The sequence below is a fragment of the Lacihabitans sp. CS3-21 genome, assembly GCF_024343675.1.
Classification (GTDB): Bacteria; Bacteroidota; Bacteroidia; order Cytophagales; family Spirosomataceae; genus Leadbetterella.
On sequence record NZ_RJUD01000113.1, the window covers coordinates 1 to 57,671 of the forward strand.

35 protein-coding genes (1 of these 35 running past the window's edge) are annotated in these 57,671 nt (G+C 37.5%); 9 read left to right on the forward strand and 26 right to left on the reverse strand.

Annotated elements, in window-relative coordinates:
* From EGI24_RS19975 to miaA, 13 genes are all read right to left on the reverse strand, one after another.
* A partial coding sequence (locus EGI24_RS19975) for a hypothetical protein (protein ID WP_255048950.1) occupies positions 1 to 650 on the reverse strand: 650 nt, incomplete at its 3' end.
* Between the two features lie 162 nt (positions 651 to 812).
* Complete coding sequence (locus tag EGI24_RS19980; RefSeq protein WP_255050383.1) at positions 813 to 1,367, reverse strand: hypothetical protein; 555 nt, start codon at positions 1,365 to 1,367, stop codon at positions 813 to 815.
* Positions 1,368 to 1,562: 195 nt separating this feature from the next.
* Positions 1,563 to 2,963, reverse strand: coding sequence for a dihydrolipoyl dehydrogenase (gene lpdA / locus EGI24_RS19985; RefSeq protein ID WP_255050384.1), 1,401 nt, complete (start codon positions 2,961 to 2,963; stop codon positions 1,563 to 1,565).
* Between the two features lie 308 nt (positions 2,964 to 3,271).
* On the reverse strand, positions 3,272 to 4,807 hold the full coding sequence (gene odhB / locus EGI24_RS19990) for a 2-oxoglutarate dehydrogenase complex dihydrolipoyllysine-residue succinyltransferase (RefSeq protein ID WP_255050385.1): 1,536 nt from the start codon (positions 4,805 to 4,807) through the stop codon (positions 3,272 to 3,274).
* Positions 4,808 to 4,809: 2 nt separating this feature from the next.
* Positions 4,810 to 7,584: a 2-oxoglutarate dehydrogenase E1 component gene (locus EGI24_RS19995; RefSeq protein WP_255050386.1), complete on the reverse strand. Its 2,775-nt coding sequence runs from the start codon at positions 7,582 to 7,584 to the stop codon at positions 4,810 to 4,812.
* A gap of 252 nt (positions 7,585 to 7,836) precedes the next feature.
* Positions 7,837 to 8,730, reverse strand: coding sequence for a type IX secretion system membrane protein PorP/SprF (locus EGI24_RS20000; RefSeq protein WP_255050387.1), 894 nt, complete (start codon positions 8,728 to 8,730; stop codon positions 7,837 to 7,839).
* A 72-nt stretch (positions 8,731 to 8,802) separates the two neighbouring features.
* Positions 8,803 to 11,319: an OmpA family protein gene (locus tag EGI24_RS20005; RefSeq protein ID WP_255050388.1), complete on the reverse strand. Its 2,517-nt coding sequence runs from the start codon at positions 11,317 to 11,319 to the stop codon at positions 8,803 to 8,805.
* A 32-nt stretch (positions 11,320 to 11,351) separates the two neighbouring features.
* Positions 11,352 to 12,353: a type IX secretion system membrane protein PorP/SprF gene (locus tag EGI24_RS20010; RefSeq protein WP_255050389.1), complete on the reverse strand. Its 1,002-nt coding sequence runs from the start codon at positions 12,351 to 12,353 to the stop codon at positions 11,352 to 11,354.
* Positions 12,354 to 12,499: 146 nt separating this feature from the next.
* Positions 12,500 to 22,255 (reverse strand): SdrD B-like domain-containing protein, encoded by a 9,756-nt coding sequence (locus EGI24_RS20015; RefSeq protein ID WP_255050391.1) that lies wholly within the window; start codon positions 22,253 to 22,255, stop codon positions 12,500 to 12,502.
* A 368-nt stretch (positions 22,256 to 22,623) separates the two neighbouring features.
* On the reverse strand, positions 22,624 to 24,921 hold the full coding sequence (locus EGI24_RS20020; protein ID WP_255050392.1) for an outer membrane protein assembly factor: 2,298 nt from the start codon (positions 24,919 to 24,921) through the stop codon (positions 22,624 to 22,626).
* 44 nt (positions 24,922 to 24,965) lie between these two features.
* Positions 24,966 to 26,027, reverse strand: a complete 1,062-nt coding sequence (locus EGI24_RS20025; protein WP_255050393.1) for an FAD-binding oxidoreductase — start codon at positions 26,025 to 26,027, stop codon at positions 24,966 to 24,968.
* Positions 26,024 to 26,713, reverse strand: coding sequence for a (d)CMP kinase (cmk, locus tag EGI24_RS20030; RefSeq protein WP_255050394.1), 690 nt, complete (start codon positions 26,711 to 26,713; stop codon positions 26,024 to 26,026). The genes EGI24_RS20025 and cmk overlap by 4 nt, the downstream gene beginning before the upstream one ends.
* A 92-nt stretch (positions 26,714 to 26,805) precedes the next feature.
* Positions 26,806 to 27,705, reverse strand: coding sequence for a tRNA (adenosine(37)-N6)-dimethylallyltransferase MiaA (gene miaA, locus EGI24_RS20035; RefSeq protein WP_255050395.1), 900 nt, complete (start codon positions 27,703 to 27,705; stop codon positions 26,806 to 26,808).
* A gap of 85 nt (positions 27,706 to 27,790) precedes the next feature.
* Between miaA and EGI24_RS20040 the strand changes: the two genes are divergently transcribed.
* The 5 genes from EGI24_RS20040 to EGI24_RS20060 all read left to right on the forward strand — a co-directional run bounded on the left by EGI24_RS20040 (position 27,791) and on the right by EGI24_RS20060 (position 31,655).
* Complete coding sequence (locus tag EGI24_RS20040; protein ID WP_255050396.1) at positions 27,791 to 28,450, forward strand: DUF4230 domain-containing protein; 660 nt, start codon at positions 27,791 to 27,793, stop codon at positions 28,448 to 28,450.
* A 153-nt stretch (positions 28,451 to 28,603) separates the two neighbouring features.
* Positions 28,604 to 29,350 (forward strand): isoprenylcysteine carboxylmethyltransferase family protein, encoded by a 747-nt coding sequence (locus EGI24_RS20045; protein WP_255050397.1) that lies wholly within the window; start codon positions 28,604 to 28,606, stop codon positions 29,348 to 29,350.
* Positions 29,347 to 30,894: a hypothetical protein gene (locus EGI24_RS20050; RefSeq protein WP_255050398.1), complete on the forward strand. Its 1,548-nt coding sequence runs from the start codon at positions 29,347 to 29,349 to the stop codon at positions 30,892 to 30,894. Before EGI24_RS20045 ends, EGI24_RS20050 begins: the two co-directional genes overlap by 4 nt.
* Before the next feature lie 63 nt (positions 30,895 to 30,957).
* Positions 30,958 to 31,356 (forward strand): nucleotidyltransferase substrate binding protein, encoded by a 399-nt coding sequence (locus EGI24_RS20055; RefSeq protein ID WP_255050399.1) that lies wholly within the window; start codon positions 30,958 to 30,960, stop codon positions 31,354 to 31,356.
* Positions 31,353 to 31,655: a nucleotidyltransferase domain-containing protein gene (locus EGI24_RS20060; RefSeq protein WP_255050400.1), complete on the forward strand. Its 303-nt coding sequence runs from the start codon at positions 31,353 to 31,355 to the stop codon at positions 31,653 to 31,655. Before EGI24_RS20055 ends, EGI24_RS20060 begins: the two co-directional genes overlap by 4 nt.
* Before the next feature lie 218 nt (positions 31,656 to 31,873).
* Here the strand turns inward: EGI24_RS20060 and EGI24_RS20065 are convergent, their stop codons facing one another.
* The 3 genes from EGI24_RS20065 to EGI24_RS20075 all read right to left on the reverse strand — a co-directional run bounded on the left by EGI24_RS20065 (position 31,874) and on the right by EGI24_RS20075 (position 36,270).
* A complete protein-coding gene (locus tag EGI24_RS20065) occupies positions 31,874 to 32,620 on the reverse strand; it encodes a GLPGLI family protein (protein WP_255050401.1) in 747 nt (248 codons plus the stop codon).
* Between the two features lie 14 nt (positions 32,621 to 32,634).
* Positions 32,635 to 35,472 carry an outer membrane beta-barrel protein gene (locus EGI24_RS20070; protein WP_255050402.1) on the reverse strand — a complete coding sequence of 946 codons (2,838 nt, stop codon included), beginning with the start codon at positions 35,470 to 35,472 and terminating at the stop codon, positions 32,635 to 32,637.
* Positions 35,473 to 35,643: 171 nt separating this feature from the next.
* Positions 35,644 to 36,270 (reverse strand): TIGR04282 family arsenosugar biosynthesis glycosyltransferase, encoded by a 627-nt coding sequence (locus EGI24_RS20075; RefSeq protein WP_255050403.1) that lies wholly within the window; start codon positions 36,268 to 36,270, stop codon positions 35,644 to 35,646.
* 190 nt (positions 36,271 to 36,460) lie between these two features.
* On the opposite strand from EGI24_RS20075, the gene EGI24_RS20080 reads away from it, so the two are divergent.
* The gene (locus EGI24_RS20080) at positions 36,461 to 39,169 is read left to right on the forward strand and encodes a carboxypeptidase-like regulatory domain-containing protein (protein WP_255050404.1); all 2,709 of its coding nucleotides are present in this window, start codon (positions 36,461 to 36,463) and stop codon (positions 39,167 to 39,169) included.
* Between the two features lie 3 nt (positions 39,170 to 39,172).
* Here EGI24_RS20080 and EGI24_RS20085 read toward each other — a convergent pair whose 3' ends face one another.
* The 8 genes from EGI24_RS20085 to EGI24_RS20120 form a co-directional block, all read right to left on the reverse strand.
* Positions 39,173 to 39,748, reverse strand: coding sequence for an LUD domain-containing protein (locus EGI24_RS20085; RefSeq protein ID WP_255050405.1), 576 nt, complete (start codon positions 39,746 to 39,748; stop codon positions 39,173 to 39,175).
* Positions 39,745 to 41,172, reverse strand: a complete 1,428-nt coding sequence (locus EGI24_RS20090) for a lactate utilization protein B (RefSeq protein WP_255050406.1) — start codon at positions 41,170 to 41,172, stop codon at positions 39,745 to 39,747. Before EGI24_RS20090 ends, EGI24_RS20085 begins: the two co-directional genes overlap by 4 nt.
* Before the next feature lie 80 nt (positions 41,173 to 41,252).
* The gene (locus EGI24_RS20095) at positions 41,253 to 41,981 is read right to left on the reverse strand and encodes a (Fe-S)-binding protein (RefSeq protein WP_255050407.1); all 729 of its coding nucleotides are present in this window, start codon (positions 41,979 to 41,981) and stop codon (positions 41,253 to 41,255) included.
* A gap of 35 nt (positions 41,982 to 42,016) precedes the next feature.
* Complete coding sequence (locus EGI24_RS20100) at positions 42,017 to 43,297, reverse strand: sugar isomerase (protein WP_255050408.1); 1,281 nt, start codon at positions 43,295 to 43,297, stop codon at positions 42,017 to 42,019.
* Positions 43,298 to 43,370: 73 nt separating this feature from the next.
* Positions 43,371 to 43,757 carry a GxxExxY protein gene (locus EGI24_RS20105; protein WP_255050409.1) on the reverse strand — a complete coding sequence of 129 codons (387 nt, stop codon included), beginning with the start codon at positions 43,755 to 43,757 and terminating at the stop codon, positions 43,371 to 43,373.
* Positions 43,758 to 43,912: 155 nt separating this feature from the next.
* Positions 43,913 to 46,024: a bifunctional aldolase/short-chain dehydrogenase gene (locus EGI24_RS20110; RefSeq protein WP_255050410.1), complete on the reverse strand. Its 2,112-nt coding sequence runs from the start codon at positions 46,022 to 46,024 to the stop codon at positions 43,913 to 43,915.
* 85 nt (positions 46,025 to 46,109) lie between these two features.
* Positions 46,110 to 46,703, reverse strand: coding sequence for a gluconate 2-dehydrogenase subunit 3 family protein (locus EGI24_RS20115; RefSeq protein ID WP_255050411.1), 594 nt, complete (start codon positions 46,701 to 46,703; stop codon positions 46,110 to 46,112).
* Positions 46,704 to 46,881: 178 nt separating this feature from the next.
* Positions 46,882 to 48,603, reverse strand: a complete 1,722-nt coding sequence (locus tag EGI24_RS20120; RefSeq protein ID WP_255050412.1) for a GMC oxidoreductase — start codon at positions 48,601 to 48,603, stop codon at positions 46,882 to 46,884.
* A gap of 308 nt (positions 48,604 to 48,911) precedes the next feature.
* On the opposite strand from EGI24_RS20120, the gene EGI24_RS20125 reads away from it, so the two are divergent.
* Complete coding sequence (locus tag EGI24_RS20125) at positions 48,912 to 51,503, forward strand: carbohydrate-binding domain-containing protein (RefSeq protein WP_255050413.1); 2,592 nt, start codon at positions 48,912 to 48,914, stop codon at positions 51,501 to 51,503.
* Positions 51,504 to 51,756: 253 nt separating this feature from the next.
* Entirely contained in the window at positions 51,757 to 54,009 is a 2,253-nt protein-coding gene (locus tag EGI24_RS20130; RefSeq protein WP_255050415.1) for a TonB-dependent receptor, read from the forward strand.
* Between the two features lie 70 nt (positions 54,010 to 54,079).
* Here the strand turns inward: EGI24_RS20130 and EGI24_RS20135 are convergent, their stop codons facing one another.
* A complete protein-coding gene (locus EGI24_RS20135; RefSeq protein WP_255050416.1) occupies positions 54,080 to 55,792 on the reverse strand; it encodes a GMC oxidoreductase in 1,713 nt (570 codons plus the stop codon).
* Positions 55,793 to 55,818: 26 nt separating this feature from the next.
* Entirely contained in the window at positions 55,819 to 56,349 is a 531-nt protein-coding gene (locus EGI24_RS20140; RefSeq protein WP_255050417.1) for a gluconate 2-dehydrogenase subunit 3 family protein, read from the reverse strand.
* Positions 56,350 to 56,654: 305 nt separating this feature from the next.
* Here EGI24_RS20140 and EGI24_RS20145 point away from each other — a divergent pair, with 305 nt between their 5' ends.
* Positions 56,655 to 57,671 carry the 5' portion of an energy transducer TonB gene (locus EGI24_RS20145; RefSeq protein ID WP_255050418.1) on the forward strand. It continues 63 nt past the right edge of the window, so the window shows 1,017 of its 1,080 coding nt (coding positions 1–1,017); its start codon is at positions 56,655 to 56,657; the stop codon falls past the right edge of the window.

Consider the following 57,671-nt stretch of genomic DNA (forward strand, 5'->3'; position numbering starts at 1 on the left):
ATCCAACTGAAGTTGAGGCTCTGCGGCTGGGTAGGCCCCAGCTGGGCATTGTTTGTGGGTTGGTTGAGCAAGGGTGGGTAATTGAGTGCCAGGTTCATTCTGAAACTGGCCGTGTTGGATACCTGCCTGTCGCGGTACAGCTCAAAGGCTCGTACTTCCCACTCGTAAGGTCCTGGCGGCAAGCCTACTCCAGTAAACAAGTCGGCCAGCTCTATGCCTTGTGTTTCGAGGTTGGCAGGGCTAAAATTGTCGCTCAGCTCGAGGCCAGAAAGCGTCTGGGGCCGTCCCGGGCTAAGCGTAATGGGTTGGGCCGTAAAAAAATCTCCAGGATTTTCAATGACAAGGCCCGGCCCTTTGAGGCGTATCTGTAGCACCACATCGAGGGTGGGTTTGGTGTTGTCTCTCAACAACAACGTCACCTTAAAACGCTGTGGACTATTCTGGTAGTCGTAGAAACGGTTGGCATAAGGTGGAATAATGCTTATGCGGCAGTCTACAGGGTATTGTTGTGCGGTAGCGGTAAGGCTGGTGAAGAAAAGGGAAAAGCATAGCCGAATCATCGAACTGCTCCAGACCATTCTCCTTTGAAAGGACGGAATTTTTAGAATTTCTTTTTTAAGAAAATCAAAAAGTGGTTTTAGCATTTTCATTTTTTAGTGGGTAAAGTGGTGGTGAAAACTGCTGAAATCTGCGAACGGCTGTAGATCAGGCCATTTCAAGTGTGTTCCAATTGTGTTACTCATATGCTTTATATAGTTGGTGTTCGAATTCTAAATTGTGTATTTCTTTATCTGTAAGGTATTTTCCGTGATTTAGCCTGTCAGTAAAAATAGTTTTGGGGAGTGAAATCGTGAAGTATCCAATAACTTTTCACAGAGTTTTGTTGGTTCAACTATCACCCAAATTAAAACTGCTAATTTTTCTAATTTTCTTTTCAAAGGATGCTTAATCCAAATCAACCTATACAGTGAACTTTTCGAATTGTTAATTTTGTCTCCAATGAAAATGCTCCCTACTTCAATTTCGCAGGTATTGTTGGTAGAAAAGACAGACTGATTGAATTTGATGATAATTTCACTTATTCTTTTGGTTAGCGTTGCGGGTGAAATATATGGCAATCTAGAAGCACCCATTAGGTATGCCCCTTTCCCGATAGTTTTCGGGATTAATGGAACTAAATTTAGGTTATTCTCTTGCTTATAAGCTTTATATGAATAGAATTCTACTTTTATGGAGTTCCATTTCTTGAAAAAATAGGATTGCTTAAGCCTAAAAAATTTACCATATTTCATCATGTAGATTTCCCATTTATGGTAAATTCTGTCTTCACCAATAGAATTGGAACTTAACCATGCTAATGTTGTCATGGTGATTCATTTAAGGATTTTGATTGAATCTCATTAAGACGCAACACCTTTCAAAAAATCACATTTTTTTACAAAAAAATAGGTATTTGTTGTAGGATTGGGGTTAGCAACTCTTTTGATATACTATCTAAAAACCTCCAAAACCAAAAAATCCAGCCAAAGCTGGATTTTCCGAATATAAAAAATTAAATAAGTTTACGAATGAATCGCCCTATTCTCGGTAGCTGCCAAACATGCTTCTTTCATGGCTTCTAGGTAGGTCGGGTGAGCGTGAGAAATTCTGGAGATATCTTCTGCTGAGGCTCTGAACTCCATGGCCGTAACGGCTTCGCCAATCATGTCGGCCGCTCTTGCTCCTATCATGTGAACACCCAAGATTTCGTCTGTATTTTTATCGGCCAAAACTTTTACTAAACCGTCCACATCTCCGCTGGCAGTGGCTCTGCCCAAGGCTTTGAAGGGGAACGAACCTGCTTTATATGCAACGCCAGCTTGTTTCAATTCTTCCTCAGTTTTACCCACCGCCGCTACTTCTGGCCAAGTGTACACCACGCCAGGAATAAGATTATAGTTTACATGAGGCTTTTGTCCAGCAATGGTTTCGGCTACAAATACACCTTCTTCCTCCGCTTTATGGGCCAACATGGCCCCTCTAATGACATCTCCAATTGCGTAAATGTTTGGAACATTCGTTTGTAAGGTATGATCGTCCACCAATACCTTGCCCCTGTCTGTTGCCACACCTACGGCTTCTAAGTTTAGGTTATCGATGTAAGGTCTTCTGCCAATACTTACCAAACAATAATCTCCTAAAATCTCAACTTTTTTGCCGTCTTTGTCTTCAGCCGTAATTTTAACCTCTTTGCCCAGATTTTCAATCAAACTCACTTTGGTATTGAAATAAAAATCTGCTCCAAGTTTCTTGATAGATTTCTGCAATTCCTTGCCCATGGTTTTGTCCATAGTAGGTATCATGCCATCTGCAAACTCCACAAAAGTTACTTTTGAACCCAATCTAGCATAAACCGAACCCAACTCAGCACCAATTACACCTGCACCAATTACCACCAAATGCTTAGGCAGTTCATGTAGTTTCAAGGCTTCGGTAGAAGTGATGATTCTGGTTTTGTCATAATTCATGAAAGGCAAAATGGTAGGCTTAGAACCTGTAGCAATGATGATGTTTTTGCCAGTAATTTGTTCTTCAGAACCATCTTCTTTGGCAATTTTTATGGTGTTTTTGTCCACAAAAGAACCAAAACCATTTTTTACATCAATCTTATTTTTTTTCATCAAATAAGTGATACCATCGTTCATTTTCTTCACCACGCCGCCTTTTCTTTCAATCATTTTCGAAAGATCGGCCTTAACTTTGCCTGTAGTGATACCGTGTTCTTCAAAGTGATTTACAGCATTGTAATAATGCTCCGAAGAGTCAAGCAGGGCTTTGGAAGGAATACAGCCTACGTTGAGACAGGTTCCGCCCATGGCGTTATATTTTTCAATAATGGCAGTTTTGAATCCCAACTGCGAGCATCTAATGGCAGCCACATATCCTCCTGGGCCTGATCCGATTACTACTACGTCGTATTGCATATTATAATATTTTTTTAGTCCTTGTTGAATACAATTTATATTCTTTGTGTCGGCTGCCGCCTGGGCCTTCATTTTTTTTCAAAAAAAAACGAAGCAAAAAAAACTGCACCGCGGCGGCGGACCGTCCAGCAAACTCACACACTCAAAATTCTGTAATCATTTAAGTTAAATTTAAAAATTCTCCTAAGTAGAATTTTGATTGTGTTCAAACAATGCTGGCTGTTATAAGGAACAATTTGAATAAATTTAAACTATTATAACTTAATATATTCACGAAAAAGGCATCACGAAGATGCCTATTCATTATTTTACACCTGAAGAAGCATTCTCATTGGATCTTCTAGCAATTGTTTTACTCTTACCAAAAATCCTACAGAATCTTTGCCGTCAATCGTACGGTGGTCATAAGATAGAGCCACATACATGATTGGTCTGATTTCAACCGAACCATTGATTGCTACTGGACGCTCAACGATGTTGTGCATACCCAATATTGCCGATTGCGGAGCATTGATAATGGGCGTAGAAAGCATAGAACCAAATATTCCACCATTGGTAATGGTAAAAGTTCCTCCAGTCATTTCGTCTACTGTCAACTTATTGTCTCTGGCTTTCAAGGCCAATCTCATAACATCACTCTCTATTTGAGCAAAAGACATTTTTTCAGCATTTCGTATAACAGGCACTACCAAACCTCTTGGGGCAGAAACCGCTATAGAAATATCTGTAAATTCATTGAAAACTATTTCTTCACCATCTATGAAGGCATTTACAGCAGGAAATTCTAACAAGGCGATTGAACAAGCCTTTGTAAAGAATGACATAAAGCCAAGTCCCACCCCGTGCGTATCTTTGAATTTATCTTTGTATTGTTTTCTGAGATCCATGATTGGCTTCATATCCACTTCGTTGAAAGTAGTCAGCATAGCCGTTTCGTTTTTCACCGCTACCAATCTTCTGGCGATGGTTTTGCGAAGCGAACTCATTTTCTCTCTTCTGGTGCCTCTTTCCGCTTTCGGAGCACTCTCCGCCACTTCTGCTTTTGCTACTGGAGCTAGTGCAGCTGCCACTGGAGCTGGTGTTGCTTTTAAGGCATCGTCTTTGGTAATTCTACCTCCAACTCCCGAACCTTGTACTTGCTCAGCTGATAGTCCTTTTTCAGACATTACTTTGGCGGCCGCTGGTGACGGATGCCCTTCTGCATAAGTTCCTCCAACTGGGGCCACTGCCGCAGGAGTATTACTTGCATTGGCCGCTGGTGCAGGAGCAGGCGTCGACACGGATCCTCCAAGGCTAACAGCTGCCAAAACACCTCCAATCGGAACTACGCTTCCTTCCTCTGCTTTTATCGTTAGCACCCCTGCAAAAGGTGATGGTAGTTCGAAAGTAGCTTTGTCTGATTCTAACTCACATATAATCTCATCCAAACCTACGGTGTCACCTGTCTTTTTCAACCAACTTGCAATAGTCACCTCTGTGATAGACTCGCCAACCGTTGGTACTTTTATATCCAAGGTTTCGGTTTTTTGTTCAAACACAGGCAAAACAGTTTCTGCAACCACCGGAGCTGCCTCTAAGGGAGTTGGCTCTGGCGTTGTAACACCTGCACTTTGTGGCTCAATGGAGCAAATTGCCGCACCTATTTGGAGAGTTTCTCCTTCTTTACCTATAATTCTGAGGATTCCGTCTGCTTCGGCTGGGAGTTCGAAAGTCGCCTTGTCTGACTCTAACTCGCAAATCACCTCATCCATTTTCACAAAATCACCATCTTTTTTTACCCAAGCAGCGATTGTAACTTCTGTTACGGATTCGCCCACTGAAGGCACTTTCATGTCAATAGCCATAATTAATTCAATTGGAATGCTTTTTCTAAAATTTTACTTTGAATATCATTGTGATTTTTAGTGTATCCAGTAGCTGGAGAAGCACTTAGTTTTCTAGAAATCACGTCGTCTATACCACCAGGGAATTCTCTGATAATAAATGACCAATATCCCATATTTAATGGTTCTTCTTGAACCCACACTTTTTCTGCGTTTGGATATTTGGCAAGCTCATTCTCGATTTGTGTTTTCGGGAATGGATACAGCTGCTCTACTCTCACTATCGCAATATCTTCTCTGTTTTCGTCAAGTTTTCTTTTTTGTAAATCATAGAAAACCTTTCCACTACACAGCAACACTCTTCTTACTTTATTAGGTTCCTTGGTATCGTCAGGAATAACTTCTTTGAAACTTGTGTTTTCAAGAAACTCACTCATTTCAGATATGGCCATTGGGTGTCTCAACATTGACTTAGGAGACATGTGAACACATGGCTTACGGAAAGGAAGCGAAACTTGCCTCCTCAACATGTGGAAAAAGTTGGCTGGAGAAGTACAATTACAAACATAAATATTGTATTCGGCAGCTAACTGAAGGAATCTTTCAGGACGGGCATTTGAGTGTTCTGGACCTTGACCTTCATAGCCATGAGGCAGAAGCAAAACCAGACCGTTCATCGAATTCCATTTAGATTCGGCAGCAACCAAAAATTGATCTATCATGATTTGAGCTCCATTGGCAAAGTCACCAAACTGGGCTTCCCAGATAACCAAGGCACTCGGATTTGCTAGAGCATAGCCATACTCAAAACCCATAACAGCATATTCAGACAAGAACGAATTGTAAATTTCGAATTTACCTTGATCAGGACTGATGTTGGCTAGGTTGTTATACTTTCTATAGGTTTTTATATCATGTAGAATCGCATGTCTGTGCGAAAAAGTACCTCTTTGCACATCCTGACCGGTCATACGCACCCAGTTGCCTTGCTGTAACAAGGACCCAAAAGCCATTAATTCTGCGGCTGCCCAGTTGAATGGCTTTTTACCTGCAAAAATATCCTTACGCTCTTCTAATACTTTCTCAATTTGTTTGATTGGTGTAAAGCCCTCAGGTACTGTGGAAAGGACATTACCAACTTGTTCCAATAATTCTTTGGAGATACCAGTTTTTGGCGAAGCTTCAAAGTCCTCAACTGTTGACCTTCTCAATTTCGCCCAATCTCTCTCAAGCTTGGGTAGCTGATAAGGCAATTGGTTTTGTTTTACTTTAGATAGGATATCTTGAAGATTATCGTCGAATTGAGCTTTTATCTTCTTAGCATCCTCTTCGTTTATGGTTCCGTCGGCTTTTAGCTTGTCAATGTATATCTCTCTTGGCGTTTGATGCTTGCTGATAAGTTCATACATTCCTGGCTGCGTAAAACGGGGTTCGTCAGCTTCGTTGTGGCCATGCTTACGATAACAAATCATGTCCACAAAAACATCCTTGTTGAACTCTTTTCTGAACTCCAAAGCCAATTCCATGGCATAAACAACCGCTTCTGGGTCATCCCCATTTACGTGGAAAATAGGTGTGTCCAACATTTTAGCTACATCTGAACAATATAGCGTGGAACGAGCATCTGCATTATCAGTTGTGAAACCAATTTGGTTATTGATAATGAAATGTATGGCTCCACCTACATAATAACCCGGCAAATTAGACATTTGAGCTATTTCATACACAATGCCTTGACCTGCCAGGGATGCATCTCCGTGAATAATAATAGGGAGGATTTTGTCATAAATATCTGCAAACTCATTTGGCTTAAGGCCCTGACTTTCAAAGTGAGCATCTGCTCTTGCTCTCGCATATCCTAGAACAACAGGGTCAACGGTTTCTAAATGTGATGGATTGGCCATGAGCTTCATAGAAACTCTTTTTCCACCAGGCGTTTCAATTTGGCTTGAATAACCCATGTGGTATTTAACATCACCGTCACTGAACTCTAAAGTCGGGACATTTTCTTCAAACTCATTAAAAACCTGATCATAAGGCTTCTGCATGATGTTTGTTAATACGTTCAAACGTCCACGGTGAGCCATTCCAATGACCACTTCCTCTACGCCGAGTTCGGCTCCTTTTAGGATGGCGGCATCCAAACCAGCAATAGCAGACTCACCACCTTCTAAAGAAAATCTCTTTTTTCCTAAAAACTTGGTATGAAGAAAGTTTTCGAAGGCAACGGCTTGATTTATTTTTTTTAGAATTCTCTTTTTCTGATCAAAAGATGGGTTGTATGTCAAATACTCCTTTTCTATTTTTGTTCTGAACCAATTCTTTATTTTACTGTCTCTAATAAATAGATATTCAAAACCTATTTTACCACCATAAATGGTTCTTAGCGAAGTTTCAATTTCTCTTAATGTAGCTGGTCTTCCAAAAACCTCCACGCCTGCTTCAAAAACAGTATCTAAATCTTTTTCAGACAAATGGAAAAATGACAAATCTAGATTAGCATTGTATTTTCTGACAGAATAGAGTGGGTCAATTTTGGACATCATGTGACCGCGAGATCTGTATCCACGAATCAAGTGAACGACTTCACGTTCCTTAAAAATCCTTTCTTTCTCTGAGTCAGTAGATCCAACACTTGCTGATGGTTGTCCATTTGTTCCCCATGCCTTTGAAAACTCAAATCCTTTAAAGAAATTCTGCCAGCTTACGTCAACAGATTCGGGATTTTGAAGATATTGTTGGTAAAGCGATTCTATTGCAGCCACATCGCCATTAGCTATATATGAAAACTGATCCATTATTATTTAGTGTACTCTTAAAGCGTTGTTTAATTAGAAAAAAACCTGTGATTTCGTAATAGTTAAACGATAATAAAAATATTTTTATGCGAACTAAATATTTTTATTTTTAATAAGCAAAAATTTGTGTTTTTTTTATAAAAAATGTCTTAATTATTTCAATTTATTGAACTTTTTAAAGAAAAAACCCAAAAATCAGGGCTTTTTTTTGAATTTTTATTTAGATATGTAGCTAAATGTAAAATTAATCATTTAAAACTTACCAAAAAACCAGCTATCTCCCCCTGTATCATCATTATTATATTTGAGCATAAACTGAAAAACACCGCCTAGAGCCAAATTTGGAGCATTGGGAGAATCCATCCTAGTTGGATTGGAATCATACGAAAGAGCGAATGACATAGTTCTTGTGACTTTATACTCTACGAAAGGAATTAGTGTTGGCTTCGATGAGCCATTTACATAAAGCCTATTGGCTCTGTATGATAATCCCAAACCTAATCGACTATTAAAAGTACCTTTGAGGTTCAAATCATAACTCTCTCGTTTGGTTTGAAAATCGTGGTAATACAAAACATTGGCATTCAAACCTATGATGGATTCTGTATCATAAATGTATCCTATGTTTACAAAAAGCGGCTTCTGTTCGCCTATTTTTCTAGAAGAAATAAGCATAGGGTTTGATACGCCTAAAAAAGCACCTTTATAACTCCCCAATACCCCTAGTCCACTGTGGGGCAAAACTCTTTGTGACAAATTAGCAGCTAACAAATTGGGCTGAATAAATATACCTCCGTTGGCTCCAAATTTGAGTTTAAGTTCGCCTAATTCGATGCCTTTGGCATAACTAAAGCCTAAACCTGTACTGATAATGTTGCCTGAATTGTTTCTATATCCTTGAAAAGCCAAACCACTTTTATTGTATAACTGACCGTCTAAAACGAGAATTTGGTTCACCTCATTTAGTCGTATGGATCCATTAAATTGATTACCCAATATACCTTTAAGTGTAAAAGGACTATTTTCGCCTGCCAAAGCTGGGTTGATAGCTAGGTAGTTTAGGTGGTATTGATTTACAATTCCTATTTGAGGAAATGCAAGTTTCGCAAAAAAGAAAAAGAAAAATAGTAAATGAGATCTTTTCATTGTGTTGTTTATTTTTCAAAAAAAATGACCGTTTATTGCTAAACGGTCAATTTATTAAATCTCGTATTTATATCAATCCATTTGAAGGATTTTAATTTCAGTTCTTCTATTTCTTTGGTGTTCTGCTTCAGAACATTGAACTCCGTCAGCACAATTGTTTACCAACATCGTCTCGCCATAACCTTTATACTCAACTCTAGAACGACTTATTCCTCTTTTGAATAAATAATCAGCTGAAGCTTTTGCTCTTCCTTCTGATAGCTTCTGATTAAAATCTGATGGGCTTCTACTATCGGTATGCGAACCCAACTCGATTTGCATTTTTGGATATTCACGCATTAACTTCACCAATTTATCCAATTCAATCCTTGCATCAGAACGGATGTTACATTTTCCGTAGTCAAAGTAAATATTGTCTATTTCTACTACATCGCCTTTGGTAAACATAAATATGTCTGAACTCACGTTTTCGTTTGTTTTACAATTCAGCTTTTTCAAAGTTTTAGATTTAGACGCCATGCTTTCTTTTTTACCTTCAATGGTGTAATCACAACCTTCAACAGCAGTAAATTGGAAATTACCGTTTTTATCAGATAATGCGGTTACTGTAGAACCGTCACAACCATTTTTCAATGTTACCAAAACGCCCTCTATCGTTTTTTTACTTGATTGTAAAGATACCTTACCTTTGATTATACAAGTTTTGGTACCTTTTTCACCATTTGGTAAACTTCCATTCGGGTTTTTACTATTGATCCCAGTCGGGTCTGCATCGGAGGTTAGATTTGTATCAGGCTTAATAGAGGTCACATTTTCTGTAGAATCTACAAGCTTTGGCCTTTCTAAAGGAATCTCCAATCTGGATGGTTCGTTGTCACACTCGTCGGTTGAATAACTAACTGTATTGTTGCTGTAACCTTCACGCTTGGTCTTGAAACCATAATCGTGTTCCACTGCTATGTTGTCAATTGCAATCAACCCTTCCGAATTGGTTACCAATTCTATGTTGTTACCACCTTCATCGGTGTAGTTAATGGTGGCATTGTCAAGAGGCATTTTTGTATCCGCATCATAAACTGCAATTAACAATTCACATCCTTCTTTGATTTCACATTCTCTGTCAAACTTGTAAATATCGTCATCATTTCCTCCTCTCTTGCGGTTGGAGCTAAAATATCCACTTTGTCTAAGTCCGTCAGTTATGATACCAAAGTCATCTTTGCTTGAATTTATTGGAGCACCCAAGTTGATAACTCTTCCTTTTTGGGTAACACCATCTAACTGTGTAAAGAATATATCCAATTCACCTAAACCAGGGAGACCTTCTGATGAGAAATAGAGATTACCTTTCTCGTCAACATAAGGAAACATCTCATTTCCTTTTGTGTTTATATTGGCCCCTAAGTTTACAGGAGCTGACCAGTTAACCCCATCGTAACGGGTTACATAAATATCTGTACCTCCAAAACCACCTGGCATGTCAGAGGCAAAAAATAATAATTTTTCATCAGGTGAAAGTGCAGGGTGACCCGTTGAGTATTCGTTAGAATTGAAAGGAAGTTCAGCAATATTGCCCCAACTATCTTTTTTGGCTTCACCCATGTAAAGTTTCAACTTAATGATTCCGTCAGAACTTTTCTTGGCTACCCCGCTAGATGAGGTATTATTTCTAGTAAAAATAACTTTAGAGCCATCTTTAAAAAATGCAGCTGGACCCTCATGATATTTTGAGTTTATAGAACCTCCCATTCTGTCACTTTCAGTTATAGGTTTGTCGGCGTATCCGTATCCTTGAGAGATATTTTTACCGCCATAGCTACCAATGGTACGGGAATCGTTGGCGGTAGGCATGGTATATTCATCAGAACCTACGCTACCTGTAGCAGCTGCTTTGGCTTTTTTTGAATTGGTACCCCCACCTCCTAAACCTGCCTCAGTAGCAGAAAGGTAAGCTATATCCTCCAGATGATATAAATCTAGGAATGGCGTATTGTTCCAAGTAAATACTCTTCTTACACCAGAGGTATTTCTTCTATTTGAAACGAAGATTAATCCATTTTGATAGTTTGTTGGGCTAAAATCGGCCGCATTTGTATTGATTGACAAATAATCTACCTTATAACAAGCCGCATTTTTTGATAAAACACTCACATCGTTATAGAGCTTAGAAAAACCTTTAGCTCTTGTATCGTTGTCCACGATAGAAAGATACTTTTGGTACTGCTCTTGAGATTCCTTGTATTTAGCATTACTTGCCAATGCTTGTGCATAGTCCATTAAGATTTTTGCTTTGTCACCCGTAAAGTCAGTTGAAGAACCAACTAAGTCATGTAGAACTCTTTCGGCATTTACAGCATCTTTTACTTTAAGGTAACTCTCGGCAAGGTTTCTCATGGCTGAGAATTTTTCACCCTCGGAAATACCTTTTTTCTTTAGAGCTTGCTCATAGGCATCAATGGCTTTAATATAACTCAGGTTTTCAAAATGGTGATCCCCGGTTTTTATGAGTGCATTTTGACCAATGGCCATATAGGACATCAGCACAGCACATGCCAATAGCGTAATTTTTCTTTTAATCCTGACAAACATAATTTTATTATTTTATATAGAGGGCTTCCTTATTAGAAATACCTTGGAGTGAGAATTTTAGATTTTCCGTAACCAAACTCATATCTTAGCAACCATTCGTGCGTAGGGGTACCAGTCAATTTGTTATATAACGGCGAATTTCCAGCATCTTTAGAATTCAACCTATTGTTGTTATAGTCATAGGCATAACCGAGTCGCAGTTGTGGAGTAAGCTGTAGTTCAAACATACCTACAATTGCATCTATGTTGTCTTGGCCTGAAAGAACAGTCTGAGATTTTCTTCCTGAAATACCAAAAGAAATTTTGTCTTTGTACCAGAAATTAATATTTCCATCTATACCTAGCGGCGAACCAGCAGCATATCTTAACATGGTAGAAGGCTTGATTTTAAAATTCCCTTTACCAACTACAAACCCCATCATAGCAAAATAATGCCTTTTGATTTTTCCGATACTATTTGCTATATCTGGAGTAATCCTTTGCTCTATGATTTGCGGTACGGAGAAACCAAAATAGGATTTATCATTACTTACAAATAATCCCAATCCGGCATTAAACATGAAACGACTCCTATCATCCTCAAAAATATAGTCAGTAACACCTATCGGAACCTGCGACAATGCCAAGCTGACATTGGTAACCGTAGGTTGAAGTCCAAGTGACATAGTAGTCTTGGCTCCTACTTTAAACCTGTATGCATACGCAAGATTTAAACCTGTATTATTAGCAACTCCCAAGGCATCATTGTAAGCTACCAAGCCAATACCCATTTTCTCGTTTTTAATGGGCATATCCAAAGAGAATGAATGCGTGGTTGGAGAGCCAGGAATGTTCCTTTCAAGCCATTGGTATCGGCCAAGGGCAGTGAGACTTAGGACATCCCTACTACCAGCATAAGCAGGATTTATGGCCAAGGTGTTGAACATGTATTGTGAATACATGACTTCCTGTTGAGCATAAATTTTTGTGGATACTATAAGGCATAACATGGCAATTATTATAGCCCTATTCCTTACAAAGTGTAAATGTTTCATTGTCTGATTATTTATAATTTTTTTCCTGATTTTTGTTTTCTTTTAATGCAACCCAAAGAGATTGACACTCAACAGATTAGCAAAAATATAAAATAATTTAGTTTTTGAAATGAATGGAGAAAAAAATATTTCTCCATTCTTTAATCTTATCGTTTAATTGTAATAAAATTCACATATGGTTTACCTCCAAACAACCTCGGATTTGTACTTGATACCACGTAATAATAAGTGCCATCTGGAACATATTTATCTTTTTCAAGTCTAACCCCTGTGTTTGAACTTCCATCCCATCCATTTGGCTCATTAGAGTCCACATCTTGTGGGAATTCTTTAAAGTAATTTTCAGACCCAAATACCAAATGACCCCATCTGTTGTAAATGAAAATCGAAATATTATCGTCTTCTGTCAGATTTACTGTATTGTCTTTGTCTTTTATGACTAATACATCATTTAACCCATCTCCATTTGGAGATACACCACCATAAACAATCACATTTACCGCAGTGGTATCCGCAACTCCTGGCCCAATGGTGATACCAGTAGGCTCACTATCGTTTCCTGGATTTCCATCATTGTTTTTGTCTGGAACCAATCCATCTGTAGATTTATCAGAGACAAGAACAGTATCAGAAAGTGCTGTACCATTGACGGTGTTCAGATAGGTCTGTGCTTCAAGATCATTATTCATAACCTTCACTTTAAAAGTGATTGTGTCTGATGCACCAGCTGGCAGTTTACTTTGAGACGCTACCAACAAGGTCTTAACAGTATCGCCATCAAAGCTGGTATTTATTTTCAATGTACTGCTATCACTAAGCGTAGGCACTCCGATTAAAACATATTGGGTCTTATTACTGAACACATCATCCAAATCATCTGTCAATTGAACACTATCTAACGCAATGGCACCAAAGTTTTTAACTATCACTTTGTAGGTCAATAAGTAACTACCATCTGCACTACCAAGCGTATCCACAGATTTTGCGATTCCGAGCGGAGTTATAGGTGTTAGATCAAGTAAACCTGTAAAGTCAATAACTGTTGGGTCTGAATCATCAGATGGGTCACCAGATAAGTTTGTATCAGGATTAGTACCATCTGCTGAAGGGTCAGACGTAGAACCATCTGTAAAGTAACCAATTCCAAGAGCTATATTTTCATATCTCAATGTATCTGCTTGGCTCATATCAACTCTCACTACCATACCAATTGTTTTGGTAGTATTGAGCGGCAATGAACTCAATGAATCAGCCAATACATTGGTTAATTCTCCCTTACCAGTATAGTTGGCATTCGCTACCAAACCAGACTCTGGGTCTTTGATATAAACCGAGTCAATAATTACTTTGTCGCCGAAAGTATAAGCTAAGTTGTCTTGCAATTGAACTTTTGAGAATGGCACAATACCATAGTTTTTCATTACAAAACTAAATTCGATATCGAAAACCTTAGTTCTATTGGCAACTTTGGTAATTCCAACTAGTTTCTTAGCCAAACCTATCAATTCGTCAGGGATGTTATCGTTGAAATTCAATATGGTTGGATTTGAGCCTGCTGGAGCAGGATTAATTCCGTCATTTGAAACATCGGAAACAATTTGGCCACTTGGACTAGTAGTTTTTACTGTAACATTGTTTCTGAATGGGCCATTGTTACTATTTAACTTCACGTTGATTGTCCATTTCAAAGTATCAATTTTTCCTGGAATCATACTGCTAGAAGTTGATTTTAACAAACAAGTGTTTGTTACACCATTGAAGCTAGTATCGACTGCTAAGGTACTTCCAACACTTGTGAATGGTTTCACAACTACCTTTACTTCTGTTGGCGAAGAGAAAGTATTGCTAAGTGTATCACAAATTGATATATTGTTCAGGGTTAAATTACCACAGTTTTGTACAATCGCTTGATAGGTTACATTATAGGTACCATCGCTAAGTTTAGTTTTGTTTACAGTAGTAAGAGCGACCCCAACACAAGCAGTGATCTCCGACCCTTGGTTTTCTGTGCTAAAAATCAATTGCGTAGGTACACTTCCTGGTGCATCTGGATTTATACCTGAGTTTGAAATATCAGTCACAGTTGAAGTTGTCCCATTTGATAAATTTCCAATTCCAGAAGCAATTGCCTGATCTTGGAATTCTTTCTTATCTCCGGTAACCAAGTTCATAATAAATATGATGGTGTCTTGTTTTCCAATAGGCAAATTACTACTTGGTAACGTGAGTCTTGGATCAGAACTTCCATTAAATGCTGGATTTGAGGTCAAAGTGCTTGTCAAATTTAGTCCAGGTGTACCTACCATTGTAAATGAAGCAGGATCTCCGAAATATTTCGATAAAGTGTCAGTAACTATCACATTGTTCAAATCGACAGAGCCACTATTTTTAACGATTGCTTGGAAGGTAACATTGTAACTTCCATTGCCTTGTTTTACGGTATCTTTTACCGATAATACTATAGCTATACTAGGAGATTTAAACAACCTTACCACTGTAGGATCTGCTAAAGCTTTTACCACAACGCTTCCATCATTAGACACATCAGAAACTGTCTGATTGATACCAAATGCAGTCTTTCCTACTGCTTTCGCTATTGTATTGGTAGAATAAGGTCCTTCTGTACCCATAGGCAGCAAGTTTATGATAAAGATTACAGTATCTGTTTTGCCTGTAGGTAATTTACTTGTTATCCTGTTTAATACGGCTGTATTGGTAGATCCATTGAATCCGTCGTTTCCAACTAAGGTGCTTCCAACATTAGTTGTAGGTTTTTGAACCATAGTAAATTGAGTTGGACTTGGGAACATAGCACTTAGATTTTCCTCCAATTCTAATGAATCCAAAGCCACATTGCCACAATTTTTGATCAATGCCGTAAATTTAATATTGTAGCTACCATTGGTTTGTCTTATAGTATCTGCTTTGAAAGCTGTAGATACGCAAGTTTCTTGACAAGTAGTACACTCAATTGTAAACTCATCCATGTTGTTGATGATTACTGGGTCTGTTTGATCTGCAGAAATCTTTTTAACAACATTGCTAATAATACCTGCTTTTGTTAGTTCAGTAGCATAAGTATATGTTTTGGTTTCTCCAACTGCCAAGGCAGGTATTGTTACTTTCAAATTTGAGCCTTCAGTTAGCAATCCAGGAGTTCCGCCAAGAATCATCAAACCTTCTGGCACTTCATTAAGTACCACCACATTGGTTGCATTTGAAGGTCCATTATTTTTAATTTGGATGGTATATATCACGGTATCACCAATTGTCACATTTGTTTTATTACCTGATATAGTTACCTGAATATCAGCCACAGCTTGTGTAGTATCACAATTATTAGCTGTTACAACTACAGCGGCAGAATTTACAGAACGACATCCACCTGCATTTATATATTGAACTGTATAGGTGCCTGAAGTCTTAACCTTTATACTACTAGTGGTTGCTCCAGTACTCCATAGATGCGTGTAAAGCCCACTAGTACTTGCTGTTAGCGTTACCGAGTCTCCAAGGCAAATGGTTGGGGTTTTGCTGGTGGTTATAGTAGGAATTTCGATTATAGAAGTTCCTGAAACTGTAACAGTTATAGTATCTACAGCGGCACAAGTACCTGTGCCACAAGTAGCTGTATACATGGTAGTTATAGCTGGTGTTACGGTTATTGCGGTCGAAGTCGCACCTGTGTTCCAAAGCAAGCCGTTGGTACAATTTGTGGCTGTTAGAACAACCGATGCATTTGCACAAACTGTATCCTTGGATGCTGTCACTACTGGCAGTGTTTTGCTATTGACAGTAATCTCTTGACTTGTTGACCGTATACAACTTCCAGTTCCACAAGAGGCCGTATAAGTTGTATTTGCTATAGGACTTACTGTAATAGATGCGGTTGTTGCTCCAGTGCTCCAAGTCAAAGTACCTAAACAACCTGAGGCTGTCAGCGTGGTGCTTTGTCCTGAACAAATGAATGCATTTGTAGTAGTGATAACTGGTACTTCAGCTGGAGCTACAGTTATGTTAACGCTTGCGGTGCCTGAGCACGAGGCCGTTCCACATGTTACAGAATAAGTTGTAGAATTAGCTGGAGTAACATTAATTGTATTGCCTGTTTGACCTGTGTTCCATGTAACGCTTGAAGTACAGTTTGTAACGGTTAGTACCACAGGTGTACCAGCACAAACAGAACTAGAAGATGCTGTAAGTGTTGGAGCTTGAATTGTTCCAACATTAATTACTTTAGAGGCTACACCAACACATCCTTCTACTGTACAAGTTGCAGAGTATGAAGTTTGCACTGATGGAGAAACGGTTATAGAAACTGTTGAATCTCCCGTACTCCACCTTAAAGTACCTGTACAACCAGTCGCTGTAAGAGTGGTATTTCCACCTCCACAAACAGTTTCAGAAGTAGCAGATATTGTCGGAGTTTGTGTTTTTACAGTAATCAAGACTGGTGTAGAAGCAGGACTTACACAACTATTGATTGTACAAGTAGCTGAATATGTAGTATTTACAACTGGTCGTACTACCATTATATTTCCTGTTGATCCATTCGACCAATTGACTATTCCTGAACAATTATGAGCTGTAAATACCAAACTATCACCTGCACATATTCTTTCTGCTCCACAAGTTACGATTGGCGGAGCTGAGTTAATAACTACATTGATGGCTATTGAAGCATATCCGCTACAACCTGTGCCAGTTGCACATGTGGCAGTGTATGACACTGACGTAATTGGACTAACTTCTAAAGTATTTCCTGTACCCAAGGTTACTGCAGTATTTGAGGTAAGTGACCATGTTATTGTTCCAGTACAATTAGTTGCAGATAATGTGATAGGCGTATTTGCACAAATATTATTGCTTGAAGATGTGATAGTTGGAGTCATACCTAAACCACCTACGTTAACAGCCTTTTGTGCTGTTGCTGCACAAGTACCTGTTCCACAAGTTACCGAATAGGTAGTTGTTGCGGTAGGCGTTACCGATATAGAAAGTGTCGTACCTCCATTTGACCAAAGTATTCCACCAGTGCAATTACTTACTGTTAAAGTAACTGGCTCTCCACCACATGTATTATCTTTTGAAGCCAAAATTGATGGGGTTTGTGAAGTTCCAACATTTATCACCAATGGAGAAGATACTGAGCTAACACATGAGCCAACCGAACAAGTTGCCGTATAATTTGTCGTTGTAAGAGGCGAAACTGTTATGCTCGAACCTGTTTGACCCGTTGACCAAGTAACTACTCCAGTACAAAGTGCTGCTGATAAGGTAGTACTTTGTCCTGAACAAATGTTAGCATTTGTAACGGATAATTGAGGAGCAACTGGACTTCCAGTGATAGTCACCGCAACTAAATTTGAAGCATTACTAACACAAGTAAGTACACTACAAGTGGCGGTATAATTGGTTACAGAGGCAGTAGGACTAACCACTATAGACGAACCCAACATTCCGTTAGACCATGTTACCGTTCCTGAACATCCTGAAGCTGTTAAGGTAACTGAACCACCAGCACAAACTGTGGTAGATGAAGTAGCAACCAAAGGTGGGGCCACAGAACTTACTATAATTTGGACATTATTTGAATTTGGACTAAAACATGTTCCTACTTGACAACGAGCATTGTAAGTAGTAGTTATAGTAGGATTGACTGTGATGATATTTCCAGTCATGCCATTCGACCAAACAACTATACCGTTGCAACCAATTGCTGATATGGATACATTCTCTCCTGGGCAAATATAAGGATTGGCACAAGAAATCAATGGAGTAGTTGGATTACATGGCTGCTGAACCGTAATAGTATAGGTATCGTCATCATCCTCATCTCCTCCATTATTTGGAGTTGAGTCAGGATCTAGTTGATCTGATTTCGTAACCTCTGCTCTATTCAAAATACTTCCAGAGCCAGTTACTGTAGCTGTGATATAGAACTCCTCCGATGAATTAGCCAAAATTGTAGCAAAACTTGCTGTTACTGTATTTCCAAGCACCAAGTTTTGGTCAGCTCCTGTTGCAGAAACCAATGTCAATCCAGACGGTAATATATCTTTTATTTCTACATTAGTGGCAGCAATAGGACCTAAATTAGAGATTCTCACGGTGTAAATTACATTGTCACCTACAGAAGGGGTCGAATTATTTACCAATTTTTGCAAACTTAAATCTGCAGTTGGATTAGGTATAGTTACAGTCAAAACCTCATCATCATCATCATCTTCATTCAATGTTAATCCATTTCCTGGTGTAGAGTCGCTATCCAATTGATCGGCGGAAGCAACTTCAGCAACATTTATGATGGTTCCTCCAATAATTGCTCTTGCTGTATAGGTTAAATAAACTGTTTGACCTGAAGCAATTGTAGGAATAACTGTCGATAATAGGCCACTTGTATTTGTTAAACTTGAGCTAGAAACAAACTGTAATCCAGAAGGTAATCTGTCTTCTATTCTAACATTTGTTGCTGGATCTGGACCAGCATTGTTTATTTGTAAAGTAAAGACGATGTTATCATTCTGATTTACAGCACGTTTATCAGCCGTTTTCAATAATGACAAATCAATGATTTGAGCACAGTTTTTAGATGTTACAACCAGTACTGCAGGGTTGCTGTAGCAGCCTGCTAATGATTTTTCAAATAAATAATAGGTACCCGCACCAGCAGCCAAAGGGTTTGTTACCAAAGCTGAAGATGAAGAATTTCCAACACGCCATTCAAAAACACCGCCAGAAGAAGTTGTTCCATTAACAATATGACTATTTAAATTAGCCGTTTCTCCAATACACACTTCTACAGATGGATCAGTTACAGGACTCAAAGGTCTTTGATTTACCACCAATGCAATTGGTGTCCGATCAGTTGGACAACCTGGAGATACCGTACTCAACTGAGCATAATATACTGTGGAGGTGGCTGGATAAACCAAATGATTTTGACCGCTGTTGGTCGTAAATACTGCTGAACCTCCAGAAGGCACCAAATACCAATTAATACCTATACCATTAGAAGAAGTTGCAGTTAAATAGGTTGAATCACCTGAACAAATATCGCTGTCTAAAGCGGCGATAGTACTAATGCTTGCACAACTTTGTACATAGAAACCTGCATCAATTGTTTGATTAGATTGACCTGCAACTAAAGAATATGTGCCGGTTTTTCCTGTGGTGGCATTTGCATCACTATCGATGCTATCATTTCCTCCTGAATTTGCCGAACTTGATGTATAGCCAGATGGTCTATCAAAGGCTATAACATAATCTCCAGGTATTAAACCAGTAAAAGAATACTGACCATTTGATGCGGTTGTTGTGTTTGTTATAAATGTCCCGCTTGGACTTTCCAGGGTAACCGTAACCCCATCAATTCCAGGCTCTCCGACATCTTGAATACCATTCTGATTGGTATCTTGCCATACAAAATTACCAACTGAAGCAAAAGCGGTTACCGTAATATCCCCAAAGTCAAAATCATCCTCATCTCCACCAGTTTTACCGTTTTGGTTTATGGCATTATCAACAGAAACTCCATCATTACTTTGATTGTTATCTGGACTTGAGTCAAAATCAACTATTGCCTCACCAACTGGACCTCTTGCTCTGCTAATTTCAGCTGAGTTTCTAATGACTCCTGCGGAAAAACTTGGACTTACTACAAAATCTATGGTTAAAGGCACCATTTGACCAGCAAGAATAACCAAATTAGGATTATTGTAAACAGCCGTAGAACCAACTTGTGTCCAATCTGGATCGGCTAAAACCAAGCCATTTGGGATATAGTCAGTTATTTGAACTTCGGTAGCCATCACGGTACCTTGGTTATATATATCTATTTTATATGTTAAATTTGAACCAGGGTAATATGGACCAGGGTTCAACAAAGTTTTCTGTAATGCTAAGTCATAAACAGCTACCTGACTAATATTTATTGTACTGATATCAAAGTCATCTTCGTCTCCACCAGTCTTGCCATTTCCTGTAATAACATCATCTTGAGATACGCCATCGTTTGTACTGTTGGCATCAGGAGTGGAGTCAAAGTCTGTCAAAATTTGTCCAGCAGGTCCTCTTGCTGAGGAAATCTCAGCAGAATTTGTTATTGACCCTGTAGCAGATGGTGAAACATTAAAGGTGATGCTCAAATTAGTAGTACTTCCGGCTGTCAATAAACTAAACGGGGTTACCAAAGTGGCTATTGAACCCACTTGTGTCCAATTGGCATCTGCCAAAGTTAGTCCTGTGGGTATATAATCTGATATTTGTATATTTGTTGCATTTTGATTTCCCTGATTAATTATCTCAAAATCAAAAGTAATTTGGCCACCAGCGACCACGCTAGAAGCTACAGAGGTTTTTCTCAAAGCTAAATCAAAAACTGGTGGAGGGATTACTGTAATAGTACCAATATCTGAATTGTCACTATCACCACCTGTTTTTCCATTACCGTTTATAGCATTATCTACAACAGTACCATTGTTATTGGGATTGCTGTCCAAATCTGAGTCAATATCTATAACCGCTTGTCCAATAGGTCCCAAAGCGGAAGAAATTTCTGCAGAATTACTAATTGAACCTGTATAACTTGGCGAAATATTAAATGTAATAGTTCGAGTTGCGGAGTCGCTTGGGACTATTGTTGTAATAGGCGTATTTAAAGTAGCCACATTGCCGACTTGCGTCCAGTTAGCATCAGCAAGCGTAAGTCCTGTAGGTATATAATCTGAAATCTGAACATTGGTAGCATTGATATTTCCTTGATTGTAAGCTTTCAAAGTATAAACAACTTGGCCACCAGCCGTTATGGTCGTCGAACTCGGTGTTTTTCTAAAAGCTAAATCGAATATAGGACCTTGTTGCAAAATAATAGGACAACATCCTGTAGCCGAACATTGGGTAAGTGAGGTGGTAAATGTATAACTACCAATACTTCTTATTGTTAATGAATTGTCGGGATTTACAGTTGCTTCAGCCGCACCTGGTCCTATCGGAAGATTGTTTCTAAACCAAGTAATCCCAGTTCCATAGGAAAAGGGAGCTGGAACTTCTACAGTGTATTCATCTCCAGTGTACCACATAATTGGTACAGAGAAACAAGAGGTGGCCATATCATCTTCTGTCAAATCGGCATCACCTGGAACTGAATCAATATCAGTGTCAGGACTCGTTTTTACTTCAGCCAAATTAAAAAATACACCTGAGCTAAGCGTCACACCGTTTATTTCTAACCTAACCGAATCTCCTCCTGCTAAACTTGGGACTGTCCAACTACCCACTCCAGTAGAGGTAATATAGGACCAAGACCCTCGAGTCTGAGTAGTTGAAATCGATCCTAAACCACCAATTGGAATAATATCTTCAACAACTATATTAGTAGCTGTGGTATTTCCTTCATTTACCAAATACACCGTAAACTTTATTGGAGCACCCACAGACGGAGTAGTATTACTTACCGACTGTCTAATAGCCAAGTCAACCTCAGCTCCAAATGCAGCTCCAGTTGAAATAAGAAAAACCACAACAGCCAATAAGTTATATTTATATCTCAAAAATACATTATTGAAAAATGACAATTTTTTTAGTTTTGGAATTTTTCTAAATACCCCTAGCATATATTGAACTAAGAAGCATATTGATTTTTTTAGTGTGAAAAGGTATTTCATTAGTTTAGGAAATAAAGAACTGTAATTTATATTTTTGTGTAATTTGGCTTGTATATCCATCGTATTAATACTACCATGCTCTGCAATTCCAATAGAAGATATATGCCCTTGGGCTGTAATTGAAAAATTATCACTTTCACCCAATAATTCATTAAGCAAGGAAAAATCCAAAATTGAAGTATCCCCATCTTCAACAGTCAGTTGATGGCTTTTTTTGGTAGAAAATGATGTCTTCATTACGTATACTTTTTTCATTCAAGAAAACTAAAATCCTTAAAAAAATAATAATTCTGGAACCGATTAGAGCCAATAAGCCCTACTCATGACTTTAATGTATCCAAAACTATGCCAATTAGAAAAAAATATATACTTATTTGATTGGGTAAAACATCAGATATGCAACATACTGATAATGTGACTCTTGCAGAAATTAAGTTTTAAATAAAAAACTCTACCTTTTAATAATATTTTGGGTAGGTTGTATATAAAAGTGCTATATAGCATAGCTACTAAAACTATGCCAAAGGAATCCAATAAAATTTAGTAAGCGATGCCAAATTGATTTGAAAGTGCTAAAAACGAGAAGGTGATATTTCCCGAAAAACTTAAAAGTCTTTGCCTATGGAAATGTATAATTTTGGTTTTGAAAATGCTTTATCTTCCTTTCCTACTGCATAATCTGCTTTTACGAAAAGGCCTAAAATGGTGGTTCTTAAACCCAATCCCGTACCCATTAGAAAAGGGTTTTTAAAATTGGTGACTTCAGCAAAAAATGGACTGATACCATCTGTACCTATTAGTATGGTATTGAGGCTGTTTTGCCTACTGAAAGGCCCTTTATTTCCATTCCAGGCTGTTCCAATATCATAAAAAGCTACTAATTGAAGACTTCTTAAAAAAGTACTAGACATCGAACTTCTAGGGAAATATTCAGCCAAATGGCCTCTAAGCTCAAAATTGGAAAGTATATAATTGTTGCCAAACAATCTTGCGAAATCGAATCCTCGCAATTGACCTGGGAAATTATAAAATAATATGTCCCTAAAATCACCCGCTGGACCAGGCAAAAGTCCTTGGGCATCATAAATGGTACGATTAACAGTATTTTCAGCCCCACCTAAATAAGAAAATTTAGGTGAATTCCCCATAGACCTACCAAGATTAAATCTACCTGCTAACACCAAGCCTTTGACTAGCTTTTGATAATGTCTAAGGTCAAAGTTTAAGCTTTCAAAATTTTGCTTATTGTCTTTAAAGTTGATATTTTTTTCCACTGAAAACCTACCCTTGGTTCCTAAGTCTATTCCGTTTGAATTGGTTTTGGTGTTGTCATATACCAAATGTGCCCCTCCAGATATGTAAAGATTATTTAAACTTTCTCTTCCTGGTAATTCATAGTCAATGTCAGTTGCTTTCAAAATCGACGGAACAAACTCGAATTTTAAGTTTTCAGAAAACGGATAAATTACACTAACAGAAAACTTCTGAGATACAATTCTACGCGAAAGCAATATAGTTTTGTCTGATTGAGGATAAATTTTAAGGGGCCTAAACAAATAATTATTATCCTCGTCTATCCCTTCAAAATTTATAGACCGCTTCTCAAACTTAAACACATAATCTATCTTTTTAGAAAAATTACCATAAGAAAGTGTATAATCATAATTTTTAAAAAATGGAGCAGAAGGACGCACGTAAGTCTTCAACATAAAAACATTATTCTCTAACAAATCATTGAACATCAACTTATAACCTACACCAAATCTACGTGCGGGGTCTATAAGAATGTCTAGGTCGTTGCCACCAGAAACCAATAAGTTGTTATAAGATTTAACTTGACTGAGTTTAAATGCATCCCCCGATTTTTTCAAGACATCACTTTTGATATCCTCGATTCCTAAATTTGGAACGTCTTCAGTTTTCTTTAAAAGCTTGAATTTTTGAATATTAACTTCATCAAATACGTAATTATCAGTGTCTATCTCCCCACTTTTTAGATTTGAGATGGTATTTCCAACTACCGGTTTTATTTCTTCTTGTTTTGTGAGTTCTTTAAGAGGTTCTTTTAAAACACTACCTTCTAAATAAAATGCACGCCATTCTCTTTGAAACTTGGTGAATGATAATCCCAGCGTACTGGTAATACTAGACTGTTCATTTCGAATAATACGCGTGAGATTTAAAATATTTGATATATTATCCTTACCGTATTTTATGGCTATATAATGCCAAATTGACTGACCAATGAGCTCTGCATCTTTGCCACGCAACTGTGAAAGCTTATGATGCTGATTTTCAGCAATTACAGTTTTAAACTGTTCGTACTTTGATGAATTATCAGATTCTGCTATGTAAGCAGAAATACCGCTAATGTACCAATCTGGCACCATAAGTAACAACTGACTTTGTACAGCTTCTTTCAAACTCCCCCCGTAGAGCATATCATATACAAACAAATTAGCTATTTCTTTTATGAGCTGATTATAAAACAAAGAATCACTCTTTTTATATGGAAGCTGAACCCTAGCCTTTGAAAGATTCAAGATCCCGCCATCCAAATCTAATGGAGCGGTGTTGCCTATATTACTTTGTTTTTGATCTTCTGGCGAGTTATAAATAAAAACTTTCATGACCGAAAAAGGCGTGTAGCCAAGAGTTTCAGTCACTTTTTCGTATTCTTCTTCGGCTTTTTTAGCTGCTTTTTTGGCTAAATCCTCCCCCCCTCTGTAGAAATTAAACTCGAAGTTGTTGCTTTTAATGGTTTTCCAGTCAAATCGTTTTTTTTGAATTTTACTTTTGCCAAACTCCTCCCCTGTCACGCCATAATAACGTTGAGCAAATGATGTAAAACTCAGAAAAACCGACAAAACCCCAGTAAAAAGTAATGTTTTTATAGACTTCATTAGTTTAAGAAAAGGTCAAGAATTCGAACGAAACCAATTTATTATTACGAATATAACGCATAATGCCTCTCAATGTTTGCTTCGGGATTAATATCTTTTTGTTGAAAAATAAAATCCAAGAGTTGTTTTACAAAATACGGTGCCAGAGAAACGCCCTTGGTGCCAAGTCCATTGAAAATATACATGTACTTATAAGCAGGATGTTTTCCCAAAATAGGCCTTCGATCTTTGGTAGATGGCCTCACTCCAGCTTGTTGAGAAGTCACCTCAAATGCTGTTTTGAGTACCTTTTGGACATTGAAGAGTAATTCTTCTTTTCCATTCTCTGTATTTTCAAAATCAAGTTCATGCCAGCTGTAGGTAGCTCCAACTCTCACTTTATCGCCACCAAGCGGCATTATCCATTTCCCTTGATTTACAATTGGTTTTATCTCATAATCTTTGATAGTGCCAAGAAGCGTTTCTCCTTTAACTGGATTGAATGGTAGCCAACTAAAAAATGGATTATTTATGACGTTGAAGCCCTCACAAAAAATTATCTTTTCAGCAAAAATATCTTCATAATAAAAGCCTTCGTTCTCAATTTTCAATCTGATGTGGTCAAACTTTCCTGCGTTAAACGAATCATTAGACTTTAATTTCTCTTTTATTTTGGTCAGCAAAATGGGTACATCTAACCATCCTGCCTTTTCAGTAAACATACCACCCAAATTCGCCTCAAAGTGGGGAGAGAAGGCTGAAGTATCTTCCAAAACTTTTATATAATCTTTTAGTTGATGTTTTTCAATTTGATTCAGAAAGTTTATCTTGCTTTCTTCATTTGCGAAAGGCCTGAACAAACCCGTTTGATGAAAAAAACTAGCCTTAAAATCCAATTCCAAGCCGCGATAATAATCAAATAACAAACCAAAAAGCTCTTCAATTAACCATGTTTTTGCCAAATATTTACCTGTAACGGGATTTACCATTCCACCAGCTACCATGCTCGAAGATTTCATGCTTAGATCTTCAAAAACTAAAATCTTCTGACCATAATTGAGTAACTCATTTGCCAAAAGTGAACCAGCTAAACCGCTTCCTACTATTAAAAAATCGTATTTTTTCAAGCTTTCCATTTTTTAAGCACCACCATGTCTGCCATTAGAATAACTTGGTCTACTTGTTCATCGAGCGTCATAAAAGTGGTATCAATTACCACCGCATCTTCTGCTTTTTTTAATGGGCTTTCAGTTCTTGTGGTATCAATAACATCACGCTTTTTGATGTTTTCGAGTATATCTTCCAAGTCAAGTACTTCTCCTTTTGTCATTAATTCTATCTGTCGGCGATGTGCTCGTATAAATGGATCAGCTGTCATAAAAATCTTCAGTTCTGCGTCAGGAAACACAACAGTTCCAATATCTCTGCCATCCATTACAAAACCTTTTTTCTTACCCATTTTTCGCTGTTGATCTACCATAGCATGTCTCACAGCAGCTATTGCACTTACCTCACTTACTTTGTCTGCCACATAAAGTTTCCGAATTTCATCCTCCACATTTAGTCCATTCAAATAGGTCTGGTTCTGCCCAACTGCATTAATTCTAAACTCAATAGTTATATTATTTAAAGCGGTCTCAACTTCCTTAGAATTTGACAAAGACACATGATTCTGAATAAAATATAGCGTTACCGCTCTATACATCGCCCCAGTATCAATATAACTGTACCCCATGCTGGCAGCTGCCTTTTTGGCAGTGGTGCTTTTTCCGCATGAAGAATATCCGTCGATGGCAATTATTATTTTTGACATATTTTATATTTTTTTGGAAGCTGGTATTTTCTGTTAATCCAGAAATAAAAATAGTGTTTCTTGGTTAATTTTTGCAGGATTAATTGAGTTTTTTATATAATCTTGTTAGATATAAACTCCTTAACGCTTTCAAAAGCTTGAGCATCAAACCATTCGAATTTATCTTTATTTTTAAACCAAGTCATCTGCCTTTTAGCATATCGACGTGTATTTCTTTTGATAAGTTCAACCATTGTGGCATAGTCATATTCACCATCAAAATACCCAAATACCTCTTTATACCCTACTGTTTGGAGTGCGTTTTTAGATCTAAAATTCCTAAGAGCATCCACTTCATTCAATAATCCATCTTCCAACATTTTATCCACCCTCTGATTGATTCGTTCGTAAAGTTCGTTTCTTGGCCGCTCTATTCCTATCTTAATAATTTCATAAAAATGCTCTTTCTGAGTCTTTTTCTTGAAACTTGTGTAGGTTTTCCCGGTACTTAAGCAAACCTCCAAAGCTCTTATTAAACGTTGCGTGTTTTGAATATCTAAGCTCAAATAAGCCTCCGGATCTAAAATTTTTAACTCATTTTGTATTACTTCTTTTTCACCGTTTTCTAGCCTCTTCATTAAATCAGCTCTTAAATCAATGGGTGCTTCTGGCATATCATCCAATCCGTTAACCACTGCGTCAACAAACAATCCAGAGCCTCCTGTCATTATAACTACATTGTTTTTTTTAAAATATTCTTCTAAAAAAACACTCAAGTCTCTCTCAAAATCGCCAGCACTAAACAATTGTTCGATACCCTGAGAATCAATAAAATGGTGTTTAATTCCATTCATTTCCTTCCAGCTAGGTTTGGCCGTACCAATGCTCAGCTCCTTATAAAACTGCCGTGAGTCACAGGAAACTATATCACAAACCAACCATTTTGCGAGTTTTACACACAAATCAGTCTTGCCAACGGCTGTTGGTCCAACAATTATTATTAAAGTAGGCAATTTGGCTTCGATAAGGAATTCTGTAATTTTTGAACAAATTTATGAATATGTTCTTAATTTAGATTTTCAAATCACAAAATACAACATGGAATTTCTTTTATTCATCATAGCTTTGGCTGTTGGAAGCTTGGCTTCATGGCAGGTTTTTAACTGGATATACGGTAAAAAGCTTAAAGACAATACAGAAAGTTTAAGAGTAGAATCCAACGTTTTGCTTGAAAGAATTGAAAAAGTATTTAAAGTAGTATTGGCGGAAGGATATTTCACAGAAATCTATGACCATAATTCCAAAAAGGAGTTTTGGGGACTGTTTAAATCAAGCAACAAAGCATTGGTGGTGGCAAAAGCGAAAGTATCTGTAGGATATGATTTCAGCAAAATGAAGTTTAGTAGAGAGAATTCGGAAAGAAAACTTGTAATTGAAGAGTTTGCTCCCGCCGAGATACTTTCAGTCGATACAGATTATAAATTTTACGATATCAATCAAGGACTTTTGAGCAAATTTAACAACGAGGATTATACCTCTATACTGGCAGAAGCAAAAAAAATGATGCAAGAAAAAGCACAAGAAAGTGATTTGCCCTTAATAGCTGCCAACCAAGTGAAAGTAATGATGAAACAATTAGCCGCCTCTATGAACTGGGAGTTGGAAATAAAAGAGATTGGCGGTAAAAAGACCATTTTGCTCGAAGACCAAGAGATTCTACCAAAAGTACTCGAAAAAGCGTCTTTTAAAGAGATTTGAAATTTGCAAAACTTCTCTATCGTTAAATTTAAAAATCAAATATTCAGGAGAATAAAGACTTTATAAATAAAGCTCAAAAGCATTCAATGCTAAAGATTTTTCGGTCAAAAAATCTTTTATGATTACCTTTGCGACGAATAACCAAAAATATTTATGGCATTAATAGAAGAACTGGAAGATCAAGGAAATGTATTGTTCAGATACAGAAGTTACATCCCCATAGTCTTTTTGGCTTCTGGCTTAGGCGTTTATGCCTACAAAATTTACGATATGAGCTACCCAGGTTTGGGTTTTAACTACTGGCTAATTTGCTTGGCTGTTGGTTTATTGGGGCTGTTGGTGCGAACTTATGCTGTCGGCCATACCCCAAAAAATACTTCAGGAAGAAATACAGCCGAAGGTCAGGTAGCCGATGAACTAAACCAAACTGGCATCTACTCCATCGTAAGGCATCCTTTGTATTTAGGTAATTTCTTGATGTGGTTAGGCGTAGCTATGATAACAGCCGACTTGTGGTATTTGGTGGCATTTACATTTACTTACTGGGTTTACTACGAACGCATTATGTTTGCTGAAGAAGCATTTCTAAGAAGAAAATTCGGTGAGCTTTATCTCACTTGGGCCTCTGATAAACCTGCATTTATACCTAAACTGAAATCTCCAATAAAACCCAAATATCCTTTTTCGATTAAAAAGATTTTGAAAAAAGAGAAAAACGGCGTGGCGGCCATGTTTGGCTTATTTTATATCTTCGAAATTGTGGGTGAATACATCAAATGGGGCGAATACACTTTTAAACCAACTTTTTGGTTTTGGGGCTTTGCAGTCAGCACTGCTGTATATTTGATTCTGAAAGTTATCAAAAGATCTACTAACCTGTTAGAAGAAGAGGGCCGATGAAAGCGAATTGGGATGGCATATTGACCAAGGCTTCTTATCTATATTTGAGTCTTCCATTCCTGATATTTTGTCTTGCATGGCTTAATCTGACCTCTTCTATTGCGTTCTCGAGCATTACACTGGTTTCCATTACTCTTTGTTTAAAAAACGTTCATTCTGATTTCTCTATAAATTATTTGGTAAGCAAAAATCCGAGAGTCATTTGGGTATCACTGCTGATTATTTTGTTCATCATTTTTTTCTCAGGTATTGGACACTATACTTACCAAAATAATGACCACTTGTATCGTGGAGCCTTGTTTGCCGATTTAGTAAAGTATGACTGGCCAGTGATGTATAAAGTTTCGGGTTTCCCTGGGCATTTTCTGGAAGGAAAAACCACTATGATGACTTATTATCTCGGTTTTTATCTTCCCGCAGCAGCTGTTGGCAAAGCTTTTGGTTTAGAATTTGGCAGATTTGCTTTGTTTCTATGGACTTTCATTGGAACAGTTTTGGTGGTTTTCCAAACGGGCAAATACCTCAGAAAATTCAACTACAAACTCCTTTTACTATTTTTTGGCTGGGGAACATTATTTTTTATTGGAGCACTATACAAAAACTCTTTCATAGATATTTATACCGAAAAAGCCAATCCACTTTGGGCGGGGATGATTCTCTATGCTGATAGCAACTTGGGACTTATCTACTGGACTTTTAATCAGTCGCTTACAGCTTGGCTAATATTGCTTTTAATATTCAATAAAGGGCCAAAACAGAACATTATCTTTTTGTATAGCCTCACATTCTTCTTGAGCCCTTTTGCCTTTGTGGGTATGTTTCCGTTTATCATTTTTAGTGTTTGCAAAAACTACGAAGGTACACTTAAATACGATTTATGGAAAAACGTAAAACATTATCTCAGTTTTCAAAATATCATTGGAGCGGCTCTTGTAGTTGGTCTGAATTTTATTTATATCGACTCTAACAAGGCAGGTAAGTTTTTCCAAGTGCTGCACCATAGACCAAAAATACTGATTGTATTTTATCTGCTTTCATGGGCAATTATTGCCTTTTTGATCAGTTCAAAATTCAAAAAAAATGCACTTTATTGGCTGGTTATTATTGTCCTGATTCCTCTTCCATTCTTTCAGCAGGGTTTTGGCATTGATTTCCCTGGAAGACTTTCTATACCTGCATTGTTTTTCTTGATGTTGTTGGTTGGGCAGTTTTTGATTGAAGAAAAATCGGGTTGGAGAAAATGGGCAGTTTTGGCCTATATGGGTGTGAGTGCCATATGGCATATTGGATTTGAGGTGGGCAAACCCATTATCTGGACCTCAGCCGAAAACATCAGTCATAAAACCGACTGGGACGACCAGCTGATGGCCGCAGAAAATCCAAAACTTCAAAAAGTTGGGAAAATACTCAAAGATATCGAAGGCAAAGATATTCTCATTCAAGACCACAAAACCATCGTAAATCCAAACAATAACGTCATCTGGAACTACATGGCCGACATTGAAGGTTCGAGATTTTATCGGTGGTTTGCGAAGAAGAAGTGAAGGTTTGTAAAATTTAATTTATAGCAAAAATTTACTATTTTTAGATTTTAAATATTGAAGTCTATGGACAATCAAGATATTAGGTGGAAACAGCGATTTGAGAACTACAAGCTAGCTCTAGGAAATCTTACTGAAGGCATTGAAATTTCGAAGCCGTCAGATCTTGAAAAATCAGGAATAATACAGATTTTTGAATACACTTTTGAGTTGGCATGGAAAACCATGAAAGACTATCTCAAAGAAGCCGATATAGAAGTAATCTTTCCAAGAGAAGTATTAAAAACTGCCTTTTCTTATGAAATAATAGAAGACGGTGATACTTGGATTGATATGCTTGAAAAAAGAAACCTGATGAGCCATACTTATGATAAAAAAAATGCAGAGCTGGCTTACAGTCTGATAAAAAACGCATATTTTGAAAGGTTAAAAACATTGGAAAAATACTTGTCTGAAAAACTATGAATGCATTTGGAATAAGTAATCGATCCTTTGAATACATCAAGCAAACTTTTGAAAGTTATCCTGAAATAAAAGAAGTCTTGGTTTTTGGAAGCCGAGCAAAAGGAAATTATAGAAATGGCTCCGACATAGATTTGGCTATAAAAGGGTCTGGAAACTGCTTAAAATTGGCCCTAGACATTTCAGGCATTTTGAATGAAAGTCTCCCAATTCCTTACCAAGTGGATGTTTTGAGTTATTATGATTTAGAAAACTCGGATTTAATATCTCATATTGATAGCGTAGGAAAGTCTTTGTTTTGAAAACTTAAGATAGACATACGGTTTAATAAACTTATCTTGAAAAATCTCTCTCATCTAACCAAAGTAAGTTCGACAGAAAGAGAATTTAATCCTTGTCAAATCTGTTCAATCCGTTTGAAATTTATCGATTGTCAATATGTTTTTTGGGTACAAATTATGGCCAAAAAAAACCTCGTTCATGCAATCAAAAACGAGGTTTAATCTTCAAAAAAACATTCTTAATATCTAATAGCCCAAGGGAAATTGTGCATTGCTTCTTGCTGTTTAATATATTCCTCAGTTTCCTTATTTAGAAAATCAATATCTACTTTTTTCCCTTTTAGCTTTTTGGGTAATTTGGGTATTTCTTGTGTAGCCGCCAATGTAATAATGCTGGGTGTATACACGATGGCATCATCGTCAATGTTTATTTCGAGAATCATACCTGGCAAGCCTCCAAATCTCTCTGGGCCTGCCGAAACTGGAATATCTGTGGTAAACCAAGCTACGATGTTTTGTCGTTTCACAGGATCATAAGTGGATGCTTTCATACAAATATACCCGCTCACTTCCTTTATCTCATTCAGGATTTTCCATTTACTAAACTTCAATGAATCCTCCACCACATAGGATTTTCCCAAAGTCTCGTACAATTCCAAAATCTTCCCATTTTCAAAATCTCTGGTAATCACCATCAGGTCATTTCTCCAAGAATATGTGCCATCCTCTGATTGTTCTTCTTGATTTTCAAACGTATAATGGCTTTGTTTCTCATTAAAAGTCAAGACCATTTTTTGTTTATATTCTGTCTCATTTTTCCAAGTCTGGGCCATCCTATCTTTCTGTTCTTTAGACAGATACGTGGCTTTGCTCTGTATTTTCACCCAATCTCTTTTCTTTTCAAACGTAATCTTCCCTGCCGAGTTTTGGGCAAACGTGGCTTGTATAAAACCTAAAAAAAATATCGCAATTATTATCTTTCTCATTTGATTGTTGTTGTTTAGTTTTCCCATCTTGATTTTTTGACACTTGCCGCCACTCCACGCATATTGTAGGTATAAGACACCATAAAATAGCGAGACAATGTTTGTGAAACTGTACTTTGAATAATGTTTTGGAAAGCACTTTGTCTTACCCCTACGTTTTTCTTAAACGCATCGTACAAACTCAATCTAATCTCTGATTTTTTGGCTTTCCCTACCACTTTATAAGTACTGAGGTTCAAAATCGGGAGTTTCTGATCAAATCCTAATTTGGTATTTTTATATTGATTATAATTAAAATCTGCCGTCAAAAACACCGATTTGGGCATTTGCAAAACCATGTTTGCTCTTACCGTATTATTAAAAAACTTTTGATCTTGACTACTGCTTAGTGAATATTTGGCATTGTTAATACCTGTAGAACCTGACAAAAACAATGAAAACCAATCAACTGGAGTAAGGTCTAATCTAGCATTTAGGTTTACATTATTGTTCTTATTTTCGTTCAATTGGTTATTTATGTAAATCAAATTTTTACCCATATTGCTATAGGTACCCACCGATGCCGAGGCTTTGGTTTTCTTTATCGGAAAACCAAAATTCACTGAATAATTAAAATTGTCACCACCAGTTATGTTTTCAGGTGTCAAAGTCGTGATTAAACTGCTATTGATTTGCTGATTATAAATAACTTGATTTTTGTAATAGTTATAACCTACGTTTGTCCAGATATTGATAAACGAAACAGGGTTGTACATTCCAAAGCCCAAAGAACCACCCTGATTGGTAGTGGGTTTCAAAGAAGGATTACCAACTTTGATAAAAAGTGGATTTGAATTATCAGTGAACGGTTGTAAATCTCGGATTTTAGGTGCTTCCATGCCTACTTCGTAGCTTCCATAAAGATATTTGTTATTTTTAAGGTCAAAATTCACACTGATATTGGGTAGCAAAGCATCATAGGAATTAGAAATTTGACCAATGGTTGGTTTTCCCTGATCATTTGAAAGTATTCCGTCCAACGAAATTCTTTGAGCAGCCATGCCAAAAGCAATATTGAATCCTTTGTTGGAATATCGCAAGGAAGAACCTAATCTGTTATTCGTAATGGTGTTGTCAAAATATCTACTCAGAGAATCAACTCTTGGCTTGGAATCGCTAAATAAATCAAAAACGTCTCTGTCAACCAACTGATTGGTATTTCCAAAATTATAGAAGGTCTCCAAGAAGAATTTCTTACTTAATGGCTCTATAAACAGTACACTCGATTTGATTTCTTCTGTGTTGGTAAATGCCCCAACGTTTTGATTGATATTTGGTATTCTTCCAAAGAGCGGGAAGCTTTCTCCAGTAACTTTAAACTCTTCGATGTTTGATTTCTGAATACCTTCTTGATCGTTATTGTTGACATTGTAAGTGCCAGATAAGGCAAAATTTCTACCTTTTTTCATAAACTTATGACGGTAAATCAAAGCTGTCGAAAGAATAAAATTATCTCCCTCAAAGCCATTCTCAGAGACTTGGTTCCTGAATTTTTCACTACTAGTATTCAAAAACTCTTTAGAACTATTAGATTGTTGCGAACGCGTTCCTACTTTCCCGTTTACGTTCAAAACTAGTGTATTTAATGAATCTATCTGTTTCTCAAACCTAAAACTCAGTCTATGGTTTTCTGAGAAATTACGATTCTGGCTTATCTCATTATTGAAATAATTAGAAGTAGGCAAGAAAGTCTGAGCGTTTACGGTTTGATCAAGGTTTTGAGTTGTTTGATTGAAAAAGTAATTTGAACTCACCTTCGTTTTTTTGGTATCATAGTTATAGTTTATACCACCCGCAAAGTTTTTAGACAATCCTTGACCTGGCCCCCACGAACGTGGCAACTCAAGACCTTCCTCTTCGTTATCATCCCAGTAAATAAACCGCATACCACCTTGGGAAAATCCGAAGTCTGCGTTGTCATTCCAATTATATGATTGGCTACCTCTAAAGTCCTGATAATCATTATTCGACAAACCCGATTGATTGATATTATTGCCAAAACCCACCACATTAAATTGGTTTTTGGAGTCAAATTTATTGTAGTTGGCCTTAGCCATTACACGTTCGTCTGTTCCAGCTCCAATGGTTCCCTTACCGAAACCACCCTTCTTAAATTCCTCTTTCAGTTCAAGATTTACTGTTTTTTCTTTTTTACCGTCATCTATACCCGTCAATTTTGATTGCTCAGATTTATCATTAAAAACCTGCACTTTGGTAATGGCTTCTGCTGGTAAATTTTTAGTAGCTAATTTTGGATCGTCTCCAAAAAATCTCTTACCATCCACAGTCACTTTTTTCACCTCTTCGCCTTGTGCTTTTATATTGCCATCGGCATCAATCTGAACACCCGGCAATTTCCTAAGCAAATCTTCTACAGTTGAGCCAGGCGGTACTTTAAATTTACTGGCGTCGTATTCTACGGTATCTCCTTTGATGTTGATGGGTGCTTTTGCAGTTCTTACTACTACCTCAAAGAGTTCCTTTTGTATGGGTTTTAAAGTTATTTTACCCAAATCTCTATTAAGATTAGCAGCATCAAATTTGATAAGTTCTTGCATAGGCACAAAGCCCAAAAACGTGGCTTTAATCAAATAATCTTGCTTTTTTACATTCTTAAAAATGAAGTTCCCATCGGCATCTGCTCTTACAAAAGTAACCAAAGATGAATCTGATGGAGTTAGTAAAAACACAGAAGTAAAAGAGAGCGGAGCGTTTTCGTTGTCGATAAGAGAGCCTTTGATACTGTAGCCATTCTGGGAAAATACCGTAAATGTGGACAAGGCAAAGAACAATAGTAATAGTCTTAATTTCATAATTAACAGTTTATTAGTGAATATTCGAGTGCAATTTGGATTTGGTTTCTCTTTTATAAAAATGTAAAGCATGTATTTTACAATTTTTAACAGTTTGTTGTCAAAGCATTTGTAAAAATATGATCTCTACGAACGACAAAAAAGATAGTTACAAAACTAAAACATTAGTTTTTATAGAATATTGTATAAGTCTGGAAAATTTTTCAAATCATCTTCCGTATCAATGTCGCTGAGGGTTGGGAGAAAGTTGCAAGCGTAGGAAAATGAATTTATGACCTTCAATGCTTCCTGAGCCACATTTTCATGACTCCAGGACTTATTTAGGAAAATTTGCTGTAGAAAAGTATCTGAATTTATTTTTTTAAAATTGAATCCAATGGCATAATATCCACCATCATGGGAGGCTCCCAAAACCACTTCTGAGTTTTCGAGGTATTCAAATCCTTGGTTAAGGATATCTGTAGTCACCTCATAAATATCACTTCCTACAATTAAGGCTTTGGAATACCCCATTTCTTTGGCTTTCTCAAATGCTGAAAGCATTCTTTGCCCTAAGTCAGGTGATTGAATTTGGAGGTTTTTATTGAAAATGTGGTTTTCCCAAATATCGTTTTTATCTACAAAAGAAGAATAAAACAAAAGTTTATCAGCTGAAACTTCTGAAGATTTGTCGTGGATATTTACCAGAAGTTTCTTAAAAACTTCCAGTGCTTTTTCATTACCAATGGTGGCCGCCAATCGGGTTTTTACTTTTCCGAGTTCAGGGTTTTTTATGAATATGAGGAGAGCTGAGTTCAAGCAGATAAAAGATTAGTTAAATAATACGAACGTAAAAAGCTGTTTACTGTATTTTAATAGGCAAAGATAAATACGCAAAATTAATTGTCTTGGAATAACAATTTTTATTTCTAAATTGAGAGATTCTTTTAACTACTGTTTCCCAATTAGGAACCTGTCACCTTTTAGAGACAAATACTTCATGAATAAAATGAAAAAGTTTCTTGGCACATCTATTACCCTTTTACTGCTCATTTTACAATTTAGTATTTCATATTCTCAAAAAACCATCAAAGGCAAAATTATAGACCATGAAACCAAAGAACCACTGGCCTACGGAACAGTAATTATAAACAATACCACTAAAGCAACTACTTCTGATGAAACCGGAAATTTTATAATCAATGATGTAGGATTGGAAAAGTTTGAGGTGGTGGTCAGATATGTTGGCTATGAATCTTTTACAAAAGAAATAAACCTCCTAGGACAAACTAATGTCGACATTACGATAGAGTTAAAACTCGTGCAAAATCTGATGGGAGACTTCGAGGTTAAATCTCAAAAAGATAAAAACTGGCAAAAACAATATCAGCAATTTCTAAAACTATTTTTCGGCACAAGCGAATTTGCACAAAAATGCAAAATAGAAAATCCATACGAAATTGAATTTGCCAAAACCGAAAATGGTCTTAAAGCAACCTCAAAAGTACCGTTAAACATCACCAACCATGCGTTGGGATACAAATTGATTCTTGACTTAAAGGAATTTCTCTCCAATGGCAGCGACTACCGAATTGTTTCCAATATTTTCTTCATAGAACAAACGCCAACTGACATTAAACAAAAACAATCGTGGGAAACATCCCGAGAAAAGGCCTTCAAATACAGCAGTAAGTTTATATTTCAATCTATTCTTCAGAAGAACTGTTATCAGGAATTTTACGTACCAAAGAAAAATTCGAACGCAGTCCGGGGAAATTACTTCTACTCAGAACTTGATAAATCAATAGAAAAACTAAAGATTGAAAAGATTAAAATTGACACTTTGGCGAATGGAACTTTCAAAATATCTGTGCCAAAAAACCTTGAAATTCATGCAAAAAACCAAAAACCCTATAACAATCCTTATTCTGACATTAGCCATTCAATAAGTTGGCTACAGGCCGAAAATGACTTTATATTGACGGATAAAGATGGAAATGCTTTAAATCCTTACGATATTTTTCCTGCTGGCGACTTAAATTCCCTTAAGATTTCTGGAATACTTCCCTTAGATTTTCGGTCAAAAGAGCAAGCGATTGTCTCTCCAATCAAAAACGAAGAAGTTGTCACATCAAATTCAGCCGAAACGACAGAAAAAATTTCAATACATGCTAACAAGTCGAGATTTTATGCGGGTGAGACCATTTGGTTTAAAATTTATCAGGAATACAAAACAACCGCTGAGCGTAAAAGTGGCGTAGTTTATATCGATTTGTTCAATGAAAAAGGGGAATTGCGAAATTCGAAAATTTTGCGTTCTGAAAATGGATCAAGTTGGGGAGAGTTTAATTTGTCCGACACACTCCAAGCCGGAAAATATGCCTTAAGAGCTTATACCAATCAGATGAGAAGCTCTGGTAAATCTTCAATAGCAGAAATCGAGATTCTCACTAGCAATGAAAGTTTTACGACCAATATAGAAGGCAATTCGGATGAATCTTCGAGCATCCTTGAATTAGAAAAAACAATTTTTAAAAACGGCGAGCATTTGACATTTGGTGTAAACGGTCAGCCTAATGAGTCCTATTCCATTTCGGTTGTTAAGAAAGAATACAGTTCAAAGTCATTTTTTGAAAACGAAACAATCACGCAACACGGAAGAAAAGAGAATATCTTTCCTGTAGAAATTGCGGGAAGAGCTTTTGTTGGTAAAACTACTAAAAAACCGGAAGCCACAGTTTGGAATTTCGGAGCCAACTACAGCAATGTGGAGTTTTTGGAATCTGACAAAAATGAAAAATTTCTTCTACAAAATATTTTTCAAACTGACAGCATAAGCCTTTCATTAAAAGGTTATGACAAGAAAAACAAACCTTTAAGAGATTTAGAGTTAACTGATTTTGGCAGGCCTAATTTTGATTACATTTTCTCAAAATCCATAAAAACTGTTACAGAATATCAAGAAACCGGGATTAAAAACAGTCCCAAATCTTATGATTTTGACCTTGAAAAAATGATATTGCTGGATGAAGTAGAAATAAAGGCTAAAAAATCGGAAAACCCACAACTGCTCAAAGAACGAAAACTTTATGGTAACCCAAACAAAAGTTTTAACACAGAAGAAATAGTCAAAAGTAGTGCACCTAATGTATTGATGACTTTAACGAGCCTTTTACCCAACCTAAAAACTGTTTATGATGTTGAAAAACACACTCTAGATATTAGGTGGAACCGTCCAGGCTTTTTAACTCCACAGAGACCAAGCATTATTGTTGATGGACTTGAAATTCAGAGCCCAACTGATATTCAACATTTAACTTCCTCAGCCATAGCTAAAATTGATATCTATCAAAATGCAGTTACATCTGTACAAGGTGCACAATCTTTGATAGTAATTTATACCAAAACTTACCTAAACGAACCATCAAAAAACATTGCTAAGAAAAAAGACCCAGATGTAAAGACTTTTAAATTCTTGGGCTTTTCAAACCCTAAATCTTTCTATTTGCCCACAAAAAACAAAGATGGGCATCGGATAGGTCAAATAGAACAGAGGTCAACCATCTACTGGAATCCAAATATCGAAACTGGCGAGAATGGAAAAGCTCTTGTTTCATTTGAAGTATTGTCTTTGCCTGGAGAATATGTGATTGAGTTGGTCGGAAAAGATGAAAAAGGAAAAGTTATTTCGGAGAGAAAAATGATAGAAATAAGGTAAATTTCACACCAAAAACACCACCAAGCCTCTAGCTCCATGAGCACCGAGAACCAAAGATTGTTCTATATCAGCTGTTTTGGATGGGCCAGCTAAAAACACACCAAAGCCATAGTCTATTGAGCCAATCTCCTCATAAGCTTGGTGCATGGTGGGTAGAATAGTGGATTTATCGATAATTACGGCCAAATATTGTGATATAAAGGGAGCTACTCGTTGTCCCATTTCTGATTCTGTCAGCCATATTGCTCCATTTTCCGCCACAGCAAACTGCCCTTTGATTATTAAAAACTCAGCGTCTCTGAGCGAATGTGGATCTGCTGTTTGCCAGTCTTTATTCTCCGAAAACTCAGGCAAAGTGGAGATTACTCTGGCATTGATAGGATAATTGGAGATAATGTATTTTTTAATTTCTTCAAAATCAGAAACTTGCAAAACCTTCCCTCCTATTCCTTCCAAAATTTCGGTGAATTTTTCGACCAAGTCATATTTCTCGCTACCCAAAACCGACAAATCAGGCAAAGGCAACAATTCTGGTTGATTCTGTTTTATTTTGGAAAGTATGTTTTCTCTACTGCTCATTTCCTATTCTTTTTGTACCAATCTCTAAAGCTTTCTTCCGGCGGCTCGGGCATTTCACGCTGTTTATACCATGGATTCATGCGGTTATTTACCAAAAATGGCAATTTATCCATCAACATTCTTCCTACTTTTCCTGAAAACTTAAAAATACCTGGATTCGACAAAACAACTGACATCCCTTTCATAGCCAAGGTTTTAGACGTTGGCGAATAACCCTCCTGCACCAAAACTTGTCGCCATTTGTATAATTGTTGATGGATATCGATCTTAACTGGACAAACATTGCTACAAGAACCGCACAAAGTACTTGCAAAAGGCAAATCTGCATTGGCTCGCATATCCAGATTTGGAGCCAAAATAGAGCCAATAGGCCCTGCAACAGCACTGTGATAGCTATGTCCACCACTTCTTCTATACACTGGGCAAGTGTTGAAACAAGCCGCACACCGAATGCATTTCAACGAATTTCTAAAATCTTCCCGCCCCAATTGCGTTGAACGACCATTGTCCACAATTACGATATGCATTTGTTGGCCATTACGAGGTTTCTTAAAATGGCTCGAATAAGTAGTTATAGGCTGTCCTGTAGCACTTCTAGCCAAAAGCCTCAAGAATACGCCGAGGTGTTTTTTCTGCGGAATGATTTTTTCAAAACCCATACTGGCTATATGAATATCAGCCAAATGTGCTCCCATATCGGCATTGCCTTCATTGGTACAAACCACAAATTCTCCAGTTTCTGCAACGGCAAAATTAACACCCGTTAGAGCAATTGGTCGGGTCAAAAACTTATCTCTCAGGTGCTGACGAGCAGCTTCTGTTAGATACTGAGGGTCTTTGTTTCCTTTTTCAGTGCCTAGATGTTTGTGAAACAATTCTCCGATTTCTTCTTTTTTCCAGTGAATACAAGGCATCACGATGTGTGAAGGTGGCTCTTCTGCCAACTGGACAATCCGTTCGCCTAAATCCGTATCGATTACTTCAATGCCTTTTTCTGCCAAAAACTCGTTCATGTGGCATTCTTCTGTTAGCATTGATTTGGATTTTACCATGCCTTTAAAAGTATCATCAGGAATCTCACCTCTGTAATAATCAGAAATGATTCCGAAAACTATCTCATTGTGTTCTTTGGCGTCTGCAGCCCAATGGATTTTTATACCATTATTTGATGCATTTTCTTCAAATTGCAACAAATAATCGTGCATGTTTGAGAGTACATTATTCTTTATTTGAGAAGCTGTTTCACGCAAAAGCTCCCAATCATCTATTTGAAAAGCTGCTTTGTCACGTTTTTGACGAACCATATACAGTGTTTGGTCATGCCAAGTGGTGCGATCAAAATCTTTGTTGAATATTTCTGCTCGTTCACTATGAGTGCCGAGATGTGAGTTGTGAGTTAAGGGTAACGAGTTACTTTTTGTCATAATTTTCTAATATTTATCAACCCTCAAATTCTTGCTTTTTTCAACAAAATTAAAATTTACCAAAACTATTTACTCAGAACTCAGCCCTCTAAACTCGGAACTATCATTGCTTGATTTAAAATTTCTGCAATATGCATTACTTGCATAGCATGCTTTTCTCTACGAATGATGCCATCTAAGTGCATTAAACAAGAGGTATCGCCACCAGTTAATATCTCTGTTCCATTTTTTAGATGATCTGCCAAACGGTCTTGTCCCATTCTTACCGAAACAGCTTCTTCGGCTACACAAAATGTACCTCCGAAACCACAGCATTCGTCTTTTCTGTCCAAAGTAACTAAATCCAAGCCTTTAAGGTTTTTAAGCAATTGCTCTGGTTTTGAAAAAAATGGGGCATTAAGTTCTGACATTTGACTTAAATGTAAACCTCGTTGACCATGGCAACTTTGATGCAAGCCAACTTTATGCTTGAACTCTCCTTCAAGGCTTTCAACTTTTAAAATATCTGTAATAAACTCAATCAATTCATATATTCTTCCTTTCAAAGGAATATGCTCTTTGACATGTAATGTACAACTCCCTGAAGGAGAAACTACATAATCATATTCATCAAAATTGTCCTGAAAAAGTTTGGTACAATCGCCGGTAATATGCTCATAGCCTGAGTTGGCCATAGGTTGTCCACAGCAGGTTTGATTTTGAGGAAAAACTACCTCACAGCCCATTTTTTCAAGTAATTGCAAAGTGGCAATACCTACTTTAGGGTAAAATTGATCGATATAACACGGTATGAATAGGGCTACTTTCATTTAAGTTTTTTTAAAAAACTCTAAAACACTTTTTTTCACAATCCAGTTGCAACAGTCTTTAAGCCACGCTCCCCAATTAAAACATTTCGAACTTTCAAGTCGCGGAAAATACCGATTGGTGAAATTGCTGCTCCAGCTCTCAACCTTGCCTCGGCTACAATTGGTCTCACATCGGTGCGATATGCTGCTTGAATAATTTCTTGGGCTTTCACAACGTCGTTACTTTCACGAGCCGCTTCTAAAGCATCGGCATCTACCAAAAGAGATTGGGAATAAGCTACCATAATAGCTTCAACCGACTGTAACAAATCTTCCAAAGGATCTTTGATATTATGCGATGCATCAATCATCCAACCAAATCCAGAGTTCAATTCAAAAGGGGAATTGTTTGGCTGAGTTCCTTGGGTCAATTCATTGAAAATCAAGAATAATTGATACGGATTAATACTACCAACAGTTAAGTCATCGTCGCCATATTTAGAATCATTGAAGTGGAAACCACCCAATTTCCCTTCCATCATCAGTAAACTCACAATTTGTTCGATGTTGGCATTTGGTAAATGGTGGCCTAAATCAACCAATGTAAAGGCCTTTTCGCCCAATTTTGATGCATACAAATGTGATTGTCCCCAATCACCCACAGTCATAGAATAAAAGTTCGGCTCAAAGGCTTTGTATTCTACAAACATCTTCCAATCTGCAGGAAGGGCAGCGTAAATTTCCTGTAAACTCTCTAATGTATTCTCAAAAGCCTTTCTAAAATTTAATTGGCCAGGAAAACAAGAACCATCTGATAACCAAACCGTTAGAGATTTAGAACCTAAATCTATGCCATGTTTTATAACTTCAATGTTATGGTCTATTGCTTGCTTACGTATGGCTTTGTTGACGTTTTGCAAAGAACCAAATTTGTAGGTCAAAGCTTGATCTGGCTGGTCTTGAAAGGTATTAGAATTGACTGCATCAAAAGCTAAGCCATGCTGAGCCGCAAGAGTTTGAATGTCTTTTGGAGAAGTTGGTATATCCCAAGGAATATGTAAGGAAATAGCTCCAGAAGTTTTATTTAACGTATGCAAAAGTCCAACATCTTCTATTTTTTCTTCCAGACTCCTTGGCTCTCCTCCTCCAGGAAAACGTCCGAAACGTGTTCCTCCAGTTCCTAATGCCCAAGAGGGAATGGCAACTTGAAAATCGATTAGTCTTTGAATTATGTTTTCAACACCTTCTGTTTCGTTTTTTGCGAAATCAAAAAGTGTTTTGTGTTTTGCCAATTGTTTGGCGTTATGGTCATCTATTATATTTTGAGAAATTATCATCTTCTGTTATTTTATTGAACACGGATTAACATGGATTTGACACGGATATTTTTCTGATTTAATTATTATGTTTCTAAACTGGTATGTATTTCAAATAATTATCGTAAACTTTTCTTTTGAATTCTGCCTTTTTCCCAAAATTGAATAGTAAACCAACTTCAATACTTGTTCCTCTTAAATAATTGAGCAATTGTGCTTCATTCTCTTCAAGTAAACATTCAGCTGCTTTTAATTCAATTATTACCAAATTTTCAACAATTAAATCTGCAAAATATTCACCAACTTTATATCCTCGAAACCAAACATCTATTTTTCTTTGAGCTTCTACTTCCAAACCTTCCTCTCTTAATGCCAAAAACATTGCATTTTGATAAACCTTTTCTAAAAAGCCGTACCCAAGTTCATTATAAACTTGATAATAAACTTTAATAATTCTTTTTGTCAAATCGTCATGTTTCATATTTAAATAAGTTTGGGTAGACTTTTCAAAATTGAAACCTGATTAACACAGTTTTGACACTAAAAGACTGATTAAAAATCCAAAAATCAGTGATAATTCTCTATGAAAATCCTAAAAACATCCGTGTCAAATCAGTTAAATCCGTGTTCCAATAATCACCTATAAAAGCCCATGGCTACACCACCATCCACATTAATAGCGTTTCCAGTCGATTTATTGAGTAAACCACCCACCAAAGCAAAACAAGCATTAGCAATATCATCTGGTAAAATAATTTCATTCAACAGTGTCCTTTTTGCATAATATGCTGGCAGTTCCTCCACAGTAATTCCATAGGCTTTGGCACGGCCTTCCGCCCAACCACCTGCCCAAATGTTTGAATCGGAGATAACAGCATCTGGATTTACAGTATTTACTCTGATCTTATCGGCCCCCAATTCAGCAGCCATCAATCTGGTCATATGAGCTTGTGCCGCCTTGGCCGATCCATAGCCGGGATTGTTTGGCCCAGCCACTACTGCATTTTTGGAAACTATATTTACGATATCTCCACCAATGCCTTGCTTACGCATGATTCCTACACCTGCTTGGGACACTATAAATTGACCTTTTACCAAAATATCATACAGTCTATCCCACTCTTCAAGACTATGTTCGGCTATTGATTTTGAAATACTAATTCCTGCGTTATTTACCACAATATCCACTCCTCCAAATCCCAACGCTGCATTTTCGAAAGCCTCAAAAGTAGAATCTTTGTCTGTCACATTTAACAAAGTCGACGCTACAGCATCCTTTCCAAATAATTTTATAAATTCCTCAGAAGCAGCACTTAGCCTTTCTTGGTTAATATCGTTCAAAATAACACAAGCTCCTTCTTCCGCAAATTTCTTTGCAATTGCTTTACCAATACCACCTGCACTACCAGTAATTAAGGCAATTCTACCTGAAAGAGCCTTTGGTTTTGGCATTCTTTGAAGTTTAGCTTCTTCCAACAACCAATATTCTATATCAAAAGCCTCCTGATGAGGTAATGCTGTATACGCTGAAACCGCCTCAGCACCTTTCATTACATTGATAGCGTTTGTATAGTATTCCGAAGCCAAACGAGCCATGGTTTTGTCCTTGGCAAATGTAAACATACCAACTCCTGGGTAAAGTATTACCACTGGATTAGGGTCACGCATGGCTGGCGAATTGGGATGTTTGCAGGCATCATAGTAGGCTTTGTAGCCAGTCCTATATTCTTCAAAAACTAGATCTAAATAGGCTTTATCTTCAATTTTAGCCGGATCTAAAACCAATGGGGCGATTTTAGTGCGTAAAAAGTGGTCGGGACAAGAAGTCCCTAATGGAGCCAATTTTGCCAAATCATTCGAATTTATAAATTCCAAAACTCGGCTATCATCAGTGAAATGGCCCACCATTTTACGCTCAGAAGAACAATATCCTCTTAGCGTTGGAGCTAAGGATGCTGCTTTAGCTTTTCTTTCTACATCTGCTAAACTTTCTATTTTTTGTCCTCCAAAAACTGGTCTAGTTTTACCAAAATTATCCTCTAAATATTGAGCACATTTTTCTATAACTTCCAAAGTGTTGATATAGCTAGAATATGCAGTATCTCCCCAAGTGAATAATCCATGAGAGCCCAACATTATACCTTTGAGTGTGATACCCTTTGCAGCCGCTTCGTTTAAGCATGCTCTTAGTTTTAAACCCAAATCAAAACCTGGCCTTTGCCAACCTACCCAACCAATTTCTCCATTAAATAATTCTTCGGTTATTTTTTTGCCATCTTTGGCTGCTGCAATAGCGATGGCAGCATCAGGATGTAAGTGATCAATATGTTTGAACGGCAAAAATCCGTGTAATGGTGTATCGATTGAAGGAGCTTTCGATGCCAAATCAAAAATACAGTGATTGAAAAGTTCTACCATTTCGTCTTCATGCTGAATTCCACGGTAAACATTTTCTAAATTTAAAAGTCTATCCATATAAAGAGCCGCACATCCAGATTTTTTCAAAGTTCCGATGTCTCCTCCTGAACCTTTGATCCACATTACCTCTGTATCTTGTCCAGTAAGCGGGTCTTTGTCTGTTATTTTAACGGAAGTGTTTCCTCCGCCATAATTGGTCAATCGCAAATCAGCACCAAGAAGATTAGAACGATATATGAATAACGCAACTTCGTCGCCAGCCATTGCCGCAGCTTTGGCGTCGTCCCATAAATAACTTGCGTGTTTGAAACTGTCTTTATTAAATGACATATTTAAATGTATTTTTTTTATAAAATCTAACACAAAAGAATGGTAAAGGTTTGTTTTAACTGTCCTTTACTGTACTGATAAAACGCTATTCTGTCCAAGAATTTTGACCTTTTAGCGGCATACATTCAATATATTCGCCAGGAACAGGATCATACACTAAAACATTCCTGCCAATTTCTTCTGATGTATAAAATCCAAATAATGTCAAGCCCTTGATTATCTTGAAAAAAGTAGGCTTAGGAGCGTCTTTTTCCAAATCAATACCCCACATACTAAGGCCTGAGCGTGGTTTTTCTTTATCCAACTTTTCCAAAAACTCTTTCTTCTGTTCGGCTTTTAACGAAATAAAATCGGTGTTATACTTGGATTTTACCTCGTCTTCAAAAGTCTTTAGTCCTTCAACTAAACTTTCCTGAGAGGCTTCATCCATCGTTTCTTTGACCATTTTGTCTATAAATTGTGGAACCGCCATCTCTTTCGCTCCAGGGGTTTTGGTTTTCGGAAGAATCGTTTCGGCGATCTCGGCAATCAATGCCGCTTGATTGTTTGTAAAAAAAACAGGTTTCCAATCTAGCTGGGCTTGTGTCTGGCAAGATACTAACATCTCTGACATTGAGATTCCTGTAAGGGTTAATCCAAGAGCGGCTGCTGTATTTTTTATATATTGTCTTCTGTTCATTTTTTTGTTTCTTTTGATTATTGAGACCTAAGGACTTGCGTCCTATCTATGCTCGAGACGCCATATATTGCGTCTTTACCTATAGTCTGCGTGCGTTGTATCTTCCAACCATGAGAGGCATTGCATTGCCGCCTCTTCGGCTTGAGACGCAAAGCATTGCATCTTTACTTATACAGACTCATAGGTTGTGCTTGTTGAGTTCATCTACTGCATAGTTTGCCGCACGAGCTGTTAAGGCCATGTAGGTAATCGAAGGATTTACACAGTTTGAGCTTGTCATGCACGCTCCGTCAGTTATAAAAACATTCTTCACATTATGCAATTGATTGTTTCCATTCAGTACCGACGTTTTTGGGTCTCTTCCCATTCTGGCAGTTCCCATCTCATGTACGCCTACGCCCATTCCGCCTGAATTGTCAAACGACCGAATATTTTTGAAACCTGATGCCTCTAACATTTCTACCGCATCCAACTTTATTTGCTTCCGCATTTCTAATTCATTTTTCTTAAACCCAGCATCAAAAACTATCTGAGGCATTCCCCATTTATCGGTTTTTGTAAAGTCTAAATGCATTTTATTTTCATGATAAGGTAAGACCTCTCCAAAACCCATCAATGACATATTCCAACCACCTGGTTTATAAAGTGAGTCTTTAAAATCGGCACCGATACCGACTTCGTCCTCTCCCCTTCCCCAATTGCTCCTACCGGAAGCCCCTTGATAATCGTAACCACGCAAGAAGTTTTTGTTCTGCGTTTGGGCATCTAGATTGACATATTTAGGGATAAAAATACCTACTGGCTTTCTGCCTTTGTAATAATCTTCTTCCATGCCGTCGTAATCACCCATGGCACCTACATGATAGTGGTGGTCCATGATGTTATGCCCCAATTCGCCCGAATCATTGCCCATGCCATTTGGAAAACGTTCTGATTTCGAATTCATCAAAATTTGAGCAGTTGACATGGCCGAAGCGTTTAAGAAAATGATTTTGGCCTTAAATGTATGCTCCTCCATGGTTTCTGCGTCTATTACGACTACCCCAGTGGCTTTTTGAGTTTGATTATCAAAAAGTACTTCTTTTACCACAGAATGGGGACGGATTACAAAATTACCTGTATTGTTGGCAGCAGGTAAAGTGGATGAATTGGCACTAAAATAAGCTCCAAAAGGACAACCTCTTGAGCAGCGATTTCTGTTTTGGCATTTTCCACGTCCTAACTTGAGTTGCTCCTCGGTAGGTTCGGTCAAATGTGCCACTCGACCAGAAGTGACATACCTGCCTTTAAATTTGTTTTGAATTTGTGCCTTGAAATGGTCTTCCAGACAATTTAACGGAAATGGTGGTTGAAATTCTCCATCAGGAAAATGACTCAAGCCCAATTTTTCGCCACTTATACCTACGAATTTTTCTACATAACTATACCAAGGAGCTATGTCTTTATATCTAATGGGCCAATCTATCGCTATGCCTTCACGGGCATTTGCCTCAAAATCATGTTCACTCCAGCGGTAAGTATGTTTTCCCCAAAGCAAACTTCTTCCGCCCGTTTGATGCCCCCGAATCCAGTCGAATGGTTGTGTTTCTTGATAAGGATTCTCTAAGTCATTGGTCCAGAAATGTTTGGTATCTTCACCTACAAAACCGCTTCTGATTTGAATATGGTGCTTCTTCCTATCTTCAGCTGAAAGTGCCCCTCTGTGCTCCTTGTCCCAAGGGTCTTGGTTCATGGTCGGATAATCTTCTAAATGATTAACCATTCGTCCTTTTTCTAATACTAGTGTCTTTAAGCCTTTTTCAGATAATTCTTTGGCCGCCCAGCTGCCGCTCATTCCTGAGCCTACCACTATGGCATCGTAGGTATTTGTTTTATTGAGTTTTGTATTCAGATTGGCCATGAAATATTTTTTGGTTGAACGACTGCGAAATTATGCTTTTGTTTATATAAAACCGACAAAAGCAGAAAAAAAATAAAGAATAAAACTGTGATTAAAGGCTTCAATATTGCATTCTGTTTATAATATTTTAGACAAAATATATTTTTAAATGTCAAATTGAAATTTAGAATAACAAACCAAAAAAATCAAACGTAATGTATTTTAAAGTTCACTAAATATAATTGCTCGATAGATTTTTCAATAAAAACTGAGTGGTCATAACTGACACATGAATAAGCTATCCAGAAAATATTAAAAAACATTTACCAATGAAATTCTCGAAAACACTCTTACTTTTTGCTTTGCTCGGAACCATTTCTTGTAATGAAAATTCATCAATAAATCCTACAGGAGCCATTATTACCACACTGAATTGTTCAAATACCACATTTTCTGCTGCCGCCACGAGCGGTGCTTCTTACACTGGCACCGCAACGGTGCCTTACTCTGGCGGAAACGGAATGACCTATGAAGCAGGCACACCTGTGGCTTCTTCTGGAGTTACAGGTCTTACTGCGGTTTTATCTGCCGGAACCCTTGCATCGGGGAGCGGCTCAGCTTCATTTATAATTACTGGCACACCATCATCATCTGGAAATGCGAGTTTTGAAATAATATTAGGTGGTCAAAGTTGTACTTTAACGCTACCAGTAGCTATTTCAAAATCTAGTATTTTAACTTTGGCTTGCGTTGCCGCACCTGCTAATGGCACAAGTGGAACTGCTTACACCGGAACTGTAACTATGACATACACTGGTGGAAATGGCGGCACTTATGACGTCTCCACAGCCTCTTCAATAGGTGTTGAGGGTTTAACCGCCACTGTAGCATCAGGTACTTTGACAAATGGGAATGGAAACTTGGTTTATACAATTTCAGGAACTCCCACTACGTCTGGCACAGCTATTTTTAATTTGAGCTTAGGAGGACAAACCTGCACAGTTTCGCTTTCAATAGCCGCAACAACTTCAGGAATTATAACGCCCGCCAAAGACACCGTCATGATAAACTACTCAGGAACAAGTGCCGCTATTAGTAACCCATACCAAAGCGATGGAGTGACGGTTACCTTAAGTGGAGCAGATGTAACCGTAAAATCGACCAATATTACCAAAGAAATAGTTTATCTTTTGATTGGAAATACCACTAAAGGCAGTATTAAAATCTACAGCGAATACCGTTACAATATTACCATGAAAGGAGTCAATATTAGCAATAGTTCTGGGCCAGCTATCAATATTCAATCAAGTAAAAAAGGTACTATCAATATAGTTTCAGGAACCACGAACACGTTAGTGGATGGATCAACATATGTCACTAGTACGGAAGACCAAAAAGGAACATTTTTTAGTGAAGGCCAACTAAGTTTTGTAGGATCAGGTACTTTGAATGTAACTGGTAACAACAAACACGCTATTGCAGCGGACGATTATATAGCCATAAGTGAGGCAAACATTGTTGTGAAATCAGCAGTAAAAGATGGAATTCATGCAAATGACTACTTTTTGATGGACAATGGTAGTGTAGATATTAAATCTTCAGGTGATGGAATTGTGGCTGAGGAAGGTTATGTAACTTTGAATGGCGGAAACGTAACAATAAACTGCGTAGATGATGGCATTTCAGCACCTTATGAGGGCACAGATGCAACCATCACACCATATGTATTAATAAAAGGTGGAAAAATTACTGTAAATACAAGTGGCGAAAAAGGAAACGCCATTAAGAGCCAAAGCTATACCAACATAACAACTGGCGATGCGGTAACATTAAATGTTACTGGCAAGGGAGCCAAAGGAATTAAAACGGGTGGTGATTTCACACTTTCCGCTGGTACAGTAAAAATAACAACTACTGGTGCAGCCTATTATAACACCACCGATGCTGATATTGCAACTCCAGCAGGTATTAATTGTGATAAAAATTTATCAATAAAAGGAGGAACGATTACTGTGACTAGTACAGGGGTGGGTGCTAAAGGAATAACAGTTGATGGCACGGCAACTATAAGTGGTGGAACCACCAACATTGCAGCATCAGGATCTAAATTTACATACAGTAGTTCACTTACCAGCGAAGCCAAAGGCTTCAAAAGTGACGGGGCATTCGTAATGAACAATGGCGACTTAAACATCTCAGCCACAGATGATGGCCTTAAGTCAGGTACTTCTATAACAGTAAATAATGGAAATATCAATATCACAAAATCTTATGAAGGCATGGAGTCCATTTTTATTAACATAAACGGTGGAGTGACTAACCTTACGGCCACTAATGACGGCATAAATACCTCTTATGGTACAGTTTCGGGTGGGACCGAACAAAACGATAACAGTAGTTTAACAGTTAATGGAGGCGTATTGATAGTTACAGGCTCGGATGGAGTAGATGTAAACGGCAACTTCTTCATAAAAGGTGGAACTACTATAGTAAGTGGAAACGAAGGAATAGACATAAACGGTAACTTCATTATTAGTGGAGGAGTAATAATAGCCTCCGGTCCCAACTCCAATATGACCAAATCGATGAGCACCTCTTCTACACAAGTAAGTATGTTTATTAAATCAAGTGCTTCATTAGCTGCTGCTTCACTCATTCATATTGAAGATGCCGCTGGAAAAGACTTGGTAACCTATAAACCGAAAAGTGCAGCCGCAATTTTTCATTTTTCAAGTCCAAGCTTGTCCAAAAATACGGCCTATAAAATATATTATGGCGGTACCTATACTGGTGGAAGTTTTACAGGAAATTCTTCTGGCTGGGGATTATACGCTGGGGGTACGTATTCAAGCTCAGGAGCAACTTTGAAGTCATCACCAACTACTTCGAGTTCAGCTGCTGTGAATGCATTAACTTTTTAATTCTTAGCATTATTTACAAATAAGCATAAGTATTAATCATATTGATTTTAACAAAAAGACTCTTCAAGCTAGCCTAAAGAGTCTTTTCTGCTTTAATTTTTGGAGCAGTATTCGGTTACTTTTTAGAGAGCAATAAAAAGTATGTGCGGATAGACTGATTCAAGTATTAGAAAATTTTTTCTAAGTATTTCCTTGAGAAACTTTATTCTCAAAAGTACTTAATATCTTTCTTTGCAAATAGATTCATCAAACAATGAAATTATTCAAAACACTACTATTTTTCTTCATCACAAGCTCTACTTTTGCTCACCTCGGAAGCATCGTTGGAAAAGTAACCGATGCTCAAACAAAACTACCCATAAGAGGAGCGAATATTAGTCTCGTTGGGCAAAATCGTGGTGTAATTACTGATGAATCTGGTTTTTTTCAAATCAATAATCTTTCTTCAGCTCACTATAAAGTTGAAGTTTCTTTTATGGGTTACATTACTCAAAATCAGATGATTATTGTTAAAGAAGATGAAGCAAGTAACATATCTTTTTCCTTGAAAATTGCTGAGTTTTCGCTCGAAGAAGTAAAAGTTTCGGCCGCAAATCCACAACATCAACAGCTCATTTCGAGTTTGGATATTAAACTCCGAACCATCAATAATTCGCAAGAAGTTTTAAGAATTGTTCCAGGTTTAGTTATTGGTCAGCACGCTGGCGGTGGTAAAGCCGAACAGATTTTCTTACGTGGTTTCGACATCGACCACGGCACCGATATTAATTTAACTGCCGATGGCGTGCCAATCAATATGGTTTCGCATGCACACGGACAAGGTTATGCCGACGCTCATTTTATTATCCCCGAATTGATTGATGGCGTAGATTTTAAAAAGGGCCTTTACGATGCCGAAAAAGGAAATTTTAGCACCGCAGGTTGGGCAAATTTTCGCACAAAAAAAGTTTTAGAACAAAATTTTGCCAAAGTAGAAGTAGGCCAATTTAATACTTACCGTCTGGTAGGTGCTGCTAATATTTTAGGTCAGAAAGTCCAAGAAAAAAACCAAAACGCCTATTTAGCAGGTGAATACAATTATTCGGATGCATATTTTGATGCTCCGCAAGCGTTCAATCGCCTAAATTTAATGGGGAAATATCACGGGCATATTACCAAAAATACAAGTTTAACATTCACCGCATCTACATTTTGGAGTAAATGGAATGCGTCAGGACAAATTCCCGACCGTGCCGTTGAGGCTGGTTTGATAGGTTTTTACGGAGCAATCGACCCAAATGAAGGCGGAACAACCAGCCGAACAAACGCCAATGCTGAATTTCTGACTTTAACCAAAAGAAACCACGTTTGGAAAAACCAAGTTTTTTACTCGAACTATAATTTTGAACTGTTTTCAAACTTTACTTTTTTCTTGGAAGACCCCATCAATGGCGACCAAATTAAGCAAAAAGAAGGCAGAAATTTATGGGGATATAACTCGAATTATTCGATTGCTCACGGTTTAGGCTCAAAACAAGCAACTTTAAATATTGGCGTAAATTACAGACATGATTTAACCAAAGATTCGGAACTTTCACGCACAAGAGATAAAACAACACTACTTGAAAGTATCAAATTGGGCGATGTAAACGAAGCAAACGTAGGTGCGTATATTGATGAAACAATTCAGCTAAGCCCAAGATTGTCGCTCACGGCGGGGCTTCGATTCGACTATTTCAAAAATCAACACCTTGATAAATTACAAAATAATACAATTTTTAAAGCCAATGCTTCCATCGTTTCGCCTAAGTTAAATTTATATTATACCAAGAATAAAAACTTGCAATTTTATCTAAATCTCGGCAAAAGTTTTCATTCAAATGATACCCGTGCAGTTGTCGAGCAAAACGGTTTGGAGATTTTACCGGCCGCTTATGGCTCAGATTTAGGTACAATTTGGAAACCTTTTCCAAAGATGATTATCAACGCCGCTTATTGGTATTTGTGGCTCAATCAAGAGTTTGTGTATGTAGGCGATGCTGGAGTAGTTGAACCTTCTGGACAATCAAAAAGAACAGGTTTTGATGTGTCTATGCGTTATCAGCTATCAAAAAACTTGTTTTTTGATGCAGATGTAAATTATGCAAAACCAAGAGTCATCGGCGAAACTGAAGGCCAAAACTTAATTCCTCTTGCTGTAACATGGACAAGTATTGGGGGCTTAACGCTTAAAAATGACAAAGGTATCAGCGGAAGTTTACGATATCGTTACGTAGGAGATAGACCAGCCAACGAAGACAATAGCATCGTCGCCAAAGGCTATTTCGTAAGTGATGCTTTATTGAATTATTCCAAGAATCGTTACTCAATTGGACTTTCCGTGCAAAATATCTTTAATACAAAATGGAAAGAAACCCAATTTGCTACCGAAAGCCGTTTGCAGAATGAACTAAATTCAGTCGAAGAAATTCATTTCACGCCAGGAACGCCATTCAATGCTAAATTGAGTTTTTGTGTGAGTTTTTGAATTTCGAATGAATAAAAAAAGACTCTTCAGGCTATCTTAAAGAGTCTTTTCTACTTTCACTGAGATATTATCAAATATTCCTCTTCTTCAATTCTTTCACAGCAAAATCAGCCGCTCGGGCTGTTAGTGCCATGTAAGTCAAAGATGGATTGACACATGAAGCTGAGGTCATAGCGGCACCGTCAGTAACAAAAACGTTCGGAACTGAATGCAACTGATTGTTTCCATTTAAAACCGAAGTTTTAGGATCACGGCCCATTCTGGCGGTTCCCATTTCATGGATGGCCATGCCAGGATAAGATTTATTGTCGTAGGAACGAACATTCTTCATTCCTGCTTTTTCAAGCATTTCTTGTGCATCGTTTTGCATATCAATACGCATTTTAGCCTCATTTTCTTTAAACTCAGCATCAAAAACGGCTATAGGCAGTCCCCATTTATCCTTTTCGGTTTTGTGGAGATACATACGGTTTTCGTGATAAGGTAAGCATTCTCCAAAGCCACTTAACCCCATTCTCCATGGACCTGGTTTGGTTAATGATTCTTTCATGTCAGCACCAAATGCCATTGGTTCAGTGCCTTGGTTCCATCCAGCTCTTGATCCGCCACCTTGGTAGCCAAATCCACGCACATAATCGCGTTTGTCGTTACCGATATTTCTATAACGAGGCACATAAATTCCGTTTGCTCTTCTACCTAAGTAATAGTTGTCTTTTCCGCCTTCCCACTCGCCGCTAGCTCCAATTTTAAAGTGATGATCCATCAAATTATGCCCTAATTCGCCCGAATCATTGCCCATTCCATTTGGAAATCTGTTTGAAGTTGAGTTCAACAAAACTGAAGTTGAGCCTAATGTACTACCATTTACAAATACAATTTTGGCAAAAAACTCTATAACCTCTAGCGTATTTGTGTCTATCACCCTTACACCTGTTGCACGGTTTTTATTTTCATCGTACATAATTTCTTTTACAACAGAATCTGGTCTAACGGTTAACCTTCCAGTTTTCATGGCAGCTGGCAAGGTGGCAGATTGTGTACTGAAATATGCACCATAAGGACATCCCAATGAGCATTTGTTGCGATATTGACAGCCCGAACGACCTACACCAGTCTGGGCTTTTTGAGCTTCAGAAAGGTTGGCTACACGACCAATGGTCATTATTCTTCCAGGAAAATGCTCTGCTATTTTTTTCTTCACTTCCTTTTCTACGCAATACATATCCATCGCCGGCAAGAAATCAGAATCTGGCAATTGAGGCAAACCTAATTTTTCACCAGAAATACCAGCAAACTTTTCCACATAAGAATACCAAGGTGCTATGTCTTTGTACCTAATAGGCCAGTCCACCGCTATGCCTTCTTTTAAGTTGGCTTCAAAGTCAATGTCGCTCAATCTGTACGACTGTCTACCCCACATGATAGATTTGCCACCGACGATGTCTGGTCTAAACCAGTCGAAACGCTTCTCTTCTTGGTACATCGAATGCGAGTCATTCATCCAATATTTTTCGGTGTTTTCGTTGTAAGGATAATCTCTTGCTAACTTTGGATGTGATTCTTTCTGGGCAACAGTCAAACGACCATTGTACATGGTATCCCAAGGATTTTTCATGGCATTTTCATAGCCACTGACATGTTCTAGCTGCTTTCCTTTGTCAAGCATCAATACTTTCAATCCTTTCTCTGTAAGTTCTTTAGAAGCCCACCCACCTGAAATACCAGAGCCTATCACGATGGCATCGAACGTTTGAGCCTTTACGGCATCTATATTTAAATTCATGATGTTTTTATATTAAGAATTGAATATTATAATGCCCAGGCTTTTTGACCTTTCTCTAATCTTGTACAGCCATCAAACTTACCTGGAATCGGGTCGTAAGCCAAAGCCTGCGTAGCACCGATTTCTGATGTAAAATAGCCCGTAATAGTAAGGTTTTTCATTTCTCTGAAAAAGTCTTTGTTATAAACAGTGGCATCTTCTATCATTTCGTTTTTTTGTGGCAATGTCAATTCCACAAAACCCTTTCTAAACTTAGATTTGCTGTCATCATCCAACTTTGCTAATCCATCATAAAATTTCTTTTGTTCGGCTTTTGTGTAGCAATCACGCACCACTCTCACAATGAAATTATGAGCTCCAGCTTCTTTAGCACCGGGAGTAGAAGTAGCAGGAATAATAATATCAGCCACCTCAGCCAAAAGTTTTTCTTGCAGATCATCTGCCACCAAACCTGGCTCGGCATTCAGTACTTGTCCCATGGCTCCAGCCATTAGTGGAGCAGCCATTACGCCTCCAAGCATCACGGTAACCCGCTGAATGAGTTCTCTTCTGTTCATATTATAAATTATGTTTTATTCGAAAATTTAAAATCTGAGTATTATCAACAAAGATATTTTATATTTTTTCAAAAAATAACCATAAGATGTTTATTTCATCTACTAAAATTATGGATTGGACTAAAATATGTTTTTTATGATTTCCCCAAAGAGATTTATTCAGGCTTTATGCCAAATTTAGGGGCTAGCAGTTTGGAATATCAAGATTCAAATAGTTTATGTGAAGAATGTCAACTTATTGCTATTCCTCTTGAAAAATGAAAGTGATTTCTTTTATTTTGCAGAATATTAAAATTCCATTTTAAATGAAAACCAAATCCAACTTATTAATAACTTGTTTATTTTTGATCAATTATTCAGCAAATTCCCAATCGTTTTTTGGCCCATTTGATCAGACCCATGATAACTTTAAACCTTTGTATCAACCTTTTCTCGAAGATGGAGAAAAACCTCTAAAATTTTGGTATCATTACATGGTAAGTTATAGCGAAAAAGAAGAACGATACATTCTCCGACTTTTTCATCCAGAAAAACAACTCTTATTATCAGAAACCAGATATCAAGATAAAAAACTTGAAATTAAAGATGGAAAAAGCCTTAGAGTAGTTTATTCGAATCGCAGTTATAGTGTTGGTAATTTTGTTGACAACAACGAGGAAGGAAAATGGGTAAGAATTGATTCGTCTGGAAAACTGAGGTCCTTATATTATTATGCTAAGGGTAAGCTAGAAGGTCCAAGTAAAGATTTTTTCACTACTGGAGAGATTGAGAAAAAAGGATACTACCTGAGTGGAAAAAAGGTCGGGAAGTGGCAAACTTATCATGCCAATGGCAAAATTAAGGAAGAAGAAATATTTGTTGAGGGACTTTCAGAAGGGGAAAACAAATATTATGACAATACTGGCATGTTAGAAGAAACATGGTTTTATGAAAAAGACAAATTAATAAAGAGGGTTAAATCAAACCCAAAAAAACTAGTTTCAGATTCGGAAAATGGCTCAGTCAGTAATGAAATTGCGAAATCTGAGATTTATACCACCGTGGACCATTCTCCTTGCTTTATTGGAACTTCTCAAAGAAAAAATAAAAATTCAATAGATGATGAAGATTGCTCTACAGCCGATTTGTATAGGTTTCTAGGTGAAAATATCAAATATCCTGATTTAGCACAAAAATTAAATGTTTCAGGAAAAGTGTTTACAAAATTTGTAATAGAAAAGGATGGCTCGGTAGGTGAAGTTGAAATTTTGACAGGCTTATGTCAAAGCCTTGAGGAAGAATCTATAAGGGTCTTAAAAATGATGCCCAAATGGAAACCTGGA

Excerpts from the sequence above, each read along its gene's own strand:
- EGI24_RS20015 (WP_255050391.1), bottom strand. The coding sequence starts at position 22,255 with ATGAAGACATCATTTTCTACCAAAAAAAGCCATCAACTGACTGTTGAA.
- EGI24_RS20100 (WP_255050408.1), bottom strand. The coding sequence starts at position 43,297 with ATGATAATTTCTCAAAATATAATAGATGACCATAACGCCAAACAATTG.
- EGI24_RS20000 (WP_255050387.1), bottom strand. The coding sequence starts at position 8,730 with ATGAAAAGATCTCATTTACTATTTTTCTTTTTCTTTTTTGCGAAACTT.
- EGI24_RS19995 (WP_255050386.1), bottom strand. The coding sequence starts at position 7,584 with ATGGATCAGTTTTCATATATAGCTAATGGCGATGTGGCTGCAATAGAA.
- lpdA (WP_255050384.1), bottom strand. The coding sequence starts at position 2,963 with ATGCAATACGACGTAGTAGTAATCGGATCAGGCCCAGGAGGATATGTG.
- EGI24_RS20070 (WP_255050402.1), bottom strand. The coding sequence starts at position 35,472 with ATGAAATTAAGACTATTACTATTGTTCTTTGCCTTGTCCACATTTACG.
- EGI24_RS20065 (WP_255050401.1), bottom strand. The coding sequence starts at position 32,620 with ATGAGAAAGATAATAATTGCGATATTTTTTTTAGGTTTTATACAAGCC.
- EGI24_RS20010 (WP_255050389.1), bottom strand. The coding sequence starts at position 12,353 with ATGAAACATTTACACTTTGTAAGGAATAGGGCTATAATAATTGCCATG.
- cmk (WP_255050394.1), bottom strand. The coding sequence starts at position 26,713 with ATGTCAAAAATAATAATTGCCATCGACGGATATTCTTCATGCGGAAAA.
- EGI24_RS20040 (WP_255050396.1), top strand. The coding sequence starts at position 27,791 with ATGGAATTTCTTTTATTCATCATAGCTTTGGCTGTTGGAAGCTTGGCT.
- EGI24_RS20020 (WP_255050392.1), bottom strand. The coding sequence starts at position 24,921 with ATGAAGTCTATAAAAACATTACTTTTTACTGGGGTTTTGTCGGTTTTT.
- odhB (WP_255050385.1), bottom strand. The coding sequence starts at position 4,807 with ATGGCTATTGACATGAAAGTGCCTTCAGTGGGCGAATCCGTAACAGAA.
- EGI24_RS20045 (WP_255050397.1), top strand. The coding sequence starts at position 28,604 with ATGGCATTAATAGAAGAACTGGAAGATCAAGGAAATGTATTGTTCAGA.
- EGI24_RS19980 (WP_255050383.1), bottom strand. The coding sequence starts at position 1,367 with ATGACAACATTAGCATGGTTAAGTTCCAATTCTATTGGTGAAGACAGA.
- EGI24_RS20080 (WP_255050404.1), top strand. The coding sequence starts at position 36,461 with ATGAAAAAGTTTCTTGGCACATCTATTACCCTTTTACTGCTCATTTTA.
- EGI24_RS20005 (WP_255050388.1), bottom strand. The coding sequence starts at position 11,319 with ATGTTTGTCAGGATTAAAAGAAAAATTACGCTATTGGCATGTGCTGTG.
- EGI24_RS20125 (WP_255050413.1), top strand. The coding sequence starts at position 48,912 with ATGAAATTCTCGAAAACACTCTTACTTTTTGCTTTGCTCGGAACCATT.
- EGI24_RS20110 (WP_255050410.1), bottom strand. The coding sequence starts at position 46,024 with ATGTCATTTAATAAAGACAGTTTCAAACACGCAAGTTATTTATGGGAC.
- EGI24_RS20130 (WP_255050415.1), top strand. The coding sequence starts at position 51,757 with ATGAAATTATTCAAAACACTACTATTTTTCTTCATCACAAGCTCTACT.
- EGI24_RS20095 (WP_255050407.1), bottom strand. The coding sequence starts at position 41,981 with ATGAAAGTAGCCCTATTCATACCGTGTTATATCGATCAATTTTACCCT.
- EGI24_RS20115 (WP_255050411.1), bottom strand. The coding sequence starts at position 46,703 with ATGAACAGAAGACAATATATAAAAAATACAGCAGCCGCTCTTGGATTA.
- EGI24_RS20140 (WP_255050417.1), bottom strand. The coding sequence starts at position 56,349 with ATGAACAGAAGAGAACTCATTCAGCGGGTTACCGTGATGCTTGGAGGC.
- EGI24_RS20060 (WP_255050400.1), top strand. The coding sequence starts at position 31,353 with ATGAATGCATTTGGAATAAGTAATCGATCCTTTGAATACATCAAGCAA.
- EGI24_RS20105 (WP_255050409.1), bottom strand. The coding sequence starts at position 43,757 with ATGAAACATGACGATTTGACAAAAAGAATTATTAAAGTTTATTATCAA.
- EGI24_RS20085 (WP_255050405.1), bottom strand. The coding sequence starts at position 39,748 with ATGAGCAGTAGAGAAAACATACTTTCCAAAATAAAACAGAATCAACCA.
- EGI24_RS20090 (WP_255050406.1), bottom strand. The coding sequence starts at position 41,172 with ATGACAAAAAGTAACTCGTTACCCTTAACTCACAACTCACATCTCGGC.
- EGI24_RS20135 (WP_255050416.1), bottom strand. The coding sequence starts at position 55,792 with ATGAATTTAAATATAGATGCCGTAAAGGCTCAAACGTTCGATGCCATC.
- EGI24_RS20050 (WP_255050398.1), top strand. The coding sequence starts at position 29,347 with ATGAAAGCGAATTGGGATGGCATATTGACCAAGGCTTCTTATCTATAT.
- EGI24_RS20055 (WP_255050399.1), top strand. The coding sequence starts at position 30,958 with ATGGACAATCAAGATATTAGGTGGAAACAGCGATTTGAGAACTACAAG.
- EGI24_RS20120 (WP_255050412.1), bottom strand. The coding sequence starts at position 48,603 with ATGGCCAATCTGAATACAAAACTCAATAAAACAAATACCTACGATGCC.